This window comes from Flavobacterium sp. (genome assembly GCF_046153165.1).
In the GTDB taxonomy this organism is placed as follows: Bacteria; Bacteroidota; Bacteroidia; order Flavobacteriales; family Flavobacteriaceae; genus Flavobacterium.
Window position 1 is genome coordinate 1 of sequence record NZ_JBJXEN010000026.1, and the last position, 44174, is coordinate 44174.

General features: G+C 31.5%; 41 protein-coding genes, 1 tRNA gene and 1 pseudogene. 22 read left to right on the plus strand and 21 right to left on the minus strand.

Features of this window, described 5'->3' with window-relative positions; genetic code table 11:
- From ACKVOV_RS03850 to ACKVOV_RS03865, 4 genes are all read right to left on the minus strand, one after another.
- Positions 1–1489: acyl-CoA dehydrogenase family protein (locus ACKVOV_RS03850; protein ID WP_409205453.1), on the minus strand; the 1489-nt coding region annotated here is incomplete at its 3' end.
- Between the two features lie 19 nt (positions 1490–1508).
- Positions 1509–2693 (minus strand): thiolase family protein, encoded by a 1185-nt coding sequence (locus ACKVOV_RS03855; protein ID WP_409205454.1) that lies wholly within the window; start codon positions 2691–2693, stop codon positions 1509–1511.
- Between the two features lie 3 nt (positions 2694–2696).
- Positions 2697–5087: a 3-hydroxyacyl-CoA dehydrogenase/enoyl-CoA hydratase family protein gene (locus ACKVOV_RS03860; protein ID WP_409205455.1), complete on the minus strand. Its 2391-nt coding sequence runs from the start codon at positions 5085–5087 to the stop codon at positions 2697–2699.
- Positions 5071–5538 carry a MarR family winged helix-turn-helix transcriptional regulator gene (locus tag ACKVOV_RS03865; RefSeq protein WP_409205456.1) on the minus strand — a complete coding sequence of 156 codons (468 nt, stop codon included), beginning with the start codon at positions 5536–5538 and terminating at the stop codon, positions 5071–5073. Before ACKVOV_RS03865 ends, ACKVOV_RS03860 begins: the two co-directional genes overlap by 17 nt.
- 424 nt (positions 5539–5962) lie before the next feature.
- Here ACKVOV_RS03865 and ACKVOV_RS03870 point away from each other — a divergent pair, with 424 nt between their 5' ends.
- Positions 5963–6481 (plus strand): contractile injection system tape measure protein, encoded by a 519-nt coding sequence (locus tag ACKVOV_RS03870; protein WP_409205457.1) that lies wholly within the window; start codon positions 5963–5965, stop codon positions 6479–6481.
- 39 nt (positions 6482–6520) lie between these two features.
- Positions 6521–8098 carry a phage tail sheath family protein gene (locus tag ACKVOV_RS03875; protein ID WP_409205458.1) on the plus strand — a complete coding sequence of 526 codons (1578 nt, stop codon included), beginning with the start codon at positions 6521–6523 and terminating at the stop codon, positions 8096–8098.
- A 50-nt stretch (positions 8099–8148) separates the two neighbouring features.
- On the opposite strand, the gene ACKVOV_RS03880 is transcribed toward ACKVOV_RS03875, so the two are convergent.
- The 5 genes from ACKVOV_RS03880 to ACKVOV_RS03900 form a co-directional block, all read right to left on the minus strand.
- A complete protein-coding gene (locus ACKVOV_RS03880; RefSeq protein ID WP_409205459.1) occupies positions 8149–9198 on the minus strand; it encodes a proline iminopeptidase-family hydrolase in 1050 nt (349 codons plus the stop codon).
- A 35-nt stretch (positions 9199–9233) separates the two neighbouring features.
- Complete coding sequence (locus ACKVOV_RS03885; RefSeq protein WP_409205460.1) at positions 9234–11006, minus strand: AMP-dependent synthetase/ligase; 1773 nt, start codon at positions 11004–11006, stop codon at positions 9234–9236.
- A gap of 62 nt (positions 11007–11068) precedes the next feature.
- Positions 11069–11455 (minus strand): peptide-methionine (R)-S-oxide reductase MsrB, encoded by a 387-nt coding sequence (gene msrB / locus ACKVOV_RS03890; RefSeq protein ID WP_300103324.1) that lies wholly within the window; start codon positions 11453–11455, stop codon positions 11069–11071.
- Positions 11456–11457: 2 nt separating this feature from the next.
- Positions 11458–11940, minus strand: coding sequence for a peptide-methionine (R)-S-oxide reductase MsrB (gene msrB, locus ACKVOV_RS03895; protein WP_409205461.1), 483 nt, complete (start codon positions 11938–11940; stop codon positions 11458–11460).
- Positions 11941–11951: 11 nt separating this feature from the next.
- Positions 11952–12806: an alpha/beta fold hydrolase gene (locus tag ACKVOV_RS03900; protein ID WP_409205462.1), complete on the minus strand. Its 855-nt coding sequence runs from the start codon at positions 12804–12806 to the stop codon at positions 11952–11954.
- A 154-nt stretch (positions 12807–12960) separates the two neighbouring features.
- Between ACKVOV_RS03900 and ACKVOV_RS03905 the strand changes: the two genes are divergently transcribed.
- From ACKVOV_RS03905 to ACKVOV_RS03950, 10 genes are all read left to right on the plus strand, one after another.
- A complete protein-coding gene (locus tag ACKVOV_RS03905) occupies positions 12961–13773 on the plus strand; it encodes a M48 family metallopeptidase (protein ID WP_409205463.1) in 813 nt (270 codons plus the stop codon).
- 60 nt (positions 13774–13833) lie between these two features.
- The gene (locus tag ACKVOV_RS03910) at positions 13834–15168 is read left to right on the plus strand and encodes an MFS transporter (protein ID WP_409205464.1); all 1335 of its coding nucleotides are present in this window, start codon (positions 13834–13836) and stop codon (positions 15166–15168) included.
- Between the two features lie 41 nt (positions 15169–15209).
- On the plus strand, positions 15210–15929 hold the full coding sequence (locus tag ACKVOV_RS03915; protein ID WP_409205465.1) for a hypothetical protein: 720 nt from the start codon (positions 15210–15212) through the stop codon (positions 15927–15929).
- A gap of 200 nt (positions 15930–16129) precedes the next feature.
- Positions 16130–18580: an endopeptidase La gene (gene lon, locus ACKVOV_RS03920; RefSeq protein WP_409205466.1), complete on the plus strand. Its 2451-nt coding sequence runs from the start codon at positions 16130–16132 to the stop codon at positions 18578–18580.
- A 94-nt stretch (positions 18581–18674) separates the two neighbouring features.
- Positions 18675–19706: a type IX secretion system protein PorQ gene (gene porQ, locus ACKVOV_RS03925; RefSeq protein ID WP_409205467.1), complete on the plus strand. Its 1032-nt coding sequence runs from the start codon at positions 18675–18677 to the stop codon at positions 19704–19706.
- A 152-nt stretch (positions 19707–19858) separates the two neighbouring features.
- Positions 19859–20539, plus strand: coding sequence for a (d)CMP kinase (gene cmk / locus ACKVOV_RS03930; RefSeq protein WP_409205468.1), 681 nt, complete (start codon positions 19859–19861; stop codon positions 20537–20539).
- A 78-nt stretch (positions 20540–20617) separates the two neighbouring features.
- Positions 20618–21988 (plus strand): nucleoside permease, encoded by a 1371-nt coding sequence (locus ACKVOV_RS03935; protein ID WP_409205469.1) that lies wholly within the window; start codon positions 20618–20620, stop codon positions 21986–21988.
- Positions 21989–22131: 143 nt separating this feature from the next.
- On the plus strand, positions 22132–22599 hold the full coding sequence (locus tag ACKVOV_RS03940; RefSeq protein ID WP_409205470.1) for a nuclear transport factor 2 family protein: 468 nt from the start codon (positions 22132–22134) through the stop codon (positions 22597–22599).
- A gap of 1 nt (position 22600) precedes the next feature.
- Positions 22601–23317, plus strand: a complete 717-nt coding sequence (bshB1, locus tag ACKVOV_RS03945) for a bacillithiol biosynthesis deacetylase BshB1 (RefSeq protein ID WP_409205471.1) — start codon at positions 22601–22603, stop codon at positions 23315–23317.
- A gap of 64 nt (positions 23318–23381) precedes the next feature.
- Positions 23382–23455 (plus strand) — tRNA-His (locus ACKVOV_RS03950).
- Positions 23456–23525: 70 nt separating this feature from the next.
- On the opposite strand, the gene ACKVOV_RS03955 is transcribed toward ACKVOV_RS03950, so the two are convergent.
- The 4 genes from ACKVOV_RS03955 to ACKVOV_RS03970 are packed head-to-tail and all read right to left on the minus strand — an operon-like array spanning position 23526 to position 27345.
- A complete protein-coding gene (locus ACKVOV_RS03955) occupies positions 23526–24554 on the minus strand; it encodes a M28 family metallopeptidase (protein WP_409205472.1) in 1029 nt (342 codons plus the stop codon).
- Entirely contained in the window at positions 24554–25681 is a 1128-nt protein-coding gene (locus ACKVOV_RS03960; protein WP_409205473.1) for a DUF3667 domain-containing protein, read from the minus strand. Before ACKVOV_RS03960 ends, ACKVOV_RS03955 begins: the two co-directional genes overlap by 1 nt.
- Positions 25682–25690: 9 nt before the next feature.
- Entirely contained in the window at positions 25691–26734 is a 1044-nt protein-coding gene (locus ACKVOV_RS03965) for an RluA family pseudouridine synthase (protein ID WP_409205474.1), read from the minus strand.
- Positions 26734–27345 carry a PASTA domain-containing protein gene (locus tag ACKVOV_RS03970; protein WP_409205475.1) on the minus strand — a complete coding sequence of 204 codons (612 nt, stop codon included), beginning with the start codon at positions 27343–27345 and terminating at the stop codon, positions 26734–26736. Before ACKVOV_RS03970 ends, ACKVOV_RS03965 begins: the two co-directional genes overlap by 1 nt.
- Before the next feature lie 92 nt (positions 27346–27437).
- Between ACKVOV_RS03970 and ACKVOV_RS03975 the strand changes: the two genes are divergently transcribed.
- Both ACKVOV_RS03975 and coaD read left to right on the plus strand, forming a co-directional pair.
- Positions 27438–28424: a D-alanine--D-alanine ligase gene (locus ACKVOV_RS03975; protein ID WP_409205476.1), complete on the plus strand. Its 987-nt coding sequence runs from the start codon at positions 27438–27440 to the stop codon at positions 28422–28424.
- Between the two features lie 2 nt (positions 28425–28426).
- On the plus strand, positions 28427–28882 hold the full coding sequence (gene coaD, locus ACKVOV_RS03980; protein WP_409205477.1) for a pantetheine-phosphate adenylyltransferase: 456 nt from the start codon (positions 28427–28429) through the stop codon (positions 28880–28882).
- Between the two features lie 6 nt (positions 28883–28888).
- On the opposite strand, the gene ACKVOV_RS03985 is transcribed toward coaD, so the two are convergent.
- The 4 genes from ACKVOV_RS03985 to ACKVOV_RS04000 are packed head-to-tail and all read right to left on the minus strand — an operon-like array spanning position 28889 to position 33036.
- On the minus strand, positions 28889–29530 hold the full coding sequence (locus tag ACKVOV_RS03985; protein ID WP_409205478.1) for an alpha/beta hydrolase: 642 nt from the start codon (positions 29528–29530) through the stop codon (positions 28889–28891).
- A gap of 4 nt (positions 29531–29534) precedes the next feature.
- Positions 29535–29855 carry a hypothetical protein gene (locus ACKVOV_RS03990; RefSeq protein WP_409205479.1) on the minus strand — a complete coding sequence of 107 codons (321 nt, stop codon included), beginning with the start codon at positions 29853–29855 and terminating at the stop codon, positions 29535–29537.
- 2 nt (positions 29856–29857) lie between these two features.
- Positions 29858–31111, minus strand: coding sequence for a dihydroorotase (locus ACKVOV_RS03995; protein ID WP_409205480.1), 1254 nt, complete (start codon positions 31109–31111; stop codon positions 29858–29860).
- On the minus strand, positions 31108–33036 hold the full coding sequence (locus tag ACKVOV_RS04000) for a BatA domain-containing protein (protein WP_409205481.1): 1929 nt from the start codon (positions 33034–33036) through the stop codon (positions 31108–31110). Before ACKVOV_RS04000 ends, ACKVOV_RS03995 begins: the two co-directional genes overlap by 4 nt.
- A 170-nt stretch (positions 33037–33206) precedes the next feature.
- Here ACKVOV_RS04000 and ACKVOV_RS04005 point away from each other — a divergent pair, with 170 nt between their 5' ends.
- The 3 genes from ACKVOV_RS04005 to ACKVOV_RS04015 are packed head-to-tail and all read left to right on the plus strand — an operon-like array spanning position 33207 to position 35163.
- Complete coding sequence (locus ACKVOV_RS04005) at positions 33207–33977, plus strand: YHYH protein (protein ID WP_409205482.1); 771 nt, start codon at positions 33207–33209, stop codon at positions 33975–33977.
- Complete coding sequence (locus ACKVOV_RS04010) at positions 33978–34547, plus strand: toxin-antitoxin system YwqK family antitoxin (protein WP_409205483.1); 570 nt, start codon at positions 33978–33980, stop codon at positions 34545–34547.
- Positions 34516–35163: an SCO family protein gene (locus tag ACKVOV_RS04015; RefSeq protein ID WP_409205484.1), complete on the plus strand. Its 648-nt coding sequence runs from the start codon at positions 34516–34518 to the stop codon at positions 35161–35163. The genes ACKVOV_RS04010 and ACKVOV_RS04015 overlap by 32 nt, the downstream gene beginning before the upstream one ends.
- A 29-nt stretch (positions 35164–35192) precedes the next feature.
- Here the strand turns inward: ACKVOV_RS04015 and ACKVOV_RS04020 are convergent, their stop codons facing one another.
- The gene (locus ACKVOV_RS04020; protein WP_091477209.1) at positions 35193–36539 is read right to left on the minus strand and encodes a DEAD/DEAH box helicase; all 1347 of its coding nucleotides are present in this window, start codon (positions 36537–36539) and stop codon (positions 35193–35195) included.
- Between the two features lie 144 nt (positions 36540–36683).
- Between ACKVOV_RS04020 and ACKVOV_RS04025 the strand changes: the two genes are divergently transcribed.
- Entirely contained in the window at positions 36684–39629 is a 2946-nt protein-coding gene (locus ACKVOV_RS04025) for a PAS domain-containing protein (RefSeq protein ID WP_409205485.1), read from the plus strand.
- Positions 39626–40009, plus strand: a complete 384-nt coding sequence (locus ACKVOV_RS04030) for a two-component system response regulator (RefSeq protein ID WP_409205486.1) — start codon at positions 39626–39628, stop codon at positions 40007–40009. Before ACKVOV_RS04025 ends, ACKVOV_RS04030 begins: the two co-directional genes overlap by 4 nt.
- A 6-nt stretch (positions 40010–40015) precedes the next feature.
- On the opposite strand, the gene ACKVOV_RS04035 is transcribed toward ACKVOV_RS04030, so the two are convergent.
- Both ACKVOV_RS04035 and ACKVOV_RS04040 read right to left on the minus strand, forming a co-directional pair.
- Entirely contained in the window at positions 40016–41365 is a 1350-nt protein-coding gene (locus tag ACKVOV_RS04035) for a DEAD/DEAH box helicase (RefSeq protein ID WP_409205487.1), read from the minus strand.
- 48 nt (positions 41366–41413) lie between these two features.
- Entirely contained in the window at positions 41414–42025 is a 612-nt protein-coding gene (locus ACKVOV_RS04040; protein ID WP_409205488.1) for an NUDIX hydrolase, read from the minus strand.
- 7 nt (positions 42026–42032) lie between these two features.
- On the opposite strand from ACKVOV_RS04040, the gene pyrE reads away from it, so the two are divergent.
- Both pyrE and ACKVOV_RS04050 read left to right on the plus strand, forming a co-directional pair.
- Entirely contained in the window at positions 42033–42680 is a 648-nt protein-coding gene (pyrE, locus tag ACKVOV_RS04045; protein WP_409205489.1) for an orotate phosphoribosyltransferase, read from the plus strand.
- A 65-nt stretch (positions 42681–42745) separates the two neighbouring features.
- The gene (locus ACKVOV_RS04050; protein WP_409205490.1) at positions 42746–43138 is read left to right on the plus strand and encodes an SRPBCC family protein; all 393 of its coding nucleotides are present in this window, start codon (positions 42746–42748) and stop codon (positions 43136–43138) included.
- 76 nt (positions 43139–43214) lie between these two features.
- Here the strand turns inward: ACKVOV_RS04050 and ACKVOV_RS04055 are convergent, their stop codons facing one another.
- The gene (locus ACKVOV_RS04055; RefSeq protein ID WP_409205491.1) at positions 43215–43946 is read right to left on the minus strand and encodes a biotin--[acetyl-CoA-carboxylase] ligase; all 732 of its coding nucleotides are present in this window, start codon (positions 43944–43946) and stop codon (positions 43215–43217) included.
- Between the two features lie 94 nt (positions 43947–44040).
- Between ACKVOV_RS04055 and ACKVOV_RS04060 the strand changes: the two are divergent.
- Positions 44041–44174 (plus strand): annotated as a pseudogene (locus tag ACKVOV_RS04060) (ribosome silencing factor); the annotation flags it as partial.

Genomic DNA, 44174 nt, shown 5'->3' on the forward strand with positions numbered 1-44174 from the left:
TATCGGCAGCAGCCATTAATAATTGTTGGTGTGCATCTAAATCTGGTCCGTATTTTTGAACCGCTCCACCAGCAACCATAAGGAATGCTTTTTTCAATTTGCCAATCATTTCTTTCTCTTCGGCAAACAATTCAGAATAATCAGGAGTTTCAAATGAAGGAATTCCCATTAATTCTTCTTGTACTTTTGATGCTGGTCCTAATAAATCAATATGACCTTTCATGGCTTTTTTTATTAACATTCCAACAGAAAGCATTCTGTTTATTTCGTTTGTTCCTTCGTAAATACGAGCAATACGAGCATCTCTCCAAGCGCTTTCCATAGGTGTGTCTTCAGAGAATCCCATTCCACCAAAAATTTGAATTCCTTCATCAGCACAGGCTTGAACGTCTTCTGAAACTGCCACTTTTAAAATAGAACATTCTATAGCAAATTCTTCAACGCCTTTTAATTCTGCTTCTTGGTGTGATGCTCCTTCTGCTTCACGAGCAACGATTCTGTCTTCGATGCCTTTTGCAGCACGATATGAAGCACTTTCTCCAGCGTAACATGAAGTTGCCATTTCGGCTAATTTAGAACGAATAGCTCCAAAACTAGAAATAGGTGTATTAAATTGTATTCTCTCGTTAGCATATTTTACAGAACCAGAAATAACTCTACGTTGTGCATCTAAACAAGCAGCTGCTAGTTTGATACGACCAACGTTTAAAGCATTCATCGCTATTTTGAATCCATTTTCTCTTTCAGATAACATATTTTCAACAGGAACTTTTGTTTCATTGAAGAATACTTGACGAGTAGATGAAGCACGAATACCTAATTTGTGCTCTTCTTCGTTCATTGTAATTCCGTTTGCTGGATCATTTTCTACAATAAAACCAGTAATGTTTTTATCAGTACCAATTCTTGCGAAAACTATAAATAGAGAACAGAAACCTGCGTTAGAAATCCACATTTTTTGTCCAGTAATCGAGTAATATTTTCCGTCTTCAGATAAAACTGCTTTCGTTTTACCAGAATTTGCATCAGATCCTGCTCCGGGTTCTGTTAAGCAATACGCACCAAACCATTCGCCTGAGGCTAATTTTGGTACATATTTTTTCTTTTGCTCATCACTTCCGTAAAGCGTTATTGGCATTGTTCCAATTCCAGTGTGTGCTCCAAAAGCAGTAGAGAATGAACCCGTTGCACCCGAAATATAATCGCAAACTAACATGGTAGATACAAATCCCATTCCTAATCCACCGTATTCTTCAGGAACAGCAACTCCTAAAAGTCCTAGTTCACCAGCTTTACGCATGCTTTCTTCGGTAAATGCATAATCCTTTTTTTCAAAACGATCTTTATTTGCCCACAATTGTTTGTCTGTGAATTCTTTAACCATTGCACGCATCATGATTTGCTCTTCTGAGAAATCTTCTGGTGTAAATACGTTTTCACATTTTGTTTCTTTTACTAAAAACTGTCCGCCTCTTGTTATGTCTTCCATCACAATATCTTTTTTATCGTTAATTTAATAATTCGTAAATACCTGCAGTTCCTTGACCAGTTCCTACACACATAGAAACGATTCCGTACTTGCTTTTTCTTAATCTCATTTCTTCAAAAAGTTGCACTGATAGTTTTGCACCTGTACAACCTAGTGGATGTCCTAATGCTATAGCGCCACCATTTACATTTATGATATCAGGATTTAAGCCTAGTTCACGTGTAACTGCTAATGCTTGAGACGCAAATGCTTCGTTCAATTCGATTAAATCGATATCATTTAAATTTAATCCCGCTTGTTTCAATGCTTTTGGAATCGCTTTTACAGGTCCAATTCCCATGATTCTTGGTTCAACTCCTGCTGAAGCAAAATTTACTAATCTTGCAATTGGTTCAAGGTTTAATTCTTTTACCATTTCTTCACTCATAACCAGTACAAAAGCAGCTCCATCACTCATTTGCGAAGAGTTACCAGCTGTTACACTTCCATCGGCAGCAAAAACGGGTCTTAAGCCAGCTAATGCTTCAATAGAAGTTCCAGCTCTTGGTCCTTCGTCTTTGTTTACCACATACGATTTGGTTTCTTTTTTACCATTTTCATTGATAAAAGTTTGTTCCACTGTAATTGGCACAATTTGTTTATCAAATTTTCCTTCAGCCTGAGCTTTCAATGCTTTGTTATGAGATTGAAAAGCAAATTCATCTTGATCCGCACGAGAAATGTTGAATTGTTTTGCTACCGCTTCCGATGTTAATCCCATTCCCCAGTAGTAATCCTCGTGTCCTGCTGCTGCCATTTTATAATCCGGAGTGGGTTTGTAACCACCCATCGGAATATAACTCATACTTTCGGCTCCACCAGCAATGATACAATGTGCCATTCCTGATTGAATTTTGGCAGTTGCCATTCCGATTGTTTCCAATCCAGAAGCGCAATATCTATTTACAGTTACACCTGGTACATCTTCGATTTTTAATCCCATTAATGAAATTAAACGACCTACATTTAGACCTTGTTCTGCTTCTGGCATGGCATTTCCAACCATAACATCATCAATACGTTTTTTGTCGAAATTTGGCAATTCATTCATCATAAATTCGATGGTTTCTGCTGCCAATTCATCAGGACGTTTAAATCTAAAAACTCCTTTTGGTGCTTTACCAACGGCAGTTCTATATGCTTTTACTATATATGCTGTTTTCATCTTCTAGTTTCTTAATGGTTTTCCTTTGGTTAACATAAACTGTATTCTTTCTAACGTTTTTCTTTCCGTGCAAAGTGACAAGAAAGCTTCACGTTCTATATCTAATAAATATTGTTCAGATACTAATGTAGCTTCAGATAAATCACCACCAGCCATAACATAAGCTAGTTTATTTGCGATTTTAAGATCGTGTTCCGAGATGTATTTTCCAGCAACCATTTGATTAGTTCCAACTAAGAACATTCCTAAAGCTTGTTTTCCTAAAACTTTTACATCTGTTCTACGGATTGGTTGTGTATAACCCGCTTCGGCCATTAATAAAGCATGTTTCTTAGCTTCGGCAATTTGACGGTCTTTGTTCACGACCACAATATCTTTACCGTGTTGTAAAAGCCCAGAATCAAAAGCTTCGTAAGCCGAAGTCGATACTTTTGCCATAGCGATAGTCATAAAGTATTCTTGCAACACATTCAGTTCTACATCGTTTTTACGGAATAAATCAGATGCACGCAAGGCCAATTCTTTCGAACCACCACCGCCAGGAATAACCCCAACGCCAAATTCAACCAATCCCATATAGGTTTCTGCTGCGGCAACCACTTTATCAGCATGCAAACTCATTTCGCAACCACCACCAAAAGTCATTCCGTGAGGAGCAACCACAACAGGGATTCCGGAATAACGCACACGCATCATCGTGTCTTGGAACATTTTGATGGCCATATTTAGCTCATCATATTCTTGCTCCACGGCCATCATGAAAATCATTCCAATATTGGCACCAACAGAGAAATTCGCTGCTTGATTTCCAATCACCAAACCTTGGTATTCTTTTTCGGATAAATCTATCGCTTTATTGATTGCAGCTAAAACATCACCTCCAATAGTGTTCATTTTGGATTGGAATTCTAAATTCAAAATTCCGTCTCCCAAATCTTGGATAATAGCACCGCTATTGCTCCATACTTTTTTACTTTCGCGAATGTTGTTCAGGATGATGAATGCATCTTGACCTGGAACTTTAGTTTGTGATTTTGTTGGAATATTGTAGAAATAAGTAGCGCCCTCTTTAATACTGTAAAAACTCGTACTTCCAGAAGCTAACATTTCGGTAACCCAAGCTGCAGGTTCAAGACCTTCGGCTTTCATGATTTCGATTCCTTTTTCAACACCAATGGCATCCCAAATTTCGAATGGACCATTTTCCCATCCAAAACCAGCTTTCATGGCATCGTCTATTTTGTATAATTCATCAGAGATTTCAGGAATACGGTTGGAAACATAAGCAAACATTCCAGCAAAACTCTTTCTGTAGAATTCACCAGCTTTGTCTTTTCCTTTTACCAGAACCTTAAATCTGTTGATTGGTTTGTCAATTGTTTTGGTCAATTCCAAAGTAGCAAAAGAAGCTCTTTTGGCAGGGCGGTATTCCAAAGTATCCAAGTCCAAAGAAAGAATGTCTTTGTCTACTTTTTTGTAGAAACCTTGACCAGTTTTACTTCCCAACCATTTGTTTTCCATCATTTTGTTGACAAAATCAGGAAGTTTGAATAACTCGTGTTGTTCGTCCGTTGGACAGTTTTCGTAGATTCCGTTGGCAACATGCACCAAAGTATCCAATCCAACAACGTCGACAGTTCTGAAGGTTGCCGATTTAGGTCGACCAATAACCGGACCAGTTAATTTATCTACTTCTTCAATCGTTAATCCCAATTCTTTTACCAAGTGGAACAAACTCTGAATTCCGTAAATACCGATACGGTTTCCAATGAAAGCAGGAGTGTCTTTGGCAACAACCGAAGTTTTTCCCAAGAATTTTTCTCCGTATATCGTTAAGAAATCCAATACTTCTGTTGAAGTTTGTGGACCAGGAATAATTTCGAATAATTTTAAGTAACGAGCTGGGTTAAAAAAGTGAGTACCGCAGAAGTGTTTTTGGAAATCTTCACTACGTCCTTCGCTCATAAAGTGAATCGGAATACCAGATGTGTTTGATGTTACCAAAGTTCCCGGTTTTCTAAATTTTTCAATTTGCTCAAAAACCAATTTTTTGATATCCAAACGCTCTACAACCACCTCAATGATCCAATCTACATTGGCAATCTTGGCCATGTCGTCCGTAGTGTTTCCAGTGGTGATTCGGCTGGCGAATTTTTGACTGTAAATAGGAGAGGGCTTCGATTTTAATGAGTTGGCTAAATGTTCGTTTACCACTCTGTTTCTTACGATTTTGCTTTCTAAAGTGAGTCCTTTTTTAGTTTCAGCTTCAGTAAGTTCTCTAGGAACGATGTCTAAAAGTAAAACTTCGACACCAATGTTGGCAAAATGACAAGCAATTCCCGAACCCATAATTCCGGATCCAATTACTGCAACTTTTTTAATTGTGCGTTTCATTTTCTATTTTTTCGGTTTGATTAAATATGTTTTTATCTTGAATTAATTCGTTTATTATTTCTGAAACTTCCATGAAGTTTTGAAGTTTTTCATGTGATACGTTTTGTTTTACCGTTTCATTAAATTTTAGAACTGTATTTTTAGACAATTCTCTTTTTTCTTTTCCAAATTCGGTTAAATATATTAGAACACCACGACCGTCGTTTGGATTTGGCTTTCTGTATATTAAACCTTTTTCTTCCATCGATTTTAAGGTTCTGGTTAGGCTAGTCGCTTCCATTCCCATTTTTGGACCTAGTGTCGTAGAAGGCGTTCCTCCTTCTTTATCGATACTTAATAATGTAAATCCTACTGCCATAGAGGCTCCATATTTTGCTGCTTCTTCGTTGTACATTCTGGCTACTGCCTGCCATGTTGCGCGAAGTATATAATCGATTGTTTTTTCTTTCATATTTTATTATAACAATTTCAAAGATACTAAAAATTTATTATGCACGCATAGTAAATAATGTTATTTTTTTAGTTTTATATAAAAATAAATAAAAACAACTTCTAAAACAGTTTGTTTATCAAGCATTTATAAGTATATGTTATTTTATGGGAAATTGACTTTTGTTAGTTTTAAATAAAAGTATGGTTAGAGAATTGAGTATTTAAAACAAGATTATATTTATTGTTAATATTAATAATTAAATAATTTTCACTTGAAAATACGTAAAACTACCTGATTATTTACAAATGGAATACAATATTTTTGTGACTATTTTACAGCTTTGAGTAATGTTTTAAAAAAAGAATCTTATATTGGTTTTTTGCTCGGAATAAAGAGAAATATATACAAATAAAATATTCATTATTAAGCAATAATCTAAAAAATGGTCAGTAAACAAGAAGGTGTTGCAATTAGAAATGCAGGTATTGTATTACTCAATAATTATGTCTTGCTGTTGCTAGAACGTTTAGATTTAGTTGAGGAAAATAAGTTTAAAAATGAGGAATGTCAATTGCAAGGAGTTCATTACTTGCAGTATTTGGTTACGGGTTTATCTAAGACAGAAGAAAGTTTTTTACCACTTAATAAAGTATTGTGTGGTTTACCATTAGTAACACCAGTTGCTGATGGTATTGAGATTACAGATAACCAGAAAAATCTAATTTCGGGTCTTATTAATGCTGCAATTTCTTATTGGCCAACCATTGGTAATACTTCTGTAGATGGTTTTAGAGGCAATTGGTTAGTTAGGGATGGGTTTTTAGTAGAAATGGAGGAACGATGGGAATTAACTGTAGACAAAAGGGCGTATGATTTATTAATTCATAAATCACCATTTTCTTTTTCAATTATTAAATATCCTTGGATGATAAAACCTTTGCATGTAATTTGGTCATATTAAAAACACTAATTTTATAGAATAAATAAATTATAAGAAATTATGATTGAATCGAATATTAAATCACCAGGTGTTTATATAGATGAGTTAAATGCTTTTTCAAATTCGGTAGTTCCAGTAGCAACAGCAGTTCCTGCTTTTATTGGTTATACACCTACAGCTGTATACGAAGGAAAATCTTATACTAATGTGGCTCAAAAAATAACTTCTTTTGCAGAGTTTCAAGCTATTTATTGTTTTCCAGATCCTGCTCCTCCAGCAAGTCCAGCAAAGCAATACACACCAGAATATTATTTGACTAAGCAAAAAAGTCAACCCACAAAAGGGGATTATATTCTTATTGATAGTGATTATTATTCTATTGTTCCTGATCCAAATACCATTTATTATTTATACAATAGTATAAGATTGTTTTATGAAAATGGAGGAGGAGATGCTTATATTGTTTCAGTAGGTTGTTATGGACCACATTCTAAAAAACCAATAAATGCAGGTGATCAAATTGTAAATCCTAATGTACAACTAACCGATTTACAAGATGGTTTGTCATTGCTCTTGAATGAGCAAGAGCCTACAATGTATATTTGTCCTGAAGCAACATTGCTGAGTGTCGAAAACAATGGTGTTATAATGCAAGCAATGTTGAAACAATGTACAGAAATGCAAACTGCTATAGCTATTTTTGATATTATAGGAGCAAGAAATCCAGATCCTACATTATATGCAAATGACATCGAAATTTTTAGAAACAATACTGGTTCGCTAGGATTAAATTATGGTACGTCATATTATCCTTTTATAGGAACTACCATAATGCAAAATCAAGATATCGATTATACAAATTTATTTGGAGGTGATACAAAACAACTAAAAGCAATTCTAAATCCTGTGGATAATCCTAATCCAAATGTTGCAAGTATTTTTACAAACATCAATAACCCTTTATCTGGATTATCGATAATACAAAATAATAATGCTTTAATAAATGCTAGTGAAACCTATGCCCTTATTATTAAACATATATTGATTGATGTTAATATTTTACCACCTAGTGGTGCTATGGCTGGTGTAATTACTACTATTGATAATCAAGAAGGAGTGTGGCAAGCGCCAGCTAATACGTCGATTGTAAGTGTTTCTTCATTGCCTATTAATTTGTCAGATGAACAACAAGGGAACTTGAATATAGATGCTATTTCAGGGAAATCGATTAATGCTATTCGTTTTTTCAATGGAATAGGAATTTTAGTTTGGAGTGCAAGAACTCTAGACGGAAATAGCTTGGATTGGAAGTATTTATCAGTAAGAAGAACCATGACTTTTTTAGAACAATCTTGCAAGTTGGCTGCAAATGCGTATGTTTTTGAACCCAATGACAAAAACACATGGGAATCTGTTAAAGCTATGATAAGTAGTTTTTTAACATCAATATGGAAAGAAGGAGGACTACAAGGAGCTTCTGCTTCTGATGCATTTTCAGTAGCGTGTGGATTGGGAACTACGATGACTTCTGATGATATTCTAAACGGATTTATGAATGTAACCGTAAAAGTAGCCATTATTCGTCCCGCAGAATTTATTGTACTTACTTTCCAACAACAAATGGCTGTGTCTTCGTAATTATTAATAAAAATAGCTCATTAACACCACAATGTTAATGAGCTATTTTTTTATCCTTTTTTAAATTTTCCATTATCGACATCTTTCAAAAACTGAATTACTCCTGAAAAATAGTTTTTCTGGTCATCATATTGTGAAAGGTGACTTCCGTTTGGGCAAAACAAAAATCGCCCGTTTTGTACTTCATTAGCAATCCATTTCATGTGTTCTGGATTCATGGTGTCATATTTTGCACCAATAGCTAAAGTCGGAATTGTTAATGTTTTGAGTCTAGACTTTATATCCCAATTTTTCAGCGTCGCATTTCCTGTGATTCCAAATTCACTCGGACCTTGCATAAATACATATACGTTCGGATTGATATGTTTGAATGCTCTGTTGATAGATTCCGGCCATTCTTCTATGGGTTTTCTCAGAATATGTTCAGTATAATAATATTTAAATAGTAATTCGGTGTATTTTGGATTCGTATAATCTTTATTTTTTTCGAATGTTTTAATTTGATTGAAAACTTCAGACGGAAGTTGCGGACCAAGTACTTCTTCAGCATATTTATTATATTCTGGTGCACTTGCCATCATATTTGAAATAATGAGTCCTTTTAGATTTTTTTGATATTTAAGTGCATATTCCATAGCGAGAATTCCTCCCCATGATTGTCCTAGTAAGTAAAAATTAGTATTGTCCAGTTTTAATGCTTTTCGAACTTGTTCTACTTCCTCTACAAAGCGTTCATTTGTCCACAAACGGTTATCATTTGGTTGGTCGCTGTAATAAGAACCAAGTTGGTCGTAATAAATATATTCGATACTTTGGTTTGGAAAATAACCATCAAAACTTTCGAAGCATTCATGTGTTAATCCAGGTCCGCCATGAAGTAAAAGTACTTTTATGGTTGGATTATTTCCTACCGTTTTTGTCCAAACTTTAAATTTCCCAATAGGAGTTGTAATCGGAATCATTTTTATTCCGCCAGTAAACTGGTCGTCTCGTTTGGAAAAGTCTAAATAATTGGCTTTAACAGATTCTTCGGGTGTATTTTTACAATTATTAAAGAAAAAGATAATAAATACTGATAATATTAAAGTTCTTATTTTCATAATAATGAGTTATAAATTATCTTTTTATTTTGGATTTAATTATAAATTTTCTCGTATAAACCTTGGTATTTTTCTAAAACAACTTTTCGTTTTAGTTTTAATGTTGGCGTAAGATGACCAGCAGGAATTGTCCATAAATCTGGTGTAAGTTCAAAACGTTTTATTTTTTCCCAATTACCAAATTTCTCGTTCAATAAATCAACTTCTTGTTGAATACGTTCGATAACTTTTGGGTTTGCAATTATTTCTTCATTTGTATTTCCTAAAGGTACATTGTGTAATGTTGCCCATTCTTTTACAAATTCGAAATTGGGTTGTATAAATGCTGCTGGCATTTTTTCGCCATCTCCAATCACCATTATTTGCTCTATAAAACGCGACTGCTTCATCGTATTTTCTAACAATTGTGGCGCAATATATTTACCACCAGAAGTTTTAAACATTTCTTTTTTACGATCTGTAATTCTTAAGAAACCTTCATTGTCAAATTCTCCAATATCACCAGTGTGAAAATAACCATCTTTGAGAACTTCTTTTGTTTGAGCTTCATCTTTGTAATAGCCCATCATCACATTTGGACCTTTGCATAGAATTTCGCCATCGTGAGCAATTTTCACTTCTACATTATCAATTACTTTACCTACAGTTCCAATTTTGAAACCTTTATTTCTCATATCGTTTACCGATATTACAGGAGAAGTTTCGGTTAGTCCATAACCTTCCATAACGGGAATTCCTGCTGCTGCAAAAACTCTAGTTAGTCTTGGCTGCAAGGCAGCGCTTCCAGAAACCATAAGATCTAAATTACCACCCAAACCTGCTTTCCATTTGCTAAAAACAAGTTTTTTTGCTATCTTAAGTTGCATTTCGTACCACCAGCCATTTGCTCCGTAAGGTTCGTATCGTAATCCTAAATCTATAGACCAAAAGAAGAGTTTCTTTTTGATACCAGTAAGTTCCGCTCCTTTTGCATAAATACTATCGTACACTTTTTCTAAAAGTCTAGGTACAACAGACATAACTGTTGGTTTAACTTCTTTAAGATTATCACTAATTTTATCTATAGATTCTCCAAAATAAATAGATACTCCATAATATTGATATAGATACAATATCATTCTCTCAAAAATATGACAAACGGGTAAAAAGCTTAATGCCTTACTATTTGTGGCATCAAAAGGAATTCGATGTGAGCTATCTAAAGCATTTGAAACTATATTTTGATGAGAAAGCATTACACCTTTTGGTTTTCCTGTTGTACCTGAGGTGTATATTATAGTAGCTAAATCATTAGTTTGCACTGAATTTTTTCTGTCGTCAACTTCGTTTTGGTTGGTTTTGTCTTCACCTAATTTAAGTAATTCTTTCCAGCTTTTACAATTTTCAATATCATTAAAAGAAAAAACTTCTTTAAGATTTGGAACATTATTTTTAATTAAATTTACTTTTCGAAGTACTTCTGAATCGGAAATAAAGCAATATTTTGCTTCACAATGATTCAAAATATATTCGTAATCATCCTCTGAAATTGTTGGGTATATTGGGACATTTTGTGCACCAGTTTGTAAAATACCAATATCCATAATATTCCATTCTGTTCTATTATTGGTTGATATTATGGCAATTTTATCGTTTTTTTGAATTCCCATTCGAAGTAATGCCCTCGAAATGGTATTTGCTTTATCAATATATTCTTGCGTCGAAGTTTTTACCCAAACTCCATCTTGCTTTGTGACAAGAGCATCAAGTAAATTTTGTTTATCTAGTTGGTAATAAGGAAAGTCGAATAATCTTGTAATCTTGGTCATTCTAAATATGGGGTTAATTTTTATGCAAATTAATAAAAAATACCAAGAATTACAATTTTTGATTATTTAAAGTCAACAGAAAGAGAATTTACACAATATCTTACACCAGTTTTTGTTGGACCATCATTAAAAACATGACCTAAATGTCCTCCACAATTAGCACATACAATTTCGGTACGAATCATACCATGTGTGTTATCTTTTATATATTGTACTTTTCCTGGAATTGATTCGTCGAAAGATGGCCAGCCACAATGTGCATTAAATTTTGAATTGCTTTCAAATAGCGGTTCTTTACATCCACCGCAAACATAAGTTCCGTTTTCGGCATGAAGGTTATAAGTTCCAGAGTGTGGGGATTCTGTTCCTTTTTGTCGAAGGATTCTATATTTTTCTTCACCAAGCTCCATTTTCCATTGGGCTTCGGTTTTTTCTACTGGATATTTCATAATTATTTTTTTGGAATAAATAAGATTGAAACCGAATTGGTACAAAAACGTTTTCCAGTTGTTTCTGCTGGACCGTCATCAAAAACATGGCCTAAATGTCCACCACAATTAGCACACATTACTTCAGTTCTTTGCATACCAAAAGTTGAATCAGTTTTATAAATCACACTTCCTTTGATAGCTTGGTCAAAGGATGGCCAACCACATTCTGAATTAAATTTTGCATCGGAAGTGAATAAAGGATTCTTGCAGGCAGCGCAAGCATAATATCCTTTTTCGAAATGATTCCAATATTCTCCCGAGAAAGAAGCTTCTGTACCTTTTTTTCTTAAAACGTCATATTGTTCTGGAGTAAGTTCAGATTTCCATTGTGCATCCGTTTTTGAAATTTTATATTTAGGTATTACTTTTTCTGCTTTCTTTTCTTGACTATGGCAAGAACTTAAACTGAAAACAAATGCTAATAAAATGATTATTTTTTTCATTTTCACTATATTTAATTTTGAATAAAATCAAGCACTTTATTAATGACATTTACATCGCCAAGAATTTTCCTGTGTCCTAATCTCTGGGTAATAAGCATTTCGCTGTTTGCTAAATGTTTATGAATGTTTTTTCCGCAATAAATAGGCACTTCATAATCGTTCTCATCATGAATAACTAGAGTTGGAATAGTTACTTGTTTTGCGGCTAGATGTGCTGCATAATTTTGCATGGGTTCACCAAACCTTTTTTCAAAAAGTTCACTCATTCTATTGGCAACAATTGGTTTTAGCTCTAGTTTTTTGACATAATCATCAAGAATATCTTCAACTTTATCACCACTTCCTATAACTACTAATTTTTTTAGTTGCAATCCCTGCTTTACTGAATTTAATAACGCCATTCCACCAAGAGAATGACCAATAGCTGATTCGAAAGGACCATACAATTTTTCTAATTCTAATATAGAAGCTATAAATTCTGGCATTAAGGTTGTTTTAGTTCCAGATTTACCATGAGCTGGAGCATCAAAGCTTATTGTAGAATAACCTAAATTAAGTAGTTCATCCGCAAATTTTACTAATTGAGTACCACGACCTGACCAACCATGAACTAGTAATATTTTTTTCGGACTATTTCCGTAATGATACACTACAATTTTTTTATTGATTTTTGGAACAAATACAATTTCTTGATTAGTATTTTGTTCCATCATTAATTCCCTATTTGGAGTTTTATGTTTAATAGGAGTTGTAAATATTTTTGAAGCCAATTTTGTTACTAATCCCACAGAAAAGAACTGAGTAATTTTGACGGCATATAAAATGGCTTTTGGAATTTGAGTGTCTTTCTTTTTTTTTGTTTTCAAAATACTGAAATTTAAATAGAGTGCAATTTAAGTTTTTAATTTTTTTGGTATAAAAATTGAATCATAAATTAATCATAAAAATACTTTGTTAGTTTTTATAAGTATAATTTGAAAAAACACATTAATTTTGTAATATATTAAAACACATTAAAAAATGAAAAAAGGAATCATAATTTCAGCTATAGGAATTTTAGTTTTATCGTGCGCTACAAACCCGTTCACAGGAAAAAGCACAATGGCTTTAGTTCCGGATAGTGAGATATTTCCATCAGCTTTTCAACAATATGGACAATTTTTAGCCGAAAATAAAGTGATTTCAGGAACTAAAGATGCTCAAAGGGTTGAAAATGTAGGTACTAAAATAAAAGTGGCTGCAGAAAGATGGCTAACTGCAAATGGTAAACCAACCTATTTAGCTAATTACAAATGGGAATACAAGCTGGTTGAGAGTAAAGAAATAAATGCTTGGTGTATGCCAGGAGGAAAAATAGTTGTTTATACAGGTATTTTACCTATCATGAAGGACGATGCGGGAATGGCTGCAGTTATGGGACATGAAGTCGCTCATGCTCTAGCAAATCACGGACAGCAGCGTATGAGTGCTGGTATGTTGCAACAACTTGGAGGTGTAGGCGTAGCGGTTGCTACAGGCAATAAAAGCCCAGAAACACAACAAATGATTATGCAGGCTTATGGAGTAGGAAGCGAGGTTGGCGGTATGTTACCTTTTAGCCGTAGTCATGAAAGTGAAGCCGATATGATTGGACTTACACTTATGGCAATTGCAGGCTATAATCCTGATAATGCTGTTGCAATTTGGGAGCGTATGTCTGCCCAAGCAGGAGGAAATGCTCCGGCAGAAATCATGAGTACACACCCATCAAACGAAACACGTATTGCAAATCTAAAAACGCTATTGCCTCAAGCAAAAGCTGAGGCAGCAAAATTTGGTGTTATTTTTAAATAAAAATATATTACTTTCGAAGCCACGCAATGCGTGGTTTTTTTTATGCTAAATTTTTAAATTATGAAGACACTTCGAAAAGGAGATAAAAAATTACTAAATGCTTGGGCATTTTACGATTGGGCAAATTCAGTTTATAGCTTGGTAATTGCTTCAGCTATTTTTCCTATTTTTTATGAAATGATTTTTAAAAATAGAGGAAATAATTACGTTGATATTTACGGTTATCACTGCAAAGATACCGCAATGATAACTTTTGTTACAGCATTAGCGTTTCTAATAGTTGCTTTTATTTCGCCTTTTTTATCAGGAATCGCAGATTATGTAGGAAACAAAAAAGCATTTATGAGATTCTTTTGTTACCTTGGTGGTTTGTCTTGTATTTCTCTATATTGGTTTAATTTAGAAAATTTGTTTTTAAGTTATACAGCTTATTTATTAGGATTAATAGGCTTTTGGGCGAGTTTAGTTTTTTATAATTCTTATTTACCAGATATTGCATATCCTGAACAACAGGATAGAGTTAGTGCAAGAGGATTTTCTATGGGATATATAGGAAGTACTATATTGTTGATTATAAATCTTGCGATGGTAATGTTTCCCGATAAGTTTTATATCACTGCGGATAATCCGGATAGAGCAAGAGAAATTGCAATGCGAACTTCTTTTTTAATGGTTGGTATTTGGTGGATAGGCTTCAGTCATATAACTTATTATTTTTTACCAAAAGGTTCATCAACAGGGCATAAAGTGACTAAAGCAGTCCTTTTTGATGGTTTTAGAGAACTAAAATTAGTTTGGAAACAATTGCAACAAAACATTACCTTAAAAAGATATTTGCTAAGCTATTTTGTATTTATCATGGCAGTACAAACTGTAATGTTAGTCGCTACATATTTTGGAGCTACCGAAATAAATTGGATAACTCCAAGTCAGAAAACAACTGGGCTAATCATTAGTATATTAGTCATTCAATTGGTTGCTGTTTTGGGTGCTTTTCTTACCTCGAGAGCGTCAGGAAAATTTGGAAATATTAATACTTTAATATTTCTTAATGCATTTTGGGCCATACTTTGTGTTTTTGCTTATTTTGTTACAGAACCCAATGAGTTTTATATTGTAGCTGGTTTCGTAGGATTAGTTATGGGAGGTATACAATCGTTAGCTCGTTCTACTTACTCAAAATTATTACCAGAAACAGATGATACTGCATCTTATTTTAGTTTTTATGATGTGACCGAAAAAATAGGAATCGTTATAGGAATGTCTATATACGGAATCATAGATCAAGTTACAGGTTCTATGAGAAATTCGATAGTATTTTTAGCTATTTTCTTTGTAATAGGAGTGATTTTGCTATTAAGAATTCCGAAAAATAATTTGTTAAGCAATAATTAATATTATATTTGAATAAAATTTTAAAAATTAACACCTACAAAATGAATAAAATAAAAAGTATTTCTGCATTTTTATTATTGTTTTCAGCAGTAATTTTAACATCATGTTCTGTAGAACCTTATACTGGACCAATGCCTAGTTCTGCAAGTAATGGAGGAAATCAATCTACTAATGATTATTGGCCTTCGGCTATTAATAATCAATGGGTTTTTAGTTTAAATGGAGTTAATCAAGCACCTCTCAAAATGGTTTCTATAGATGCTATTGGAGGAAATAGCTACTATACATTTAATTCTCAATCTAACGGAGGAGTAAGTCAAGTAACTAGATTAAGAAAATCGAATGGAGATTATTATTTAAAAAGTGAAGATGTTATAGTTGCGGCTCAAGGCGGAATTCCAGGATCTACGTCAACTGGGACAGAAAGAATACTTTTAAAAGATTATTTAGCTGTAGGAGGTACTTGGACTACTGATTATGTTCAGACTACAACATATACTGATCCTACATATCCAGTTGTTACAACTAATTTTAACATCGTTTCAACTATTTTAGAAAAAGGTTCAACTTTAACTGTTGGAGGTCAAACGTTTAATGATGTAATTAAGGTGAGAGTAGTACAAAATATTACATTTTCTGGACAAAATTCTTCTGCAATATCTTATTATTGGTATGCTAAAAATGTTGGCCCTATTAAAATTGAAACAACATCTGGAATAACAACTTATATTCAAGATTTAGTATCATATATTTTAAATTAATTTTTATAAAATATACTTAAAAAACCCATCTCCTTCAAAAAAGAGATGGGTTTTTTATGGCATAATCCTTGACTTATTACAATGAATTTGATGTAAATAATTCTCTTATTTATTGATTTTCAACTAAATGATAGTTTATTATGTAATAACTTTGCATAGTAAGCATTCTATGTTTAATGACAAAATGACCTAAATACAATATGTCTCAACAAAAAATAATTACCATTGACAATTTGTCACTACAAGAATTCGATTCTGAAGCAGATTTAATTCCACTTCTTACGCCAGAAGACGAAGAAGAAATGAACAATGAAGAATTACCATCAGAATTGCTCATTCTTCCGCTTCGAAACACCGTGCTTTTTCCAGGTGTTGTAATCCCTATTACCGCTGGGAGAGATAAATCGATTAAGTTGATTAACGATGCCAATGCTTCCGATAAAATTATCGGAGTCGTATCGCAAAAAAATGAAGAAGACGAAGATCCTACCGAAAACGATATTAATAAAATAGGAACGGTTGCTAAAATCCTTCGTGTTTTAAAAATGCCTGACGGAAATGTAACCGTAATTTTACAAGGAAAAAAACGTTTCGAAATAGATAAAGTAACGGCTACAGAACCTTACATGAAAGCTTCGATAAAAGAAGTCAAAGAAGAAAGACCAGCTAAAAAAGACAAAGAATTTTCGGCTATAATCGAATCCGTTCGTGATTTGGCAATCCAAATTATTACCGAAAGTCCAAATATTCCTACCGAAGCTACTTTTGCAATCAAAAACATTGAAAGCAATTCATTTCTGGTAAATTTTGTTTCTTCAAATATGAATCTTACGGTTACAGAAAAACAAGATTTATTAGAAATAAACAAGCTAAAAGAAAGAGCTTTAGCGACTTTAAAATTCATGAATTTAGAGTTTCAAAAATTGGAACTTAAAAATGACATACAATCTAAAGTTTGTTTCGATTTAGACCAACAACAAAGAGAATATTTCTTGCACCAACAAATGAAAACCATTCAAGAAGAATTGGGCGGCGTTTCGCAAGAAGAAGAAATCGAAGAATTACGTGCAAAATCTAAAACTAAGATTTGGGACGAAAAAACGCAAAAGCATTTTGATAAAGAATTGTCAAAAATGCAACGTTCTAATCCACAATCACCAGATTTTGGTATCCAAAGAAATTATTTAGAATTATTTCTAGATTTGCCTTGGGGAAAATATTCTAAAGATAAATTCGATTTAAAAAAAGCAGAAAAAATCCTCGATCGAGATCATTTTGGTTTGGAAGATGTTAAGAAAAGAATGATAGAACATCTTGCAGTCCTCAAATTGCGGAATGATATGAAATCGCCAATTTTATGCCTTACAGGACCTCCAGGAGTTGGAAAAACATCTATCGGAAAATCTATTGCAGATGCTTTAGGTAGAGAATATGTTCGAGTTTCTTTAGGTGGTTTGCGTGATGAAGCGGAAATTCGTGGACATCGTAAAACCTATATTGGTGCAATGCCAGGAAGAATTCTTCAAAGTTTAAAAAAGGCGGGAACATCAAACCCAGTTTTTGTTTTAGACGAGATAGATAAATTGTCAACAAGTAATCAAGGTGATCCATCATCGGCATTGTTGGAAGTTTTAGATCCTGAGCAAAACAGCGAATTCTATGATAATTTTCTAGAAATGGGTTACGACTTGTCGAAAGTTATGTTTATTGCGACTTCAAACAATATGGCAACCATACAACCTGCCTTGAAAGACAGGATGGAAATCATCAAAATGTCTGGTTATACTATTGAAGAAAAGGTTGAAATTGCCAAACAACATTTGTTTCCAAAACAATTAGCAGTTCATGGTTTAACCTCGAAGCATTTAGTAATTGGTAAAAAGCAATTAGAAAAAATAGTAGAAGGTTATACACGTGAATCTGGTGTTCGTGGACTAGAAAATAAAATTGCACAAGTAATTCGAAATGCTGCCAAATGTGTAGCTATGGAAGAAGAATACAATATAAAAGTGACTGATGAAGATATTATCAAAATTCTAGGTGTTCCTAGATTAGAGAGAGATAAATCAGAAAATAATGATGTGGCAGGTGTTGTTACAGGATTGGCTTGGACATCAGTTGGTGGTGATATTTTATTTATAGAATCCTTAATTTCTCCAGGAAAAGGAACCATGACTATTACTGGAAATTTAGGTACAGTAATGAAAGAATCAGCAACCATTGCTTTAGAATATATTAAAGCCAATGCTGAATTATTGGGACTAAATTCCGAAATGTTAGCCAAATATAATATTCACTTACACGTTCCAGAAGGCGCAACACCAAAAGACGGTCCAAGTGCAGGAATTGCTATGCTAACATCATTAGTGTCTGTTTTTACTCAGAAAAAAATCAAGAAAAGTTTAGCCATGACTGGCGAAATCACTTTGCGTGGAAAAGTATTGCCAGTTGGAGGAATCAAAGAAAAAATTCTAGCGGCAAAACGTGCAAACATTAAAGAAATTATTTTGTGTCACGAAAATAAAAGTGATATCGACGAAATAAAACCTGAATATCTTACAGGTCTAACTTTTCATTATGTGAAAGAAATGAGTGAGGTTTTAGCCATTGCCATTACAAATGAGAAGGTGAAAAAAGCTAAAATATTATAAATTAAAAAACGGTTAAATTTTTAACCGTTTTTTTTATAAAAAAAATAATATCTTCGCTTCTGCGTTATATAGTTTTTAAGACGCCAAAAAATAAATGCAAAAAAAACACCTAATTCTCTTATTATTTACAATCTATACTTCGACTTATAGTCAAATAGGAGGGCAGGGCGTATATCAGTTTCTAAATCTAATTTCGTCGCCAAGACAAGCCGCATTAGGAGGGAAAACAATTACAAATTATGATTATGATGTTAATCAACCTTTATTTAATCCAGCAAGTATAAATACCGAGATGGATGGGCGTTTAGCTGTAAACTACGGAAACTATTTTGGCGATGTAACCTACGGAACGGGAGCTTTTGCTTATACATATGATAGACACGTACAAACATTGCATGGCGGAATTACCTATATAAATTACGGAAAATTTGATGGTAGAGACGAATTCGGAGCCACCACAGGGGAATTTACAGGAAGCGAAATTGCACTATCATTAGGCTACGCTTATAATGTACCTTTTACAAAATTATATCTAGGAGGAAATGCAAAATTTATCTCCTCTACACTCGAAAGTTATAATTCATTTGGAGTCGCTGCCGATTTGGCTGCTATGTATGTAGATGACAAAAATGATATAAATTACGGGCTTGTAGTTCGAAATTTCGGAACACAAATTAAAACTTACAACGGTACAAATGAGAAATTACCGTTCGAAGTCATTGCAGGAATATCACAAGAATTAGAAAATGTACCCATTCGCTGGCATTTAACACTAGAAAATTTACAACATTGGAATGTTTCCTTTGCTAATCCTGCTCGAGCAACACAAACTATCGATGGAGAAGCTACTCAAGAAAAAGTAGGATTTCTAGGAAATACTTTTAGACACGTTATTTTTGGCGCCGAAATTTTCCCTAAAAAAGCATTTAGTTTAAGACTAAGTTATAATTTTAGACGCGCAGCCGAACTCAAAATTCTAGAACAACGAACATTCTCAGGAATATCAGCAGGTTTCGGAATCCGATTCCGAAAATTCCGCTTCGACTATTCTTACTCAAGATACACCTTAGCCGCAAATACAAGTTTATTTGGACTAACAATCAATTTGTATAACAACGAAAAATAATTTTTTTGAAGCAGTAACCCTAAAGTATTTAGCAAATAATATTCCTGCTGTACGTTTCAATCTTTTCTTTTTTAAAGGAAAAAAGAAAAGGATTTCCACTTCCATCAGGGCTAAAAACAAACTTTGAGACTGCTATTAAACATTTTAAAAAATTGAAAAAAATAACCATTGCCATCGACGGATTTTCCTCAACAGGAAAAAGCACATTAGCCAAACAGTTAGCCAAACATTTGGGTTATATATATGTAGATACAGGTGCTATGTATCGTGCCGTAACCTATTATGCGATGCAAAATAATTACATTAATGACAAGGAGTTTAATCAGCAAGCACTAATAAAAGATTTGCCTAAAATTAAACTTACTTTTCATTTTAATCCAAATTTAGGATTTGGCGAAATGTATCTAAATGATATTAATGTTGAGAATGAAATTCGCACTATTGAAGTATCTAGTTTTGTAAGTAAAGTAGCTGAGGTATCTCAAGTCAGAGCTAAACTAGTCGAGCAACAACAAGAAATGGGCAAAAATAAAGGAATCGTTATGGACGGTCGTGATATAGGAACTGTAGTTTTTCCTGATGCCGAACTCAAAATATTCATGACAGCCAGTGCAGAAACTCGAGCACAACGTCGTTATGATGAAATGTCAGAAAAAGGACAACTTATTTCCTATCAAACAGTTCTCGAAAATGTACAACAACGAGATTTTATAGATACCCATCGTGAGGATTCTCCACTTGTAAAAGCTGATGATGCTATAGAAATAGACAATTCTCATTTGTCTAGAGAAGAACAATTTCAGGTTGTTCTGGATTTGGTTAATAATATTTAGAAAAATTTATTTGTAAAGTTATTTTTATTGTTAGTTTTACGTTTCTAAAAAATACCTAACCGATTTAAAAACTAAAAAATGAGCATAAAATATAGATTAACAATAATGAGCTTCTTACAGTTGTTTGTGTGGGGAGCTTGGTTAATAACGATAGGGAATTATTGGTTTGGTACAAAACAATGGAGTGGAGAAAATTTTGGTGATGTATTTTTAACTCTTGGAATTTCTTCAATTATTATGCCTGCAATTACAGGAATTATAGCTGATAAATGGATTAATGCAGAAAAACTTTATGGAATACTACATATTTTGTATGGTTTTGTTTTATTTTATTTACCTCAAGTTGATTCGCCAAATACTTTTTTCTGGGTTATACTCATGGCAATGCTTTGTTATATGCCTACGTTATCACTTTCTAATTCAATTTCATATACTATATTAAAGAATAATAATTTTGATATTGTAAAAGTATTTCCTCCTATCCGAGTATGGGGAACTATTGGTTTTATTGTAGCAATGTGGATTACAAATTTAACTGGAAATAAAGCTTCGGCTAATATGTTTTATATTGCAGGAGTTGTTGCTTTATTTTTGGGAATTTATGCATTTACATTACCAAAATGTCCTCCACAAAAATTAATTGAAGAAAATGCTTCGTGGACTAAGAAATTAGGATTAAATGCCTTTAAATTATTTGGAACATACAAAATGGCGTTGTTTTTTATCTTTTCTATGTTTTTAGGAGGTGCATTGCAATTAACAAACATGTATGGTGATGTATTTTTATCTGAATTTGGAAATTTTGAAAAATATAAAAATTCATTTGTAGTTGAGTATTCAACTATTATTATGTCAATTTCTCAAATATCGGAAACCTTATTTATTCTAGCTATTCCTTTCTTTTTGAAGCGTTTTGGAATCAAACAGGTAATGCTAATTAGCATGTTGGCTTGGGTTTTACGTTTTGGTCTGTTTGCTTATGGAGATCCTATAGGAGGACTTTGGATGATTATTTTATCTTGTATTGTATACGGGATGGCATTCGATTTCTTTAATATTTCAGGTTCATTGTTTGTAGAAACTACAACCGATTCTAATATTCGTTCATCTGCCCAAGGATTATTCATGATGATGACAAATGGATTCGGTGCTTTACTAGGAGCCAAAATAAGTTCTATAATGATTGCTAAGTATTTTACTTTCAAATTTTCAAATTTAAATGATTTACTAAATCATTTTGGAACTGATGTTGACAATCCAGCTATTAAAAATATATTAGGGAACAATAAAGTATTAGAAAATAATGTGCTTGAAAAATTTGTAACAGTTAGAGATTGGTCAAATATATGGTTGTCATTTGCTATTTATGCTTTAGTAATTGCAATAGCTTTTGCAGTTTTGTTTAAACACAAACACGATCCTAAAGATGTAGAAAGTGTGACTCATTAAAATTGAATAAAAAAAGGTACGTAATCGTACCTTTTTTTATTCAATAAATTAGATGTATATTTAAATATAAAAAAAATATTTCTTATTATATTAGTATTTTTGTTACTGTGTATTCAGTATTTCTTAATTTTTAAAAACTTAAAATGGACAATAAAGAGTTAATACAAAAATTTTATAATTCATTTGCTGCTGGTAATTCAGAAGGAATGATAAGTTGTTATCATGATAATATCCAATTTGAAGATCCTGCTTTTGGAAAACTACAAGGAGAAGACGCCAAATTGATGTGGGAGATGCTTTTAAGCAGAAATACAAGCTTAAAAATTAATTTCAATGATGTACAGGCTAATGAACATAATGGTTCCGTAAATTGGATTGCTGAATATACTTTTGCTCAAACAGGAAGAAACGTAATAAATAAAATTTCGGCTCAATTTGAATTTGCTGATGGTAAAATAATAAAACATACAGATTATTTTGATCTCTGGAAATGGACACAACAAGCACTAGGATGGAAAGGATATTTGTTTGGTTGGACACCATTTATGAGAAGTAAAATTCAAAAAATGACAAATGGGTTTCTAAGTACTTATAAGAAAAATAAAAAATAAAATGAAGTTAGATATACTCGCTTTTGGAGCGCATCCAGATGATATAGAATTAGGCTGTGCTGCAACAATCGCTAAAGAAGTTTCACTTGGTAAATTGGTTGGAATCGTCGACTTAACTCGTGGAGAATTAGGTACACGAGGATCTGCAGAAATTAGAGATATAGAGTCCGCAAATGCAGCTAAAATTCTTAAAGTTGCTGTGAGAGAAAATCTCGGTTTTAGAGATGGTTTTTTTAAGAATGATGAGGAACATCAATTAGAAGTTATTCGAATGATTAGAAAGTATAAACCAGAAATTGTACTTTGTAATGCTATAGATGATCGTCATATAGACCACGGAAAAGGAAGTAAATTAGTTTCTGATGCTTGTTTTTTGTCAGGTTTGTCAAAAATACAAACTAGTTTAAATGATGCCATTCAAGATGCTTGGAGACCAAAAGTTGTATACCATTATATACAATGGAAAAATATACAGCCTGATTTTGTAGTTGATGTTTCTGGTTTTATGAATATTAAGATGGACGCTATTATGGCTTACGATTCGCAGTTTTATAATCCAGAATCGAAAGAACCAGAATCTCCAATAACTTCTAAAAACTTTTTAGATAGTGTAAAATATCGTGCTCAGGATATAGGAAGGCTAATAAATGCAGAATTTGGTGAAGGTTTTACAGTTGAAAGGTATTTGGCAGTCAATAGTTTAGGTGATTTGAAATAATTTTTTTATTTTTTTCTTTGTAAAACACAACTTTTACAATATATTTGCACTCGTTAAACAAATGGTGGTTGTAGCTCAGCTGGTTAGAGTATTGGTTTGTGGTGCCGAGGGTCGCCGGTTCGAACCCGGTCAGCCACCCTAAATAACGCAAAAGCTCCGAAGTAATTCGGAGCTTTTTTTTATGCTATTATATTTCTTGTGTGAGTGATTACTTTCCAGATTTATCTACTTTTGGTCTGTCTTTTGCATTGGCTAATTCCCAGGCACTGCTAAAAGCAAGCTGAGCTCTTTTTGCCAAGGCATCAAACTCTATTTTTTCTACTTCATCACTTGCTTTATGATAATCTTCGTGTACGCCGTTAAAAAGGAATACAGATGGAATATTATGTTTTGCAAAATTATAGTGATCTGAACGATAATAGAAACGATTAGGGTCGCTACGATCATTAAATTTATAGTCTAAATTAATGTTTGTGTATTTTTTGTTGGCTTCCTCGCAGACATTATATAAATCGGTCGAGAGATAGTCTGAACCAATTATATAAACATAATTGTTAGAACTTTTATGAAACTCATCACGACGACCTATCATATCTATATTAATATCAGTAATGGTATTTGCTAGTGGGAACAAAGGGTTATCTGTGTAATAACGAGAACCATGTAAACCATGCTCTTCGCCTGTTACATGAAGAAAAAGGATTGAACGTTTTGGACCATGACCTTCATTTTTTGCTTGCTGAAAAGCTTGAGCAATTTCTAATAAAGCAACTGTTCCAGAGCCATCATCGTCGGCACCATTATAAACTTCCCCTTCTTTTGTTCCTATATGATCGTAATGTGCTGAAATAACGAGAACTTCTTTAGGTTTCTCAGAACCTTCAATATAAGCCCAAATATTTTCAGAGTCAGGTAATTTTTCTCCATATCCATTATTCATGAATGATGCTGGTACTTTTTGATAAAAACTAGTTGCTCCTTTTGGAAATGAAATTCCATTTTTGGTATAAGTTTCTACGAGATATTTTCCTGCTTTTTTTTGTCCTTCAGATCCTGTTTCTCTTCCTCCCATTTCGTTTGAAGCCACAATATAAAGATGCGTTTTTAAATCTTCGACAGAAATTGAGTTTATATATTTGGTTACGTCTACAGGAGTTTTAGATGCAATTGTTTTTTTGCTAGAACAACCAGCAATTGCAATAGATGTTAAGGCAAATAGGAGAATTCTATTTTTCATTAGTGAATATTTATAAAAGTAAAGACTACAAAAATTAATAATATGAAAGATATAAAAAACATATTTATAAAATACATAAGTAAACTTTTTATAAATGAAATTGTTCTAGTTTCTTCATAAAACCTATGATGTGCTTTAAAAAAATAAATTATAACCCAAATAAATTGAGCAAACATTAAAAAACCTAAAATAATATCTACATATTTATTGTCTCCAAAAACAAAAGCTAGTGTTGCACTAATGATTGTGTATATTAATGAGAGTAGTAATAAAAACGAAAAGTAATGCAATGTGAAAATTCCATGATCAAAATAATACCATCTTTTTTTGCTATGAAAAAGCCATAAAATTAGAGCAAAAATTGGCATATATATAAATAATACTTTTGGAAAATTGTGAAAGAAAGATTCCTTAAATTTTTCTATCAATTCATCTCCAGAATACTTTCGAGATATTTGAATCATTCTTTTTGTAAACCAATATTCTATAGAAGATAGTTTTTGAGAAGATTTACCATATTTTTGTATAGAGTCTAGTTGTTTTACAGATTTGTATTTTTTCTTACCAAAATAGAAAGCTTCATTTTCTTTTTCTTTAGATTTTTTGAGGTAATTTATAAGAGTGTCAGCTTCTTTTTTGGTTAGTTTTCCGTCGTTTTGAAGAGCAATAATTTTCAATTCTTCTTTAGAAATAGGGGCTTTTTTATGATTATTATCTTTGTTATTGTCTATTTCAGCAAGAGAATTTTTAATATTTGCTCTAGTTTCTTCTTTTTCTTCTTTTTTCTTTACATTAATAACATGTGATTCTTCTTCTGGCAGAAGAGATAGTGCAAAAAATGTGATAAAGCTAATAAATATATATAATCTGACTGGTGCCAAATAGGAGAGTCGCTTACCAGATAAATACTCTTTTGTTAACGAAGCGGGTTTAAAAAGTAAATTTCTAATTGTTCTCCAAAAAGCATTTTCATAATGAGTTAAATCTTCAAAAAAATGTAGAAACAGATGATGAAATGTTTTACGAGTATCTTCATTTTTTTGCCCACAATTAGGACAGAAATTATTTTCTACAACATGTCTACAATTTAAACAAGTTTTATCTTTTCGTATATTACTTTTGCTCATATAAAAAAATTAATCTTCTTCTGTCAATGTATTTGTATTCGAATAAGTCCGCCATTTTTCGATGCATTCTTTCATGTCTTGAGGCAATTCAGTATCAAAACTCATAAACTCTTTTGTGGTCGGATGTTCGAAACCTAAAGTTTTAGCATGCAAGGCTTGGCGTGGTAATATTTTAAAGCAATTGTCTATAAATTGTTTGTATTTTGTAAAGGTTGTTCCTTTTAGAATTAAATGACCTCCATAACGTTCGTCATTAAATAAAGGATGTCCAATATGTTTTAAATGTGCACGAATTTGGTGCGTTCTTCCCGTTTCTAATTTACAAGAAATAACAGTAATATATCCAAAACGTTCTAAAACCTTATAATGAGTTATCGCTGGTTTTCCTATTTCTGGATCAGCAAAAACAGCCATTTGCATTCTGTCTTTTACATGTCGTGCAAGATTTCCTTCTATGGTGCCTTCATCTTTTTGGACATTTCCCCAAACTATGGCAATATATTCTCTTTCGGAAGTTTTATTTTCAAATTGTTTTGCTAAATGAGTCATGGCTTGCTCAGTTTTAGCAATAACTAAAAGTCCTGTGGTATCTTTATCTATACGGTGAACTAATCCTGGACGTTCACTGCTGTTTAGAGGTAAATTCTGAAAGTGAAAAGCCAATGCATTTACTAATGTACCCGTATAGTTTCCGTGACCCGGATGAACAACTAATCCTGCGGGTTTGTTTATTAATAGTAATGCATCGTCTTCATACACAATATCTAACGGAATATCTTCTGGATCAACTCTGTTTTCAAATGGTGGATGCGATAACATAATAGTTACTACATCAAAAGGTTTTACTTTATAATTTGATTTTACAGGAACATCATTTACAAAAATATTTCCAGAGGTAGCAGCTTGTTGAATCTTATTTCTTGTAGCATTTTCTAATAAATGCATTAAATATTTGTCTATCCTAAGAATAGATTGACCTTTTGTTGCAACAAATTTATAATGCTCGAATAATTCTTCGTCTAGTTCGTTGTCTATAGTTATATTTTCATTCATTATTTTGTCGAATCTTTTTTAATACTATCTTTTTCAGAACCATTTAGGTCTTCTTCAAAACCTATTTTTCCATCACCAAGAATTAAATCAACTTTTGTCATTTTTAATACTTGTTGACCAGCTTTTACAGATTTTCCATTCATTTTCATTTCTAAAACCATATCTTTTGCAAGATTTGGAATATAGCTAGTGTCTCCAACTTCAAGCCCTAATGCAGCAAGTGTAGGAACGGCTTGACGATAAGTTTTCTGAATTAAATCTGGAATACGTACTTTAGAATAGCCGGTTGAATTTATTTTTAAGTAAATCACTCTATTTTGTTTTACTTTTTCTCCCGGATTTGGATCTTGTTGTACTATTGAAAGTTTAGGATATGCTGCATTATAATCTACAGTATCCAGCAACTCATAATCTAAGTCGAGCTCGTCTAACTTGTCTTCCGCTTGTTCTAATGTTAGTTTACTTAAATTAGGAACAATAATTTCTTGACCATGATTTGTTGTAAAACTTATCCAAATAATAAACAAATAAAGTGTTGCACAAACAATAGTAATGGCAATAAGTAATTGCTTGATAAATGTAAAACTGAATAAAAACTTCTTGAAACTCATAAAAATGTATTTTGACAAAGATAATAAAATTGTAAAGTGTTTTCATTCGAAAAAAAATGATAATTTTGTTAAGTAATTTAATTCTTTTTTAGATGAACGTAGCAGTGGTTATGGGAGGATATTCTGACGAAAGTGTAATCTCGTTAAGAAGTGGTCAGTTAATTTTAAACAATTTAGATAAATCGAAGTACAATATCTTCGAAGTTCATATACTTCCGAATGATTGGTCAGTTCTAATAAACGGAGAAAAATACCCGATAAATAAAGCGGATTTTTCCTTTACTAAAGATAATATTACAACAAAATTTAATGTTGCTGTAAACACAGTTCATGGTACACCAGGTGAAGATGGACATTTGCAATCCTATTGGGAACTTATGGATGTTTCTTATACCGGTTGTAATTTTTACCAATCTGCTTTAACATTTAATAAACGTGACACTTTATCAGTTTTAACTAAATTTAATATTCCAAAAGCGAAATCTATATATTTACGAAAAGGAGATAGCATTGACGGAAACAAAATAAAGGAAGAACTAGGTTTACCATTTTTTGTAAAACCAAATCAGTCAGGAAGTAGTTTAGGTGTTTCTAAAGTTGATGTTTTAGATCAATTAGAAAAAGCACTCGAATTTGCTTTTGCAGAAGATAACGAAATCTTGATTGAATCTTATCTTAACGGAACAGAAGTTTCGGTCGGAGTTTTAAAGTATAAAGGAGAAACCAAAGTTTTAGGAATTACCGAAATACTTTCTCAGAATACTTTCTTCGATTACGAAGCTAAATATTTGGGTAAATCTCAAGAAATTACGCCGGCACGAATTTCAAAAGAAGAAGAAGAATTAGTTGTCGAATCTGCCAAGAAAATTTATGATTCGCTAGGAATGTCAGGTTTTTCTAGAACCGATTTTATTATCATGAATGGGATTCCACATTTTATCGAAATAAACACCAATCCAGGACTTTCGCCACAAAGTATATTCCCTCAGCAAGCAACGTATGCAAAAATGAATATGACAGAAATGTTAGATAATGAAATTGCATTAGCTTTGAGCAGAAAACCAATTTGGAAAAAATAATTATGAGAAAAGCTATATTCCCTGGTTCATTTGATCCTTTAACATTAGGACATCTAGATATTATAAAAAGAAGCATTCCGCTTTTTGATGAGATTGTAATCGCTATTGGAGTAAATGCCGAAAAAAAATATATGTTTTCACTCGAAGAAAGAAAACATTTTATCGAAGAAACTTTCAAAAATGATCCATCAATATCCGTAATTACTTATGAAGGATTAACTATCGATTTATGTAAAAAACTAGGTGCCGATTTTATACTTCGTGGTCTTCGCAACCCAGCCGATTTCGAGTTCGAAAAAGCTATTGCACATACTAACAGAAGATTATCTAAAATAGAAACAATTTTTCTTTTAACAGCTGCAAGCACCTCATTTATAAGTTCTAGCATTGTTCGTGACGTAATTAGAAACGGAGGAGATTATAAAGTTTTAGTCCCTGACGCTGTTAGAGTAAAATAAAAATTCTTAAATGTTTTCTAACCAATTCTTAAAATCATAAAAATTTTGAGGAGAAATTCCATGTCCAATAGGATATTCTTTATACACATTTTTAATACCTAAACGATCCAATAATGGTTTTGCTTTTCTAGCCCAGTCTACAGGAACTACTTGGTCTACAGTCCCATGTGATGCAAATAATTTTAAATTAGAAAAATCATTTTTGTCAAAACCTTCTTTAGCAATTTCAGTATTAAAATAACCACTCATAGCCACAACTCTTTGCACTTTTTCGGGATAAGATAGCGCTACAGCATAACTTAAAATAGCACCTTGGCTAAAACCAATAAGTGTTATATTGCTAGTATCTATTGGATAATTTGCTGTTAATTCATCAATAAAATTTGCTATTAAATCTCGAGAGCTTCTGGCTTGATTTAAATCTGAAAATTTGTTTTCACCAGCATCAAAATTTATAGCATACCAAGCATAACTTCCGTATTGCAAATCGTAAGGAGCACGAACCGAAATCACATAATAATGATCGGGTAATTCTGATGCAAACGAAAATAAATCTTCTTCGTTACTACCATAACCATGAAGTAATATTAATAAAGGATTTTTTTCCAGTTTTGTTTTTGGTTCTCTAACAAGATGATGTAAAGTCATTTTTTTAAATGTTTTTAAAAATTTTCTGAAGAAAATTTCCAATAATTGGTAGTGATTTAGTTTCTCCTTTTGCAGCTGTTAACATTCCGTACATGCTTAATACTGAAATAAATATCCACATCGAAATGAGGATCATACTATTGTTGAAATTTGAGATTATTAAACCCAAACTAATAAAAATAATAGTGATTCCTAATCCTTGTCTAATATGAAATGATGCAAAACTATTTTTGTTTTCAGAGTTTATAGATAAGGCTACTAAAGGGCCAATTATAATTATATAACTTAATATTGCTGCTGTTTTTCCGTCTTTTTTATCTTCCATTTTTATGCTAAAACTAATTTTCCTTGATTATAAATACCATATACTTTCCCTTTTGTTTTTGTATCAAGAAAAGCTGAATTTTTAGATTTTGATAAGATATTTTCTTCTGTAAATATTGATTCTTCTTCAGGATTAAATAAGGTAATATTTGCTTTTTTCCCTTCCGTAATTGAAGTTGTTTCTTGACCAAATATTGTTCTTCCACTTACTAATTTTTCTATAATAATCTCTTTTGGTAATATGGTTTGTAAAGTTCTAAAAGCACTTTCTAAACCAATAGTTCCGTATTTTGCTTTATCAAATTCCATTTTTTTGTTTTCAATATCAATCGGATTGTGGTCTGATGTGATACAATCAATTGTATTGTCTAAAATTCCTGCGATTAATGCTTTTTTGTCTTTTTCTGTACGAAGTGGAGGCAAAACCTTATAACGTGTATCAAAACCTTCAATTTCTTTATCTGTTAAAATTAAATTATGTACTGCAACACTACAAGTTACTTGCAAACCTTTGGCTTTAGCTTCTTTAATTAATGCAACAGATTTTGCGCTCGAAATAGTAGGAATATGTAATTTTCCACTAGTATATTCTAGTATAAAAAGATTTCTTGCAATGATTAATTCTTCCGCAAGTGATGGAATTCCTTTGAGTCCTAACATCGTAGAAACGATTCCTTCGTGAACCATTCCTTTGCCTTTTATGGTATTATCTTGAGCAAAAGCGATGACTAATCCGTCGAAATCTTGGGTGTATTGTAAGCTTATTTTAAGTAAATTGGCATTATCTAAGCTCTTGTTATAATCGCCAAAAGCTACTGCTCCTGCATTTTTCATATCAAAGAGTTCGGCCAAATCATTTCCTTCACTTTTTTGTGTTAATGCTCCAATCGGGAAAAGTTCTGTGGCAAAACCATTGGCTTTTTGTTTTACAAAATGTATTTGCGATTGATTATCTACTATTGGGAAAGAGTTTGGTTGTAAAGCAATTCCTGTAAATCCAGATTTTGCAGCCACTTGTAATCCGTTTGCAATAGTTTCTCTATCTTCAAAACCAGGCTCACCAAGGGAGACACTTGTGTCAAACCAACCTTGAGAAACGTGTAAATTATCTAGTTTTATTTCTTCAAAACTTTCGTTATTTTCAATATTTGAAGCTATTTTTAAGATAATTCCGTTACTAATTTTTATATCCACAACTTGATTATGTAATGGGTTTTTAGTATCGATAATTCGTGCTGCTTTGAGTATCAAATTCATTTTACAAATTTTTGTATAAATAGTTCAAGTAGTAAAAATAATAGTGCAAAAATAAGAAACCATTTCCAAACTTGGCTATCGGTTCTATTTATTTGAATGGTATCAAAAAAGGATTCAATACTAGAAATAATATTTAAATCGGCTAAAGTTTCACCACTTGGTGTTGTCAAATTGCTTTCTTTTCTGTCAAAATTAAAACTAATATTTCCAACAGCTTTTTTACTCTGAATAACTTCAAAATTACCTGCTAAAGTTGGATTATCAGCACAAGAAATTTTGACTTTGTCTCCCATAATTTGTTGTGATGGAATAAACTCTTCTGAAGAATTTCTTATAGAAATAACTTCATTATTATTTGTATTGGCTGTAATTAAAAAAGGATTAGTACTTCCAATAGTTTCATATTTCACACCATTTTTATCATTATTGATGGCCATCTTGTAAAAAGTAGGTACAATAAGTGGAGAGTTCTGAAAATTACTATTTGTCTTATTTATTGGTGCAGAAAAGACAAATACAGTGCCTATTTGCTTTTGTATTGATGTTAAAAAAGCACTTTGGTCATCATAAGTTATAGCTTGTGACGCATTACTTTTTATGACAAAAGATTGTAATGTATTCGGGTATTGAAAATTAGTAATTTTCTTCTCAAAAACATTTGAAAATAACGGATTCGAAAAATTTATTTTAGTAATTTTCTTTTCTTGATTTTGAAAATTTGAAAACTGTATTCCTCCAAAATTATTTAGAAATGAATTCAAATTGGAAATTTCATTTTTTTCTGATGGAATTAAAATAATATTTCCGCCTTTAGTAACAAATGATTTCAAATTAGTCTGTAAAGCCACAGGAATATTATCTAATTCGTTCAAGATAATAGCATCTTGTTTATTCAGTTGACTATAATCTAAAGTTGAAATTATTGAATTTGAATAATTAAACTCTGGTTTGGTATAAATTCGAGATAAAAAATCGTTTTTTTCTGCTTCTCCAATACTTAAAATATTTATTATTTTTGGTTCCGAAATAGAGAAATATAAAGTGTTATCGAAAGCCAAACTATTATCATTGATGCTTACATATCCATTAAAATCTTTCTTTGGAATTGTAAAATTGATAGCTTCTTTGCTTTTCTTTAAATTCAAAATTGTTTTAGCAATTAAATCTTTTTGGTTATAAATCGAAACAGGAATTGCTTTTGCATCATTAAAATTGGAAGAAAACTGAACGGATATTTCGTAGAAGTTATCTAAAGTTTGTGATAAATAAACACTGTCTATGGCGACATTTTTTAGTTGTTCTGCTTCCGGAATGATGAAATATGTTTTGTCGTTTTTGTTGCTACTTTTTAGATGATTTTTATTCATTCCAATTCCATCTGTAATGACAACAATATCTTTATTTGTAAATGTTTTACGAGATTTAATTTTGGTTAAAGCAGTTTCTAGGGAAAAAGGAATAGCACTATATTTTAGGTTTTGTAAATCTTTTTCAATAGCATTTACATTGGTGTTCCAATAATTTTCATCATTTGTAATTACTGAAAAATTACCATTTTTAGGTGCGAATTCTAATAAATCTTGTACAGCTCGTTTTAACAATTCGCCTTTCTGCCCTTTGGCTTGCATGCTGTAAGAATTGTCTAAAACAATAAATAATTCGTTGTTTGTATTTTCGCTGTCTTTTGCTTTAAAAAAAGGTTGCGCAAAAGCAAAAATAAGAAAAGCCAACAATAATAAACGGGTCGCTAAGAGCAACCATTTTTTTATTTTAGAGCTTTTTCGAGTTTGAATGGAAAGTTCTTTTAAGAATTTTACATTAGTAAAATATTCTTTTTTAAATTTTCGTAATTGAAATAAATGCACCAAAATTGGAATAACCAATAAGAAAAGGAAATAGAGAATTTCGGGATGTTTGAATTGCATTTATTGTAATAATGTTTTTCAAAAATAGTCATTTTTATCAAATTTAGCAACTGCTATTTTGTGAGATTTGTAATATTTTTTTGTTAGCAGAAATATTTTGATTAATACCGCATGAAAAATAAAATTTTGTTGTCTAACATAAATATCAACCCTAATTTAAATAAAGAAAAATGAATTTCAGAAAATCTCAAACAACAAAATTAGCAATATGTTTTCTTATTGCTGTGGGTTTAGTAAGTTGCAGTAGTAGTAGCGATACCGCCGAAGTGACAGCCAGCCAGCCAGTTCCTGCATTATATCAAAAAATTTATGGAGCTACAAGTATAACAAGTGACGGAACTTATATCTACATAAAAACTAAAGATTTACCAGATCATAAGAGCGCTTATTATCCTGTAGCAAATGCTTTATATGAAGCTTATAGCGGAACAACTTTTGGTGGGAATACATTTAATAAGAACCCAAATTCAATTATTGAGCAATCTGGTACGTTCAAAATTCCTTTAAACCCTGTTGTAAATGCATCACATCCTGCAACGCCATTAGGACCTATTGGTATTGCTATAAATGGTGTGCCATTTTTTAATCAATATGCAGGACCAAGCCAGCCCCTTACTGGAGAAATTGCATCTTTTGATAAATACTATGGACATCCGCAACAATCAGGAATGTACCATTATCATGTAGAACCACTTTATTTGACTACTGTGAAATCTACAAAATCTGGTTTAATGGGGTTTTTGTTAGATGGATTTCCAGTTTATGGTCCGCAAGAAGAAAACGGAATGGTTGTAACAAGTAGTATTTTAGATGTTTATCACGGTCACACACATACTACTGTTGATTATCCGAACGGAATTTATCATTATCATTTTACAGACGATGCTCCTTATTTGAATGGAAACGGTTTCTATGGTACACCAGGAACTGTAAGTCAATAAATGAAAGTTTATACTTATTATATTATAGCTATTCTTTTGGCTATTTCTTGCAGTGAGAGAAAGCCAAAAGAACTATTTATTTTAAAATCATCAAAAGATGTTTCAATTGTAAATGATATTGTTTTCTTTAAAAGAGAAAAATTCAGTGGTGTTTTATTTGAATTAAATTCAAGTAAAAAAGATACTGTTCTACTTGAAAAATATAAGAAAGGTTTGCTAAATGGAACTTGTAAAAAATGGTTTTCTAACAATCATCTCATGGAAAGCCGAGAGTATAAATTGGGTTGGAAAAATGGAAAACAAATTGCTTTTTGGGAAAACGGTAACAAGCGATTTGAATTTACAGCCAAAAATGATGCTTACGAAGGAGAAATGAAAGAATGGTCAGTTGCAGGCAAGCTGTTTCATTTGGCTAATTTTGTAAACGGGCAGGAAGAAGGGATACAAAAAATGTGGTATGAAAATGGCAAAATAAGAGCCAATTATGTGATTTTAAATGGGAAAAGATATGGATTGTTAGGAACTAAAAATTGTAAAAATGTATCGGATAGTATTTTTGTTGTTAAGTAGTTTGTTTATTTTTAGCTGTGCTGATAAAAAGATAGATTCAATAGAATTGCCTTATTATAATGAGCCAGATTTCACACCAATGTTTATTAAAAATAAATTGGAAGTAAATCAAAAAATCAAACATATAATTGCTGATTTTTCGTTTTTAAATCAAGACAGTATTTTTATTAATCAAAAAAGAATAGAAGGAAAAATACATGTAGCTAATTTTATTTTTACCACATGTGGCAGTATTTGCCCAGTTATGACTAGAAATATGAAGATAGTTAGTGATAGTTTAGTTAGTAATAAGGATCTTGTTTTTTTATCATTTTCAGTAACTCCTTGGATAGATAATCCCAAAATTTTAAAAAAATATAAAGAGCTAAACAACATTAAAAATAAAAATTGGGAATTTCTTACAGGAACAAAAAGTGCTATATATAAGCTAGCCAGACAATCTTATTTTGCAGAAGAAGATATTGGCTTTAGCAAAGACAGTACTGAATTTTTACACACAGAGCACTTTATTTTGGTAGACAAAGCCAAACGCATTCGAGGTATTTATAATGGTACTTTAACTTTAGAAATGCAGCAACTTATAGATGATATAAAAACGCTAGAAAAAGAAGATTAGAGAATGAAAAAATAATTGTAATTTATCAATTATTTTTTCTTCTTTTTTGCTGCTCTGGTTTTTAAGATATTTCTATTGACAGAAGTTCCTGTTTTTTTCTTCGTTTTAGACGGGCCACCTAAATTTACTTTTTTGTTTTTCTCTGATTTTTCATGATGAGAAGCACCACCTTCTAATTTTACTTTTTTAAGTAAAAATTTCACTACTTCTTTTTCTTTTTCAGGACCAATAAGTAGTTTAGAGATTTCGACTTCCTCAGGTAAATCTAGAATAGTAATTTCTTTACCCATCAAAACTTCGGCACCAAATTTTATTTCTTCTTCACGTGGCGCAATAAAACTTATAGCAATTCCACTTGCATCGGCACGACCAGTACGACCAATACGGTGAATATATTGTTCTGGAAGTTCGGGAGCTTCAAAATTTATAACGTGTGTAATGTTCGAAATGTCTAGACCACGTGCCATAATATCGGTAGTAATCAAACCACGCAATTCACCCTCTTGGAAAGTTGCCATCGTGGTTAGACGATAATTTTGTGATTTATTAGAGTGAATTACTCCAAATTGGTCAGGAAAATCGGCTTCAATTCTTTCGTGAAGCATGTCGGCAATTTTCTTATTATTTACAAAAACTAAAATACGAGACATTTCTTCATTGGTATGAAGTAAATGTTTAAGTAAATTAACTTTGGTATTAAAATTAGGAACATTATATGACAATTGCTCTATTTTTTCTAAAGGAGTTCCGGACATAGCAAGGGAAACTTCTTCTGGGAAATCGAAATAATCGTTCAAGATTGCATCAACTTCATCAGTCATTGTAGCCGAAAATAATATGTTTTGACGTTTGGTTCTCAACATGGCAAGTATTGATGTGATTTGAACTCGAAACCCAAGATTTAGCATTTCGTCAAATTCATCAATCACTAATTTTTGAGTGTCATCGAAGCGAATTACTGCGTCAAGAGCTAAATCCATAACACGTCCAGGTGTTCCTACTAGAATGTCGACACCTTCGTAAACTTGTTTTTTTTGAGTATTTATGTTTACACCACCGTATATTCCTAACGTTGATACAGACATATATTTTGTCAATTTTTCAACTTCTTCAACCACCTGAACTACAAGTTCACGAGTTGGAACAAGAATTACAATTTTAGGTGTATTGGTATTTGTAAATGTATATTGTTTTAATAAAGGCAAAAGATAAGCAAAAGTTTTACCAGTTCCTGTTTGTGCAATTCCCATCATATCTCGACCAGACATGATTACAGAAAAGGATTTTTCCTGAATAGGCGTTGGTGTTGTTAACTGTAATTCGTCTAATGCTTTTTGTACCGATTTTGGAAGATTAAACTGTTCGAATGATGCCATTTTGTTTTATTTTGTGCAAAGGTATTCTTTATACTTAATATTCATCAATAAATAAGCGTACTTCGTCGGAAAAAAGAGGTTTTTAATTAAAATTGTAGTATATTAGTCATAGATATTTAAATTTACATATTATCCTTTTTGAATATGAGTAACAATTTTTCTATTCAACAATTCGAAATACTATTAGAATTATACAAATCATCTTTTTTGAATTTTGATTCTTTAGAAAATTTACATAAAGTAATAACAAAAGCTATTGCCTCTGGTTTAAGTATATCTAGAGCAAGTATTTGGGAATTTGAAAATGACAAATTGATATGTAAAAAATTATATAATTCCGAAACTGAATTATTTGAAAATCAGCCAGATTTATTACAATCTGATATGCCAAATTATTTCGAAGCTCTTCAAAAAGGTATTGGTATAGTTGCTAACGATGCACAACAAAATGGCTTAACTAAAGATTTGGCGGTCGGGTATCTTATTCCTTTAAATATAAAAAGCATGCTCGATTTACCTATTCGAGAAAACGGAAAGCTTATAGGAATCTTATGTTGCGAGAATAAAAAAACAAAAGAATGGACTGAGAATGATATTTCGTTTGCAAGATCAATAACAGATATTCTAAGCTTGCTTCTAGAAGAGAATAAACGACGAAATGCTGAGAAAAGCTTATTAGAAAATCAAGAAAGATTTAAATTTATATCAGAAAATATTTCCGATGGGATATATATCATAGAAAATGATGTTTTAGTTTTTGCATCAGACACATATTTAAAAATGCTGGATTTATCTGAAGAAGAAAAAAGATATAGTCACAGTATAGATATGTTTAAACTAACACATCCAGATGATAGAGAAAGAGTTATAAACACCATTTATGGTGCTGCAGAAAAAAAATTACCCTCTACAAAATATGTGTTTAGATGCCGAAAAAAAAACGGACAATATATGTGGCGTGAGGATATTATGAATATTCAATATGATGCTTATGGTAAGGCATTTAGAGCGGTTACAATTGCTAGAGATATTACTAAAGAAAAAGAAAAAGAGCTAGAAACTATAAATAAACAAAAGAATATCTATTTACAAAATCAATTATTAATTAAATTATATGTAAAAACCGATGATTTAAGCATAAAGGATAAAATAAACAATATAATCAAAGTTGCTGCCGAAGGACTTATGATAGATCGGGTAAGTTATTGGGAAATAGAAAATAATCTATTGGTTTGTAAAAATTTATTTGATAAAATAGAAAATGCACACACAAACAATCAAAAATTAGATATTAGGGAATTGCCTAAATATATTGAAGCAATAAAAAATCAAACTTCTATTATTGCAGATGATGTTCTAACAAATGATAAGACTTCAGAACTTCTAGATAATTACTTAATTCCATTGGGAATCACGGATATGTTAGATATACCCATTCGAGAAAACAGAAAGCTTCATGGAGTATTATGTTGTGAGCATAGAGATAACCCTAAAGTTTGGAGTGAAAATGATATTTCATTTGCTAGATCATTGGCAGATTTTTTAAGTTTAGCTCTTGAGGAAGAAAAGAGAAAGGAAATCGAAAAAAGTTTGAATGAAAATCAAGAAAAATTAAAACAGAGTGAATATCAACTGAGATTAATAACAGAAAATTCATCTGATGGTTTTATTATTATGGAAAACGAAAAAGTCACTTATTTATCGCCGTCCTATGCTAAATTTATGGGCTATGAACCGGAAAGTTTAATAGGTATGTCTTCGGATCAAATTTTCGAAATAATGCATCCGGACGATAGAGAAAGAGCAAAAAAGTTTATAGATGATAATCTTAAGAATAAAATAACCTCTTTTAAATGTGAATTTAGATTTAGACGAAAATCAGGAGATTATTATTGGCGTGAAGATTATGCAAACGTCATATATGATAAAAACGATAAAAACAGTAAATATTCTAAGTATATAATTATATCCAGAGATATTCATGAACGGAAATTAATAGAAAATAAACTAATAGATAGTGAACAACAATTAAGGCTAATTACCGAAAATACTTCTGATGGTGTTTTAGTAATTGAAAACGGAAAATTAACTTATATATCACCGTCTTACAGGAGATTATTACAATATCCAAATGAATATTACGAAAATTTTACTATCGATGATATTTTTAATAATTTTCATCCAGATGATTTAAATATTGTAAGACCTTACATTTACTATAGTTTATCTAAACAAATTGCAGAGCTTAAATATGAGTTTAGATTCAAGGATGCAAATGGACAATATCATTGGCGTGAAGATTCTGCAAATGTAATATACGAGGAGGACGGAAAACATTATAAATACATAGTCATAACTAGAGATATTTCGGCAAGAAAAGAAGCTGAAAAAGAAAAAAATAGATTATATAAAATAACTGTAAAACAAAATGAAAAACTAATAAAATTTACACATATTGTCTCTCATGATATACGTTCACACACCAGTAATTTAAGTATGATTCTCGATTTATTTGAAGAAACAAAAGATATAGAAGAGCAAAAAGAATATTTTGATATGCTTAAACAAAGTACAAACAAATTATCCGATACTATTTTTTATCTAAATGAAACAGTAGCTGTACAAAGTAGAGAGAAAAATCAAAAAATAAGACTAAATTTAAAAGCTGAGATAAAAAAAGCAATACTCGGAATAAACGCCATTATTCTCACAAGTGATGCTACAATAAATATAGAAATAGACGATACAATCGAAATTATTGCTACACAATCTTATTTAGAAAGTATCATTTTTAATATGCTTACCAATGCAATTAAATATAAATCTCCAACTCGAAATCCAATAATAAATATAAATGCAGAAATAATTGACAATGAAACAAAACTAACAATTCAAGATAACGGAATAGGAATAGATTTAATAAAAAATAAAGATAAAGTTTTTGGAATGTATAAGACTTTTCACGGTAATCCAGATGCAGTAGGACTAGGGCTTTTTATGGTAAAAAATCATATTGAATCTATGGGAGGAAGAATAGAAATAGAAAGTGAGTTAGACAAAGGAACTACTTTTAATATGTATTTTGTATGAAAAAAGTAAATCTAACCTATATTATAGATGATGATAAAATTTTTATTTTTGTGCTAAAAAAATTATTAGGCAAAAATGAAAGTTTTGATCAAGTTCTCGATTTTAAAAATGGGGAAGAGGTCTTAAAAATACTTTCTGATAAGAATAATATATTACCAAGTATCATTTTATTAGATATAAATATGCCTGTTATAGATGGTTGGCAATTTCTTGAACAGATAGAAAAATTACCAAATAAAAACAAATTAAATATTTTTATCATGTCATCTTCTATTGATGCAAATGATATAGAAAAATCTAAATCATTTTCGACAGTAAAAGATTTTATTTCAAAACCTATAAATAATGAAAAACTAAATAAGCTTATTGAAAATATATAGAGAGTTTTACTTTTCTTCCTCCTTTTTAATTACTTTTCTAGCTACTTCTATTTTAAATTTTTTGCCTTTCATTTTTTCGTCACGAACATTTTTTAGCAAATCGTTTACTTTCTTAGATTTTACAGCTGCAAAAGAGATAAAATCTTTAACTTCAATCAGTCCTAAATCTCCTTTTTCGAGCTTTCCTTTTTGAGAAAAGAAACCTACAATATCTATTTTGTTCAGTTTTGTTTTTTTTCCGCCAGAAATATAAATTGTTTGAAACTCGGGTGCTTTAGGTAATGAAGTTGAATTTTCTACATTCAAAACTGGCATTTTATAATCTATATAATCTAGTTTTTTCTCACTTTCGTGTATCAAAATATAAGATGTTCCTGAAGCTAACATTCTTGCTGTTCGTCCGTTTCTATGCGTAAATTCATCCTCTTTAGATGGTAAATGGTAATGAATTACATGCTTCATTTCTGGAATGTCTAATCCACGAGCTGCTAGATCAGTAGTAATTAAATAACTTACACTTCCATTTCTAAACTGGATTAAAGCACGCTCACGTTCATCTTGATCCATGCCACCATGATAATAAGTAGCATAAATTCCTTTTTCGTTTAATGTATCACTAATTCTTTCGGCTGCATCACGATGATTGCAAAAAATAATAGCCGATTCCGATTTTAAAGAACAAATCAGATTAAATAAACTACTAATTTTATCCTTGTCTTTAGAAACTATCATTTTCATCGAAAGGTTAGTCTTTTCTTCTTCCGAAGGGATAAAATCTAAAATAGTAGGATTTATAACTCGTGTGTATTTAGGAATCTCAATGTCAGAAGTGGCAGAAACTAAAACACGTTTATTTAATTTAGGTAATCGATTAATTATAAATGACATTTGTTCATGAAAACCCAACTGTAAGGATTTATCAAATTCATCTAAAATTAAGGTTTGAATAGCATCTACATTAAAAGTTCCTCTGTCTATATGATCTGCAATTCTACCAGGGGTTCCTATAAGAACTGCGGGCGGATTACTTAAATTTTTAATTTCGGTGTCAATAGAATGGCCTCCATAACAAACATTTACTTTATATGAAGTTCCCATTTTTTTCCAAACTTGTTCAATTTGTAAACCCAATTCTCGAGATGGAACTAAAATTAGGCATTGTACTGAGGAAATGTTTTCTTGCAGCATTTCAAAAATCGGCAACAAGAAAGCTAGTGTTTTTCCAGAACCTGTAGGAGAAAGTAATAAAACATTACTGTCGTTCAAGATAGAATCTTGAGCAACTTCTTGCATTTCGTTTAGGCTTTCGATACCTAAATTAAGTAATATATTATTGGAATGTTTATTGTTATTCATTTTGCAAAGATATACTTTGCTTTTGAATTACGAATTATGAATTATAAATTACGGTTTTTTCAAAATCATTTTTTCCTCCTCAAACAGTAATTTTATATTTTCGTACGAATTTTTTAATGCTTCTTCTATTTCATTAGGATTAAGCCAAGCAACTTTTTCGATTCCTTCTTCAATTTGCCCAGTTGGAGTCCCTTCAAAATCGGTTTTCATTTCGTACCAATGCGTTATTTTTAATTTATAGCGACCGTTGCGTTTAAAGACATGATAGGTTTTTTGCAGTTTTGCAGTAATTTTAAGACCAGTAACACCTGTTTCTTCTTCTACTTCACGAATTGCAGTGTCTTCAATTAATTCTCCTTTTTCAATTCCGCCTTTTGGTAAATCCCATTTTCCATTTCTAAAAATAAAAAGAACGGCACCATTTTTGTTATAAACCAATCCGCCACCAGCTTTATTAACTGGAATTTTAGCTTTAAGGGTTTTCATAATCTCTTTTTCGTCAGGATGATACAGGTAAGCTTGCTGAATCTTGTTCTGAAAAAAATTGATAATAATCTGATTAATATCGGTGCTTTCTAACAAAAAAAATTTAAAATCAGTTTCTTTTTTGATTTCATTTGTTAGAAAAAGTGGCTTGTCGTTCACAAAAACTTTATACATTTGTACTATGATTTTTAATAAAGATACTGCTAGCAAAACTGCTGAATTGCTTTTACAAATAAATGCAATTAAATTGAATTCTGAAAATCCTTTTACATGGGCTTCAGGATGGAAATCTCCTATTTATTGTGATAATAGGGTAATTCTCTCGTTTCCAGCGATAAGAAACTATATTCGCGACGAATTTTCTAAAAATATTGAAAAGCAATTTGGTAAACCAGATGTTATTGCAGGAGTTGCCACAGGTGCAATAGGTATTGGAATTTTGGTTGCCCAAGAATTGGGACTTCCTTTTGTTTACGTACGTCCAGAAGCAAAAAAACACGGACGACTAAATCAGGTGGAAGGTTTTCTACAAAAAGGTCAGAATGTAATTGTGGTGGAAGATTTAATTAGTACAGGAAATAGTAGTTTGCTTGCTGTAGAGGCTCTTCGTAATGAAGGTGCCAATGTAAAAGGAATGGCGGCTATTTTTTCTTACGGATTTCAAGTAGCTACAGATAATTTTACCAATGCAAACATCGATTTATTTACGTTAAGTAATTACGAAAGTCTATTAGAACTGGCTGTAGCTAAGGAATATATCAAAAGAAATGAACAAGATTTGCTTCAGGAATGGAGAAAAAGGCCATCTGAATGGAATGTTGAGGTTTAAAAATAAAAATAGTCATTTAATCGAAATGATAAAATCTAATAATCTAACAATTTAATAATCTAATAATGAATTTAGAAAGCCAAAAAGTTACTGTTCAAAAAAGTGCCGAATATATTTTTAATGAATTAAGTCAAGTTAAAAATTTCGAAAAATTAATGCCTGACAATATTGCAAAATTTGAAGTATTAGATGAAAATGCTTTTATTTTTGGATTAAAAGGAATGCCGGAAATAAAACTTAAAATGAAAGAGAAAAAACCTAATTCTCAAGTTATTTTAGGTGCTGCAAGCGATAAATTGCCGTTTACACTAACTGCAAATATTAATGAAATTGCTTCAGATTCTACTGAAATACAATTGCTTTTTGATGGCGAATTTAATGCCATGATGGCAATGATGATAAAAGGACCAATAAGTAAGTTTATTGAAACTTTGAGTGAGAATATGTATAAATTGTAGTTTTTTATAATCATAAAAGGTACAAAAAAATCATAATTTGTTTTTTGTGCCTTTTGTGGTTAAATAATTTAATGACTTAATAAATCATCATAAGTTCTTTTACTTCAAAATATTTTAAACTTTCATTTTCTAACAAGACTTCTAGCTGCCCGTCGCGAGTTACACTATTTATAATCCCCATAAATCGCTGCTGGTTTGTATCTTCAAACAAAGTTGGTTTCCCTTTTTTAAATAAATATTTTTCATATTCATTCCAAAAAGAATCAATATTATCATTTTTTAATTTTTCAATATTTTCCTCTATTTTAACGACAATACTTTCTAGAATCGTATTAATATCAAAATCCTGATGCATTATATTCTTTAATGAAGAAGCTTTAGGTAAATTTTCGAAGTTGGTTTGGTTTATATTCAATCCAATTCCTACGATAGATTCTATTTTTTGGTTTTCTTTGATACTATTCTCTATAAGTATGCCAGCAATTTTTTTACTTTCTGCCATAATGTCGTTAGGCCATTTTATATTTAAATGAGTAATCTTTTGGTCATTTAACGCTTGAATAACACTTACAGCAATAACAATATTTAGATTGAAAATTTCATTAATACTAACAATAGTATCTTTTATTAAGATGCTGGTTATTAAGTTTTTATTATCTTCAGAAGCCCAAATAGAACCCATTTGTCCTTTGCCTTTTGTTTGGGATTTTGCAGTAACGACAGTATAATTTTCTAAATTTTCTTTTTGTGACAATCCTTTTAGGAAATCATTAGTAGAATCTATGGCATCGAGTTTGATTAACTTCATGAGTGAGTTTTTGTAACTATTTACAATTAACATTTATTTACCACCAAAATAAGCACAAAAATGAATAACTTTGTAAAAATATTTTAAAAATTAGATGGCTAAAAAAGAAATTAATAATGATGTTTTGTTAGCAAACATTATCAAGGGAATAGAAGAAGTAAAAGGTAACGACATAACAATTCTTGATTTAAGAGCATTAGAAAATACAGTTTGTGATTATTTTGTAAT

Excerpts from the sequence above, each read along its gene's own strand:
- ACKVOV_RS03915 (WP_409205465.1), top strand. The coding sequence starts at position 15,210 with ATGAATAAAATAAAAAGTATTTCTGCATTTTTATTATTGTTTTCAGCA.
- ACKVOV_RS03940 (WP_409205470.1), top strand. The coding sequence starts at position 22,132 with ATGGACAATAAAGAGTTAATACAAAAATTTTATAATTCATTTGCTGCT.
- ACKVOV_RS04010 (WP_409205483.1), top strand. The coding sequence starts at position 33,978 with ATGAAAGTTTATACTTATTATATTATAGCTATTCTTTTGGCTATTTCT.
- porQ (WP_409205467.1), top strand. The coding sequence starts at position 18,675 with ATGCAAAAAAAACACCTAATTCTCTTATTATTTACAATCTATACTTCG.
- ACKVOV_RS03990 (WP_409205479.1), bottom strand. The coding sequence starts at position 29,855 with ATGGAAGATAAAAAAGACGGAAAAACAGCAGCAATATTAAGTTATATA.
- coaD (WP_409205477.1), top strand. The coding sequence starts at position 28,427 with ATGAGAAAAGCTATATTCCCTGGTTCATTTGATCCTTTAACATTAGGA.
- ACKVOV_RS04035 (WP_409205487.1), bottom strand. The coding sequence starts at position 41,365 with ATGAATAACAATAAACATTCCAATAATATATTACTTAATTTAGGTATC.
- ACKVOV_RS03875 (WP_409205458.1), top strand. The coding sequence starts at position 6,521 with ATGATTGAATCGAATATTAAATCACCAGGTGTTTATATAGATGAGTTA.
- ACKVOV_RS04040 (WP_409205488.1), bottom strand. The coding sequence starts at position 42,025 with ATGTATAAAGTTTTTGTGAACGACAAGCCACTTTTTCTAACAAATGAA.
- ACKVOV_RS03905 (WP_409205463.1), top strand. The coding sequence starts at position 12,961 with ATGAAAAAAGGAATCATAATTTCAGCTATAGGAATTTTAGTTTTATCG.
- ACKVOV_RS03975 (WP_409205476.1), top strand. The coding sequence starts at position 27,438 with ATGAACGTAGCAGTGGTTATGGGAGGATATTCTGACGAAAGTGTAATC.
- lon (WP_409205466.1), top strand. The coding sequence starts at position 16,130 with ATGTCTCAACAAAAAATAATTACCATTGACAATTTGTCACTACAAGAA.
- bshB1 (WP_409205471.1), top strand. The coding sequence starts at position 22,601 with ATGAAGTTAGATATACTCGCTTTTGGAGCGCATCCAGATGATATAGAA.
- ACKVOV_RS04005 (WP_409205482.1), top strand. The coding sequence starts at position 33,207 with ATGAATTTCAGAAAATCTCAAACAACAAAATTAGCAATATGTTTTCTT.
- ACKVOV_RS03880 (WP_409205459.1), bottom strand. The coding sequence starts at position 9,198 with ATGAAAATAAGAACTTTAATATTATCAGTATTTATTATCTTTTTCTTT.
- ACKVOV_RS03960 (WP_409205473.1), bottom strand. The coding sequence starts at position 25,681 with ATGAGCAAAAGTAATATACGAAAAGATAAAACTTGTTTAAATTGTAGA.
- ACKVOV_RS04055 (WP_409205491.1), bottom strand. The coding sequence starts at position 43,946 with ATGAAGTTAATCAAACTCGATGCCATAGATTCTACTAATGATTTCCTA.
- ACKVOV_RS04020 (WP_091477209.1), bottom strand. The coding sequence starts at position 36,539 with ATGGCATCATTCGAACAGTTTAATCTTCCAAAATCGGTACAAAAAGCA.
- ACKVOV_RS04025 (WP_409205485.1), top strand. The coding sequence starts at position 36,684 with ATGAGTAACAATTTTTCTATTCAACAATTCGAAATACTATTAGAATTA.
- ACKVOV_RS03995 (WP_409205480.1), bottom strand. The coding sequence starts at position 31,111 with ATGAATTTGATACTCAAAGCAGCACGAATTATCGATACTAAAAACCCA.
- ACKVOV_RS03935 (WP_409205469.1), top strand. The coding sequence starts at position 20,618 with ATGAGCATAAAATATAGATTAACAATAATGAGCTTCTTACAGTTGTTT.
- ACKVOV_RS03855 (WP_409205454.1), bottom strand. The coding sequence starts at position 2,693 with ATGAAAACAGCATATATAGTAAAAGCATATAGAACTGCCGTTGGTAAA.
- pyrE (WP_409205489.1), top strand. The coding sequence starts at position 42,033 with ATGATTTTTAATAAAGATACTGCTAGCAAAACTGCTGAATTGCTTTTA.
- ACKVOV_RS04000 (WP_409205481.1), bottom strand. The coding sequence starts at position 33,036 with ATGCAATTCAAACATCCCGAAATTCTCTATTTCCTTTTCTTATTGGTT.
- ACKVOV_RS03860 (WP_409205455.1), bottom strand. The coding sequence starts at position 5,087 with ATGAAACGCACAATTAAAAAAGTTGCAGTAATTGGATCCGGAATTATG.
- ACKVOV_RS03865 (WP_409205456.1), bottom strand. The coding sequence starts at position 5,538 with ATGAAAGAAAAAACAATCGATTATATACTTCGCGCAACATGGCAGGCA.
- ACKVOV_RS03965 (WP_409205474.1), bottom strand. The coding sequence starts at position 26,734 with ATGAATGAAAATATAACTATAGACAACGAACTAGACGAAGAATTATTC.
- ACKVOV_RS04030 (WP_409205486.1), top strand. The coding sequence starts at position 39,626 with ATGAAAAAAGTAAATCTAACCTATATTATAGATGATGATAAAATTTTT.
- ACKVOV_RS03870 (WP_409205457.1), top strand. The coding sequence starts at position 5,963 with ATGGTCAGTAAACAAGAAGGTGTTGCAATTAGAAATGCAGGTATTGTA.
- msrB (WP_409205461.1), bottom strand. The coding sequence starts at position 11,940 with ATGAAAAAAATAATCATTTTATTAGCATTTGTTTTCAGTTTAAGTTCT.
- ACKVOV_RS04015 (WP_409205484.1), top strand. The coding sequence starts at position 34,516 with ATGTATCGGATAGTATTTTTGTTGTTAAGTAGTTTGTTTATTTTTAGC.
- msrB (WP_300103324.1), bottom strand. The coding sequence starts at position 11,455 with ATGAAATATCCAGTAGAAAAAACCGAAGCCCAATGGAAAATGGAGCTT.
- ACKVOV_RS03985 (WP_409205478.1), bottom strand. The coding sequence starts at position 29,530 with ATGACTTTACATCATCTTGTTAGAGAACCAAAAACAAAACTGGAAAAA.
- ACKVOV_RS03885 (WP_409205460.1), bottom strand. The coding sequence starts at position 11,006 with ATGACCAAGATTACAAGATTATTCGACTTTCCTTATTACCAACTAGAT.
- ACKVOV_RS03970 (WP_409205475.1), bottom strand. The coding sequence starts at position 27,345 with ATGAGTTTCAAGAAGTTTTTATTCAGTTTTACATTTATCAAGCAATTA.
- ACKVOV_RS04050 (WP_409205490.1), top strand. The coding sequence starts at position 42,746 with ATGAATTTAGAAAGCCAAAAAGTTACTGTTCAAAAAAGTGCCGAATAT.
- ACKVOV_RS03955 (WP_409205472.1), bottom strand. The coding sequence starts at position 24,554 with ATGAAAAATAGAATTCTCCTATTTGCCTTAACATCTATTGCAATTGCT.
- ACKVOV_RS03910 (WP_409205464.1), top strand. The coding sequence starts at position 13,834 with ATGAAGACACTTCGAAAAGGAGATAAAAAATTACTAAATGCTTGGGCA.